The organism is uncultured Aquimonas sp. (assembly GCF_937888285.1).
Lineage (GTDB): Bacteria > Pseudomonadota > Gammaproteobacteria > Xanthomonadales > Xanthomonadaceae > Aquimonas.
The window spans coordinates 1-53,169 of record NZ_CALART010000058.1 but is presented as its reverse complement, the minus strand read 5'-3'; the positions used below and the strand labels follow the sequence as shown (position 1 = coordinate 53,169).

The 53,169-nt window shown below is 67.9% G+C and carries 41 protein-coding genes, 1 tRNA gene and 1 riboswitch; of the genes, 26 read left to right on the top strand and 16 right to left on the bottom strand.

Annotated elements, in window-relative coordinates:
* Positions 1 to 550 precede the first annotated feature (550 nt).
* The gene (gene acnB / locus Q0654_RS12400) at positions 551 to 3,142 is read left to right on the top strand and encodes a bifunctional aconitate hydratase 2/2-methylisocitrate dehydratase (RefSeq protein WP_298854215.1); all 2,592 of its coding nucleotides are present in this window, start codon (positions 551 to 553) and stop codon (positions 3,140 to 3,142) included.
* A 497-nt stretch (positions 3,143 to 3,639) separates the two neighbouring features.
* On the opposite strand, the gene Q0654_RS12395 is transcribed toward acnB, so the two are convergent.
* The gene (locus tag Q0654_RS12395) at positions 3,640 to 4,632 is read right to left on the bottom strand and encodes an META domain-containing protein (RefSeq protein ID WP_298854213.1); all 993 of its coding nucleotides are present in this window, start codon (positions 4,630 to 4,632) and stop codon (positions 3,640 to 3,642) included.
* Positions 4,633 to 4,801: 169 nt separating this feature from the next.
* A complete protein-coding gene (locus Q0654_RS12390; protein WP_298854211.1) occupies positions 4,802 to 6,166 on the bottom strand; it encodes an HDOD domain-containing protein in 1,365 nt (454 codons plus the stop codon).
* Positions 6,167 to 6,358: 192 nt separating this feature from the next.
* Here Q0654_RS12390 and Q0654_RS12385 point away from each other — a divergent pair, with 192 nt between their 5' ends.
* Both Q0654_RS12385 and Q0654_RS12380 read left to right on the top strand, forming a co-directional pair.
* Positions 6,359 to 6,856: a GNAT family N-acetyltransferase gene (locus Q0654_RS12385; protein ID WP_298854209.1), complete on the top strand. Its 498-nt coding sequence runs from the start codon at positions 6,359 to 6,361 to the stop codon at positions 6,854 to 6,856.
* A 68-nt stretch (positions 6,857 to 6,924) separates the two neighbouring features.
* Positions 6,925 to 7,194 (top strand): hypothetical protein, encoded by a 270-nt coding sequence (locus Q0654_RS12380; protein ID WP_298854206.1) that lies wholly within the window; start codon positions 6,925 to 6,927, stop codon positions 7,192 to 7,194.
* Between the two features lie 79 nt (positions 7,195 to 7,273).
* Here Q0654_RS12380 and Q0654_RS12375 read toward each other — a convergent pair.
* Both Q0654_RS12375 and Q0654_RS12370 read right to left on the bottom strand, forming a co-directional pair.
* A tRNA-Val gene (locus Q0654_RS12375) sits at positions 7,274 to 7,348 on the bottom strand.
* A gap of 35 nt (positions 7,349 to 7,383) precedes the next feature.
* Positions 7,384 to 8,547, bottom strand: coding sequence for an MFS transporter (locus Q0654_RS12370; protein WP_298854204.1), 1,164 nt, complete (start codon positions 8,545 to 8,547; stop codon positions 7,384 to 7,386).
* A gap of 329 nt (positions 8,548 to 8,876) precedes the next feature.
* Between Q0654_RS12370 and Q0654_RS12365 the strand changes: the two genes are divergently transcribed.
* The 8 genes from Q0654_RS12365 to Q0654_RS12330 all read left to right on the top strand — a co-directional run bounded on the left by Q0654_RS12365 (position 8,877) and on the right by Q0654_RS12330 (position 18,039).
* Entirely contained in the window at positions 8,877 to 10,505 is a 1,629-nt protein-coding gene (locus Q0654_RS12365) for a hypothetical protein (RefSeq protein ID WP_298854202.1), read from the top strand.
* Positions 10,506 to 10,945: 440 nt separating this feature from the next.
* Positions 10,946 to 11,215, top strand: a riboswitch (cobalamin riboswitch).
* A gap of 132 nt (positions 11,216 to 11,347) precedes the next feature.
* Complete coding sequence (gene btuB / locus Q0654_RS12360) at positions 11,348 to 13,186, top strand: TonB-dependent vitamin B12 receptor (RefSeq protein WP_298854197.1); 1,839 nt, start codon at positions 11,348 to 11,350, stop codon at positions 13,184 to 13,186.
* A gap of 77 nt (positions 13,187 to 13,263) precedes the next feature.
* A complete protein-coding gene (locus Q0654_RS12355; protein WP_298854195.1) occupies positions 13,264 to 13,842 on the top strand; it encodes a hypothetical protein in 579 nt (192 codons plus the stop codon).
* On the top strand, positions 13,839 to 15,131 hold the full coding sequence (locus Q0654_RS12350) for a cobyrinate a,c-diamide synthase (RefSeq protein ID WP_298854193.1): 1,293 nt from the start codon (positions 13,839 to 13,841) through the stop codon (positions 15,129 to 15,131). Before Q0654_RS12355 ends, Q0654_RS12350 begins: the two co-directional genes overlap by 4 nt.
* Before the next feature lie 2 nt (positions 15,132 to 15,133).
* Positions 15,134 to 15,682 carry a bifunctional adenosylcobinamide kinase/adenosylcobinamide-phosphate guanylyltransferase gene (gene cobU / locus Q0654_RS12345; RefSeq protein WP_298854191.1) on the top strand — a complete coding sequence of 183 codons (549 nt, stop codon included), beginning with the start codon at positions 15,134 to 15,136 and terminating at the stop codon, positions 15,680 to 15,682.
* On the top strand, positions 15,679 to 16,728 hold the full coding sequence (cobT, locus tag Q0654_RS12340) for a nicotinate-nucleotide--dimethylbenzimidazole phosphoribosyltransferase (protein ID WP_298854189.1): 1,050 nt from the start codon (positions 15,679 to 15,681) through the stop codon (positions 16,726 to 16,728). Before cobU ends, cobT begins: the two co-directional genes overlap by 4 nt.
* Entirely contained in the window at positions 16,721 to 17,299 is a 579-nt protein-coding gene (locus tag Q0654_RS12335) for a histidine phosphatase family protein (RefSeq protein ID WP_298854187.1), read from the top strand. Before cobT ends, Q0654_RS12335 begins: the two co-directional genes overlap by 8 nt.
* Positions 17,296 to 18,039 carry an adenosylcobinamide-GDP ribazoletransferase gene (locus Q0654_RS12330; RefSeq protein WP_298854185.1) on the top strand — a complete coding sequence of 248 codons (744 nt, stop codon included), beginning with the start codon at positions 17,296 to 17,298 and terminating at the stop codon, positions 18,037 to 18,039. The genes Q0654_RS12335 and Q0654_RS12330 overlap by 4 nt, the downstream gene beginning before the upstream one ends.
* A 337-nt stretch (positions 18,040 to 18,376) precedes the next feature.
* Here the strand turns inward: Q0654_RS12330 and Q0654_RS12325 are convergent, their stop codons facing one another.
* Positions 18,377 to 20,308 (bottom strand): TonB-dependent receptor, encoded by a 1,932-nt coding sequence (locus Q0654_RS12325; protein WP_298854182.1) that lies wholly within the window; start codon positions 20,306 to 20,308, stop codon positions 18,377 to 18,379.
* Positions 20,309 to 20,574: 266 nt separating this feature from the next.
* On the opposite strand from Q0654_RS12325, the gene Q0654_RS12320 reads away from it, so the two are divergent.
* The 4 genes from Q0654_RS12320 to Q0654_RS12305 all read left to right on the top strand — a co-directional run bounded on the left by Q0654_RS12320 (position 20,575) and on the right by Q0654_RS12305 (position 26,087).
* The gene (locus Q0654_RS12320; protein ID WP_298854180.1) at positions 20,575 to 21,984 is read left to right on the top strand and encodes a histidine kinase; all 1,410 of its coding nucleotides are present in this window, start codon (positions 20,575 to 20,577) and stop codon (positions 21,982 to 21,984) included.
* The gene (locus Q0654_RS12315) at positions 21,981 to 22,679 is read left to right on the top strand and encodes a response regulator transcription factor (RefSeq protein WP_298854178.1); all 699 of its coding nucleotides are present in this window, start codon (positions 21,981 to 21,983) and stop codon (positions 22,677 to 22,679) included. Before Q0654_RS12320 ends, Q0654_RS12315 begins: the two co-directional genes overlap by 4 nt.
* A 227-nt stretch (positions 22,680 to 22,906) precedes the next feature.
* A complete protein-coding gene (locus Q0654_RS12310; RefSeq protein WP_298854177.1) occupies positions 22,907 to 24,031 on the top strand; it encodes an alpha/beta fold hydrolase in 1,125 nt (374 codons plus the stop codon).
* Positions 24,032 to 24,056: 25 nt separating this feature from the next.
* Complete coding sequence (locus Q0654_RS12305; protein WP_298854175.1) at positions 24,057 to 26,087, top strand: response regulator; 2,031 nt, start codon at positions 24,057 to 24,059, stop codon at positions 26,085 to 26,087.
* Positions 26,088 to 26,505: 418 nt separating this feature from the next.
* On the opposite strand, the gene acnA is transcribed toward Q0654_RS12305, so the two are convergent.
* Together acnA and Q0654_RS12295 are read right to left on the bottom strand one after the other, a co-directional pair.
* Positions 26,506 to 29,247: an aconitate hydratase AcnA gene (acnA, locus tag Q0654_RS12300; protein ID WP_298854173.1), complete on the bottom strand. Its 2,742-nt coding sequence runs from the start codon at positions 29,245 to 29,247 to the stop codon at positions 26,506 to 26,508.
* Positions 29,248 to 30,183: 936 nt separating this feature from the next.
* On the bottom strand, positions 30,184 to 30,747 hold the full coding sequence (locus tag Q0654_RS12295; protein ID WP_298854171.1) for a Smr/MutS family protein: 564 nt from the start codon (positions 30,745 to 30,747) through the stop codon (positions 30,184 to 30,186).
* 85 nt (positions 30,748 to 30,832) lie between these two features.
* Between Q0654_RS12295 and surE the strand changes: the two genes are divergently transcribed.
* From surE to Q0654_RS12280, 3 genes are read left to right on the top strand one after another with little or no spacing between them, the layout of a single operon-like run.
* Positions 30,833 to 31,609, top strand: a complete 777-nt coding sequence (surE, locus tag Q0654_RS12290) for a 5'/3'-nucleotidase SurE (RefSeq protein WP_298854169.1) — start codon at positions 30,833 to 30,835, stop codon at positions 31,607 to 31,609.
* A gap of 28 nt (positions 31,610 to 31,637) precedes the next feature.
* Positions 31,638 to 32,315, top strand: coding sequence for a protein-L-isoaspartate(D-aspartate) O-methyltransferase (locus tag Q0654_RS12285; protein ID WP_298854167.1), 678 nt, complete (start codon positions 31,638 to 31,640; stop codon positions 32,313 to 32,315).
* The gene (locus Q0654_RS12280) at positions 32,315 to 33,226 is read left to right on the top strand and encodes a peptidoglycan DD-metalloendopeptidase family protein (RefSeq protein WP_298854165.1); all 912 of its coding nucleotides are present in this window, start codon (positions 32,315 to 32,317) and stop codon (positions 33,224 to 33,226) included. The genes Q0654_RS12285 and Q0654_RS12280 overlap by 1 nt, the downstream gene beginning before the upstream one ends.
* A 624-nt stretch (positions 33,227 to 33,850) precedes the next feature.
* Here the strand turns inward: Q0654_RS12280 and Q0654_RS12275 are convergent.
* Both Q0654_RS12275 and Q0654_RS12270 read right to left on the bottom strand, forming a co-directional pair.
* A complete protein-coding gene (locus Q0654_RS12275) occupies positions 33,851 to 34,234 on the bottom strand; it encodes a response regulator (RefSeq protein WP_298854163.1) in 384 nt (127 codons plus the stop codon).
* A 98-nt stretch (positions 34,235 to 34,332) separates the two neighbouring features.
* Positions 34,333 to 35,334, bottom strand: coding sequence for an oxidoreductase (locus Q0654_RS12270; protein WP_298854161.1), 1,002 nt, complete (start codon positions 35,332 to 35,334; stop codon positions 34,333 to 34,335).
* 369 nt (positions 35,335 to 35,703) lie between these two features.
* Here Q0654_RS12270 and Q0654_RS12265 point away from each other — a divergent pair, with 369 nt between their 5' ends.
* The 8 genes from Q0654_RS12265 to Q0654_RS12230 all read left to right on the top strand — a co-directional run bounded on the left by Q0654_RS12265 (position 35,704) and on the right by Q0654_RS12230 (position 41,189).
* Positions 35,704 to 36,645: a hypothetical protein gene (locus Q0654_RS12265; protein WP_298854159.1), complete on the top strand. Its 942-nt coding sequence runs from the start codon at positions 35,704 to 35,706 to the stop codon at positions 36,643 to 36,645.
* Positions 36,646 to 36,776: 131 nt separating this feature from the next.
* Complete coding sequence (locus Q0654_RS12260) at positions 36,777 to 37,139, top strand: hypothetical protein (RefSeq protein WP_298854157.1); 363 nt, start codon at positions 36,777 to 36,779, stop codon at positions 37,137 to 37,139.
* Between the two features lie 99 nt (positions 37,140 to 37,238).
* On the top strand, positions 37,239 to 37,475 hold the full coding sequence (locus Q0654_RS12255) for a hypothetical protein (RefSeq protein WP_298854155.1): 237 nt from the start codon (positions 37,239 to 37,241) through the stop codon (positions 37,473 to 37,475).
* A 92-nt stretch (positions 37,476 to 37,567) separates the two neighbouring features.
* Positions 37,568 to 38,398 carry a phospholipase D-like domain-containing protein gene (locus tag Q0654_RS12250; protein WP_298854153.1) on the top strand — a complete coding sequence of 277 codons (831 nt, stop codon included), beginning with the start codon at positions 37,568 to 37,570 and terminating at the stop codon, positions 38,396 to 38,398.
* A gap of 144 nt (positions 38,399 to 38,542) precedes the next feature.
* Positions 38,543 to 38,968, top strand: coding sequence for a hypothetical protein (locus tag Q0654_RS12245; RefSeq protein WP_298854151.1), 426 nt, complete (start codon positions 38,543 to 38,545; stop codon positions 38,966 to 38,968).
* Positions 38,969 to 39,106: 138 nt separating this feature from the next.
* Positions 39,107 to 39,862, top strand: coding sequence for a hypothetical protein (locus Q0654_RS12240; RefSeq protein WP_298854149.1), 756 nt, complete (start codon positions 39,107 to 39,109; stop codon positions 39,860 to 39,862).
* 462 nt (positions 39,863 to 40,324) lie between these two features.
* Positions 40,325 to 40,909, top strand: a complete 585-nt coding sequence (locus tag Q0654_RS12235; RefSeq protein WP_298854147.1) for an HNH endonuclease — start codon at positions 40,325 to 40,327, stop codon at positions 40,907 to 40,909.
* Positions 40,910 to 40,982: 73 nt separating this feature from the next.
* Complete coding sequence (locus Q0654_RS12230; RefSeq protein WP_298854145.1) at positions 40,983 to 41,189, top strand: hypothetical protein; 207 nt, start codon at positions 40,983 to 40,985, stop codon at positions 41,187 to 41,189.
* A gap of 602 nt (positions 41,190 to 41,791) precedes the next feature.
* Here the strand turns inward: Q0654_RS12230 and Q0654_RS12225 are convergent.
* From Q0654_RS12225 to Q0654_RS12195, 7 genes are all read right to left on the bottom strand, one after another.
* Positions 41,792 to 42,385, bottom strand: coding sequence for a TIGR00730 family Rossman fold protein (locus Q0654_RS12225; protein WP_298854143.1), 594 nt, complete (start codon positions 42,383 to 42,385; stop codon positions 41,792 to 41,794).
* 544 nt (positions 42,386 to 42,929) lie between these two features.
* Positions 42,930 to 44,363: a dihydrolipoyl dehydrogenase gene (gene lpdA / locus Q0654_RS12220; RefSeq protein ID WP_298854141.1), complete on the bottom strand. Its 1,434-nt coding sequence runs from the start codon at positions 44,361 to 44,363 to the stop codon at positions 42,930 to 42,932.
* A gap of 405 nt (positions 44,364 to 44,768) precedes the next feature.
* Entirely contained in the window at positions 44,769 to 45,971 is a 1,203-nt protein-coding gene (sucB, locus tag Q0654_RS12215; protein ID WP_298854139.1) for a dihydrolipoyllysine-residue succinyltransferase, read from the bottom strand.
* A gap of 66 nt (positions 45,972 to 46,037) precedes the next feature.
* Positions 46,038 to 48,869, bottom strand: coding sequence for a 2-oxoglutarate dehydrogenase E1 component (locus Q0654_RS12210; protein ID WP_298854137.1), 2,832 nt, complete (start codon positions 48,867 to 48,869; stop codon positions 46,038 to 46,040).
* 200 nt (positions 48,870 to 49,069) lie between these two features.
* Positions 49,070 to 49,867 carry an enoyl-CoA hydratase-related protein gene (locus Q0654_RS12205; RefSeq protein ID WP_298854135.1) on the bottom strand — a complete coding sequence of 266 codons (798 nt, stop codon included), beginning with the start codon at positions 49,865 to 49,867 and terminating at the stop codon, positions 49,070 to 49,072.
* 46 nt (positions 49,868 to 49,913) lie between these two features.
* Positions 49,914 to 51,521 (bottom strand): carboxyl transferase domain-containing protein, encoded by a 1,608-nt coding sequence (locus Q0654_RS12200; RefSeq protein ID WP_298854133.1) that lies wholly within the window; start codon positions 51,519 to 51,521, stop codon positions 49,914 to 49,916.
* Between the two features lie 114 nt (positions 51,522 to 51,635).
* Entirely contained in the window at positions 51,636 to 52,814 is a 1,179-nt protein-coding gene (locus Q0654_RS12195) for an acetyl-CoA C-acyltransferase (protein WP_298854131.1), read from the bottom strand.
* Positions 52,815 to 53,169 lie beyond the last annotated feature (355 nt).

Below are 53,169 nucleotides of genomic sequence, written 5' to 3'. Positions count from 1 at the left end.
GGCGTCTCGTTTGCGCGGCACTGCCGCGCGAGACGCCGAACGCCCGAGCGCAGTGTGCGAGGGCCGGGTAGGGATTCGGGATCTGCAGAACCGGCCTCGGGCGATGCCCCCATGAAGCGCACGTTGTCTGCGGCCTGCCTGCAGCCCTTCGCTGCGTTCCCAAGCGATCGAGTGCAGGGATCGCGACCAGGCTCGGGCCAGCGATGCGCCGGGATCCGTGATTGCCGTCCGGCACTGGGGATGAAGAAAGGCCGGGCTGCACCGCTCTCGGCGACGGCACTCCGCCTCTGGTCCTCGGGCGGCGGCGCTGGCCTAGACCCGTGTTACGAATCCCGAATCCCGAATCTCCGATCCCGAGCCAGCCCAAGGCCGAAAGTTGTATTGCCCCCATCGTCGCGGCGGGCGAAAATCGGCGGCCGTGAAGGCCGGCTTGCTCCGCCGTGCGCGGATCCCCATCTTGGCCTTCGCTTTCTACCGTGCGCTGCCTCCGGCCGATCCCCGGTCGTGGCTGCGATGCGCGCGGCGTCCCACGCCTGAAGGACCTTCCCCCATGCTCCAAGCCTATCGCCAACATGTTGCCGAGCGCGCCGCGCTGGGCATTCCGCCGCTACCGCTGTCCGCCCAGCAGACCGCCGAGGTCATCGAGCTGCTGAAGGCGCCGCCGGCGGGCGAGGAGGGCTTCCTTCTGGATCTGCTCACCCACCGCGTGCCGGCCGGCGTCGATGACGCCGCCAAGGTCAAGGCCAGCTACCTCGCGGCCATCGCCCACGGCACCGAGAGCACGCCCCTCATCAGCCGCGCCCGCGCCACCGAGCTGCTGGGCACCATGCTGGGCGGCTACAACGTGCATCCGCTGATCGAGCTTCTGGACGACGCCGAAGTCGGCGCCGTCGCCGCCACTGCACTGAAGAACACCCTGCTGATCTTCGATGCCTTCCACGACATCGAGGAGAAGGCCAAGGCTGGCAACGCCAACGCCCAGGCCGTACTGAAGAGCTGGGCCGAGGCCGAGTGGTTCACCTCGCGTCCGGAAGTGCCGCAGAGCATGACCCTGACCGTGTTCAAGGTGCCGGGCGAGACCAACACCGACGACCTGTCGCCGGCGCCCGACGCCACCACGCGTCCCGACATCCCGCTGCATGCCCTGGCCATGCTGAAGAACAAGCGCGAGGGCGCGCCCTTCGTGCCGGAAGAGGACGGCAAGCGCGGTCCGGTCCAGGCCATCCTCGATCTGAAGGCCAAGGGCCATCTGGTCGCCTACGTCGGCGACGTGGTCGGCACGGGTTCCTCGCGCAAGTCCGCCACCAACTCGGTGCTGTGGTTCACCGGCGAGGACATCCCCTACATCCCGAACAAGCGCTTCGGCGGCGTGTGTCTGGGCAGCAAGATCGCGCCGATCTTCTACAACACCATGGAAGACGCCGGCGCGCTGCCGATCGAGCTCGACGTCTCGAAGATGGAGCACGGCGACGTCATCGAGCTGCAGCCTTACGCAGGCAAGGCGCTCAAGAACGGCGAAGTGATCGCCGAGTTCGAAGTGAAGTCGGAGGTGCTGTTCGACGAGGTGCGCGCCGGTGGCCGCATTCCGCTGATCATCGGTCGCGGCCTCACGGCCAAGGCGCGCGATGCGCTGGGCCTGCCTGCGACGGATCTGTTCCGCCTGCCGCAGGCGCCGGTCGACACCGGCAAGGGGTTCACCCTGGCGCAGAAGATGGTCGGTCGCGCCTGCGGACTGCCGGAAGGCAAGGGCATCCGTCCGGGCACCTACTGCGAGCCGAAGATGACCACGGTGGGTTCGCAGGACACCACCGGGCCGATGACCCGCGACGAACTGAAGGACCTGGCCTGCCTCGGCTTCTCGGCTGACCTGGTGATGCAGAGCTTCTGCCACACCGCGGCCTATCCGAAGCCGGTCGACGTCAAGACCCACCACACCCTGCCCGAGTTCATCTCGACCCGCGGCGGCGTCAGCCTGCGTCCGGGCGACGGCATCATCCACAGCTGGCTGAATCGCATGCTGCTGCCCGACACCGTCGGCACCGGCGGCGACAGCCACACCCGCTTCCCGATCGGCATCAGCTTCCCGGCGGGTTCGGGCCTGGTCGCCTTCGCCGCTGCCACCGGGGTGATGCCGCTGGACATGCCGGAATCGGTGCTGGTGCGCTTCAAGGGCCACATGCAGCCGGGCGTCACCCTGCGTGATCTGGTGCACGCGATTCCGCTGTATGCCATCAAGCAGGGCCTGCTCACCGTCGAGAAGAAGGGCAAGAAGAACATCTTCTCCGGCCGCATTCTCGAGATTGAAGGTCTGCCGGACCTCAAGATCGAGCAGGCCTTCGAGCTGGCCGACGCCTCGGCCGAGCGCTCTGCCGCCGGCTGCACGGTGCGCCTCGACAAGGCGCCGATCATCGAGTACCTGAACTCCAACATCACCCTGCTGAAGTGGATGATCGCGGAGGGCTATGCGGATGCGCGCTCGCTGGCCCGCCGCATCAAGAAGATGGAGGAGTGGCTGGCCAATCCGCAGCTGCTGGAGCCCGATGCCGACGCCGAGTACGCGGCGGTCATCGAGATCGATCTCGCCGAGATCGTTGAGCCGATCGTCTGCTGCCCGAATGATCCGGACGACGCCAAGACCCTGTCCGATGTGGCCGGCGCGCAGATCGATGAAGTGTTCATCGGCTCGTGCATGACCAACATCGGCCACTTCCGCGCCGCCGCCAAGCTGCTCGAAGGCAAGCGCGACATCCCGACCCGCCTGTGGGTGGCGCCGCCGACCCGCATGGACGCCAGCCAGCTGACCGAGGAGGGCCACTACGGCACCTTCGGCACCGCCGGCGCGCGCATGGAAATGCCGGGCTGCTCGCTGTGCATGGGCAACCAGGCGCAGATCCGCGAGGGCAGCACCGCGATGTCGACCTCGACCCGCAACTTCCCCAACCGCCTCGGCCGCAACACCAATGTGTATCTGGGCTCGGCGGAGCTCGCGGCGATCTGTTCGCGCCTGGGCCGCATCCCGACCCGCGAGGAGTACCTGACCGACATCGGCGTGATCAACGCCAACGGCGACAAGATCTACCGCTACATGAACTTCGACCAGATGCAGGAGTACGCCGACGTCGCCAGGACCGTCAGCGCCTGAGATCCAGCCGGAATGGGATGAGGCGATGGATCGCAAAGCTTTTGGTCCAGCCTTGAAGCAAACGGCCGACGGAGCGATCCGTCGGCCGTTTTCTTTTGTGGGGCGACGGCGACTGGGAGGTGGCTTGGGTAGGCCAATCGCTGCCGAGTTGGGGGCGCTGTCGTGCACTGGTTCGAGCTTTGGTGCGCCGCAGGCGCACCCTACGCGACCGATGCTTCTCGCGTTGATCGGGGCGCGGCGTCGCTCGCGGTTGTAGGCTGCGCGTGTCTCGCACCATGAGGTTTTGGTGCGCCGCAGGCGCACCCTACGCGACCGATGGTTCTCGCGTTGATCGGGGTGCGGCGTCGCTCGCGGTTGTAGGCTGCGCGTGTCGCGCACCATGAGGCCTTGCAGCGCCGCAAGCGCACCCAATGCGAGCATGAGTTATCGCGTTGATGGAGGCGCGGCGTCGCTCGCGGCTGTTGGGCGCGCGTGTCGCGCACCATGCGCCACCCCCGCTACATCAGCGGCGCCGGCTGCGCCTGCACGATCAGCCCGCGCGGGCCAATCAGATTCAGCATGCCCGCATCGTCGACATCGAAGCGCGTGGCTTCCGCGAGCGCTTCGATCAGGCGCCGATCCTCCTGCTCGATCTCGGCAGGGCATCCCTTCTTGCTGCTGGCGCTGAACGTCAGCGTCAGCCCTTCGCCACTCAGCCGGTAGCTGCCGATGTGCTGATTGCAGGGTGCCTGCAGGCTCACGCCATTGGCGTCAAGAAACACCAGGGTGGCCAGCTCGCGACCCGCGACCGGCGTGGGGATCGCCCAGGGCTGGGCGCGCAGCAGCTGGGCGGGGTCGCCGCCGCAGCCGCGCAGCTGGCGGTTGGGCAGGTCGATCGCCACCGACTGTGGATAGGGCATGCCGCTCATCACGTCGCGGCAGATACCGTCGTCGAGGCGGATCTCCACGGCGCCGTCGACGCTGTCCGCGCTGATCAGTGTGGCGCCACCCTCGCTGCGCAGCGAGCGCACCAGCAGGCCCAGCGGCTCACCGAGGCCGGGCCGCTGCAGCGTGCCGCGGTCGCCCTCCATGCCCAGCTTCCAGCTCGGCTCCTGGCCCCAGGCCGAGAACTCGGCCGCTGCGCGGGCGCACTCCACCCAGCTCTGGCCGTCAGCACTGAAGGAAAGCGCATCACCCTTGGACCACAGCCCGACTCCGCCCGCCGCGCGCTGCCCGCGGTAGCGCGCACCGGAGGCGCTGGCCACGGGCGCCAGGGTGGTCAGCGCAGTGGTCTCGCGCAGATAGGCGGCGTCGGCAGCAAAGGCGACCTCCAGCGCTGCGCCGCCGCAGTTCCAGCGCGACCAGGCGAGCTCGGTTGACGCCGCATCGGCGCTGGCGCCCGGCGTGCCCTGGGGCGCACGGACGCTCAGGTTGCAGCCCGCGATCAGGGCCGCTGACGCGAGTGCGAGCAGGCCGAGTCGGGGCGCTGAGGGGCTGTACTTGAATGACATGGCAGTGAACATCCTCGGTCGAAAAGCAGGAGGCGAGGTGGGGTGGCGGGTGGTGTGCAGCCGGCCTGATCCTCGACTCCGAACTAGATCCCCGCATTCGCGGGGATGACGAATTCTATGTCCCTACGGGAGCGCCACCGCCGGCACGCGGTGCCGGGACGCCCTTCAACTAGTGGCGGGTCACTTCCAGCGCCCAGGCCAGGGCCTGCACGTGGGCCTGGTTGGCGTCACTGGCGCTGACGCCGCAGCGCTCAGCCGCGGCGTTGACCGCCTGCGCGTCGCCGCCCTCACAGGCCACGGCCAGTGCCAGCAGCTCGGCCATGTCGCCTTCGCCGCGGGCCACCGCAGCCTCGATCTCGGGCGAGGCCGCCAGCTGGGCCAGCGCCACCGGCATCGGCACCTGCAGCACGGCATCGACCAGCGACAGCAGGCCGACCAGGAACAGCGCGTCGCGCGTCGCTGCCGGCTGCTCCTCGCCCAGCAGCTCCAGCATGCGCGCGCGCACCAGGGCGGACTCCAGCAGTGCCGACGAGGCCGGGTTGCGGTTGTCGGCGCCGTACAGCAGCAGGCTCAGCCAGCGATAGAGCTTCTCGCGGCCCAGCTGCAGCAGCGCGCGCTCGATGCTGGTGATCTCTTCGCGCAGGCCGATCGAGGCCGAGTTGATGTAGCGGATCAGGCGCAGCGACAGGGCCGGGTCCTGCTTCAGCACCTCGGCGATCTCGCGCGTGTCCACATCGCGGCGCAGGCGCGACAGCAGATCGGCGATGCGCGCCGAGTTCGGGCCCAGCGAGTTGCCGCTCCAGTCCTCGCGGCGGGTGATGAAGGGCCCCTGGAAGTAGCTGGCGCCGAGGTTGAAGCAGAGACGGAACTCGTCGTGGCTGGGCAGCTCGCGGGCCAGCCACTGGCGTCGACTGTCGGCGCGCGCCAGCGCTTCGGTGAAGTCGCGCAGGCGCTTCGGGTCGGCCTGGTCGGCGCGCACGATGACGAAGTCGGCTTCGGCCAGCAGGTAGGCACCTGGCGCCTCCGGCGCCATTGCATTGACCGCGAAGCGGTAGCCGCGCGTGCGCAGCGCGCGCACCTGCTCGATGACCTGGGCCGGCGTCGGGCCGCCCGGATCGGGCAGGGCGACCAGGGTCAGCACCGCGTTTTCCGGCGGCAGCTCGGTGAGCGCCTCATGCTCCAGGAAGGAGTCCGGCACTTCGAAGAAGGCGAGGCGATGGCCCAGCAGGCGGCCGACGTCGATCTTGATCAGGTTGCGCACCAGCACTTCGGCATAGACGTGGTGGATGCGGCGGCTGCGGCTGGCAAGCCGTGCGCGCGTGGCCTGATGCAGCAGGAAGTGGTAGCCGGCGACGCGCTGGTCGCGCCCGAGCACGGTCTCGCGGCAGACGAAACCTTCAGGGTGGGCGCCGTCCGCTGCTGTCTGGCCTTCGCTCGGCTTGATCGGTGCCTGGCGGTTGAGGGCGGCGAACTCCTTGTCGCCGGAGGCCGGCGTCGCGGCACCGCCAAACAGACGCTTGATCAGCTTGAACATGCGGTGCAGGTACCCGGTGCAGTGAGGGGCGCGGCCCGTGCGGGACGCGTGGGCAGCGATTGGAGGCCGCGGCAGGATAGCCCAGCGGATGCGCAGGCGGTGCGGAGTGCCACCGCCGCGCCCGGCGTTTCGGTCAGGCGTCGACCCGGCGCCTGCTTGCCTCGGTGCGAGCGGCAGCCGCATGATGCGGCGATGCAGATCCGCCACAGCGAAGCCCGCGACATCGAAGCCATCCGCGCGATCTACGCGCAGCCTTCGGTCTACGCCAACACCCTGCAGCTGCCCTTTCCCAGTGCCGAGCTCTGGCAGCAGCGACTTGGCCGCCTGCACAGCCATTTCCACAGCCTGGTCGCCGACGTCGATGGCCGCGTGCTCGGCCAGATCGGCATCGAGCGCTTCGAGAATCCGCGGCGCAGCCATGTCGCCAACATCGGGCTGGCGGTGGATGAAGGCGCGCGCGGACGTGGCGTCGGCAGCGCCTTGATGGCTGGCGCCATCGAGCTCTGCTTCGGCTGGCTCGGCGTGCGCCGGATCGAACTCGAGGTCTACACCGACAACACGGCCGCACAGACCCTGTTCGCCCGCCATGGCTTCCAGCGCGAGGGCACCAGCCTGGGCTACGCCCTGCGCGGCGGACGCTACGCGGACGTGCACCTGATGGCGCTGCGCTACGGCGGCCTTGCGCCGTGATCCGCGGGCGGTCGCGTGCCGTCGAGTTGGCGATGACCTTCAGCAAGCCATCCACGAGGGAGAGCAACATGCGCGCATGGATTCTGTCGGGCCTGCTGCTGAGCTTGAGCCTGCCGGCCGCGGCCAGCCCCTCGCGTTCCGAGCGCTGCGGCTATGCGGTCATCACTGTCGGCGCCCCGATCACCAAGCTGCGCGAATGCGGCGAGCCGTTCCGCATCGTCACCCTGGTCAATGCCCAGGGCGCGGCCATCGGCGAGCGCTGGGAGTACGAGCGCCAGACCGGACTGGTGATGTTCACCGTGCAGGGTGGGCGGGTGGTGCGGATCGAGCGGACCTGAGCCGGCAGGAGGCGCCGGGCGCTCGAAGCCACCGATCAGCCAACAAAAAAGCCACTCGCGAGAGTGGCTTTCCTGAATCTGGTGGGCGGTGCAGGGATCGAACCTGCGACCCTTGCCGTGTGAAGGCAATGCTCTACCGCTGAGCTAACCGCCCGGAGCCGCGCATTGTGCACATCCGCCCGGGTCAGATCAAGCGTCGGCGTGTGAGATGCGTCCGCCGAAGCGCTTCATGGCCGGCAGCAGGGCCAGCGCTGCCACCGATGAAGCCACGGCGAAAGCCAGCACGCCGTCGCCGGCCTTCCACAGCGCGCCGGCGAGCAGGGCGCCCAGGACGCCGCCCAGGCCGGAGCCCAGGCTGTACATCAGGCTCTGCGCCCCCAGCCGATCCGATTCGGGGAACAGCTCGACCACCCGCTGCATGCAGGCCACATGGAAGGCGCCGAAGCCGATCGCGTGCGCGATCTGCACGACCACCATCACCGTCAGCGACTGCGGCAGCAGTGCGATGCTGAGCCAGCGCAGGGCGGTCACCCCCAGCGCGATCTGCAGGGTGCGCTGGGCGCTGACCCGGCGCAGCAGGCTGCCGGCGTACATGAACAGCACGATCTCGGCGACCACGCCCAGGCCCCAGAGCTGGCCGACCACATCGGTGCTGTGGCCGTGCCGCTCCAGCTGCAGGGTGAAGAACAGGTAGTAGGTGCCGAAGCTGATCTGGGTCAGCATCACGATCGTGATGAAGGCTGGCACGCCGGGCCGGCGCAGCAGTTCCCACAGGCTGGCCTTGCCGGGCGGCGGATCGGTGTCGAGGCGCTTCTGAGCCGGCAGGGCGTGGGTGATCAGGGCGGTGGCGAGGATGCCCGCACCCATCATCCAGGGCAGGTCGGGGGCGTCGCCATGTTGCAGCAGCCAGCCGTAGCCCACCGCCAGCAGGATGAAGCCCAGCGAGCCCCACAGGCGCACGCGACCGTAGTCGTGCTTGCGCGGGCCCAGGCCCGCCAGGGTGAAGGCTTCGAGCTGCGGCAGGATGGCGTTGTAGCAGAGGCTGAATGCGGCCATCGACAGCGCCAGCAGCCACAGGTGTTCGGCGCCGAAGAAGCCGAGGAAGAACACCGCCGAGGCCCACAGCCCGCCCAGCAGCCAGGCCTTGGGTCGGGTCGAGCCGCGGGCGTAGTGCGCGAACAGCGGCGGGCCGAAGATGCGGGTGCCGTACCAGAGCGCGAACAGGCTGCTGATCGCCAGCGCGCCATGCCCCAGCCCTTCCATCCAGCGCGCGAAATAGGGGGTGAAGACGCCGATTGCGGCGTGGTAGGCGAAGTAGACGGCAGACAGCCGCCAGTAGGGCAGGGTGGGCATGGCGCATTATCCGCGCGGCCGGGCTGCGCCGCGATGCGCTGAAGGTCGGGGGCGTGGCCCAGCCCGTTCGTGTTCCCCTGCTGTTCCCGCGCTTCTGCGCGGATCCGCTGTGCGCGCCATCACGCTGTGCCGGGACAAAGGGGCAGGCCCGGGAAGCACGCGGCCGTCTGCCGGCGCGTCGTTGCCGCCTTCCCGTCGCCTTCCCGGCTTGTTCCTTTGCCGATCGATCGGGCGCTCCTAGCGTCGTCGGTGCTGCGGTCCCGCAGCGCTGGCCCTCGCCCGCGACAGCCGTACGGCGGCTGCGCGGCGATCACACAGGAGACTCCGACATGACTGCTTCGCGCTCCCAAAGACACACCCCCGTGCGGCTGTTGCTTGGCCTGAGCCTTGGTGCCCTGCTCGGCATTACGCCCGTCCTCGCCCAGGACACCGGCGAGGAGGGCGACAGCGGCGAGCGCATTGTCTCGGCCGCCCTGATGGACGCCATCGAGAGCTGGTCGGACCCGCTGGACAGCCTGGAAGCCGCGGCGCTCGAACGGCACCCCGAGGTCATCGAGCGCTATGCCGCCCTGCTGGCGCGGCACTACCGCAACGGCCTGATGGCGCACCTCGCCATTCGCTACCCCGGCGCGCACGAAGAGATCAGCCGCGAACTGCCGGCGGACCGCCTCAACGACGCCGAAGTCGTCGCCTGGCTGATGTCGGCGCGCGACTCCGACTGGCAGGCCCTGCAGGCCGAACCCGGCCTTGCGGCTGGCGGGCTGGGCTTCGCCGAGGTGGTGGCGCGCGAGTTCCCGCGCCTCGTCGACGAGATCGAGACCGGCGCCACCAGCCCGGCGCAGCGCGGCGTCAGCCTGCTGGATCACGTGGTCGAGCTGCGCGACCCCGAACTCGATCTGGAGGCGCGCCGGCTGATCGGCACCATCAAGCCCTGGCCGTGGAAGAACTGCATCTGCACCACCGTGCTGACCTTCCCGCACCAGCCCTCGCCCTGGCAGGGCGAGATCAACGAGAACCACAGCAGCTCCTGGGGCAAGCTGCCCAAGAAAGAAAGGCAGCTGAACTACTCGGTCGGCGCGCGCGGTGCGGCCAAGGACATCAACTTCTACCGCCGCAGCCGCCACAACGTGTGGGAGGTCGATCGCATCAAGGGCAGCAACTACAGCCATATGCGCGTGCGCATGCTGTGCACCCGCAACGGTGAGCCCGGCGGCGTCGAGTGCGGCAACGGCACTTGCCGCGGTGATCTGGCCGTGCGTATCGCCTACGGCAGCCGCGTCGGCCAGCAGGTCGACTACGGTGGTCCCTGGTCGAAGGAAGCGCGCGCACTGGCTTCGGACTGGGCACAGCTGAAGTACGACCCGCCGGGCGCGCCGCCGATGACCACGCTGTTCTCGAAGGGTGTGGCGGTGTCGGGCTTCACCGCCAGCAACTGGAACTCGCAGGCGATCATCCAGGTGCTGACCACGGCGGCCCAGGTCGGGCTGGTCGTCGCCACTGACGGTTCCGCGGCCGGTGCGCTGCTGGAGGGCAATCTGGTCAACGACACCATCACCGCGCTGTTTGGCCTGGTCAAGCGCGAGGGCAGCCCCAGCAGCCATCACCAGGACATGTTCGTGGCCTGGGATACGGCCAACACCGCGCCGATCACCCTGCTGCCGAACCAGACCCATCTGTTCGAGCTCGACACGCTGGCCAAGGTCTATGGTCGCGGCTACGGCGGCGACAGCAAGAGCTGGGCGAATGTCGACAGCTCGGCCTATCTGGCTGCGGTGACGCGCAACTACCAGTGCGGCTTCGGCACCCAGGCGCCGAGCCCGCGCGCCCACTGGTTCTGGGCCACGGCCGGCGCACCGCACAGCAGCACGACCCTGCAGAACCTGGTCGGCAGCTACGTGCAGACCGAGCTGGGCGTGTGGCCCGGCAATGTCTCGCAGCAGGTGGGGCAGTTCCCCTGAGGGATCGTGGAGGCTTGGCACCGCGATGGCGACGCTCCGCAAGTGCCCCTCATCGTCGTCCCCGCGCAGGCGGGGACCCAAGGGGGCTTGCGATTCCGACGGGCAACTCCGGCCGGCCGCGCCCCGGTGCAGCCGGCCGGAGCGTTGAAGGCGATGGCCTGTCACGGGCGGAATCGGGAGCGTTTCCATGCTTCGGACACCGAGGTGCGGGTGAAGGCCGCGGTGGGCCAGGGCCCACCCTATGGGGTCCTTGGAGATGGGCCTCCGTGGCGAGCGCGGAGGCCATAGTGGGCCAATGCCCACCCTATGCGTATTCAGGGCATCGGGGTCTTGGACCCGACGCAGCGGCAGCCGCAGGGCTGCCGCTGCGTCGCCATTTCTGGTGCGGCTCGCTTGAGCCCGAGTGACGAGCGGATGGCCCCGCCGTGAAGCTTCTGTTAGCATCCGCGCCGCCTCACGGTGACCGCGCAGCGCTGTTCTCAGCGTCCGCGGTTTAAACGGGAAGCCAGTGCGCGGCGACATCGCCGCAAGTCTGGAGCTGCCCCCGCAACGGTAGGCGAGCCGGTGTGCGCATCACGCGCCCACCCGGTCCGGGCGAACACCACTGTGCTTCGCGCATGGGAAGGTGCCCGGGTCGAAGGCGCAACCGGAACTCCGGTTGCCGTCATGGTTCGCGAGCCCGGAGACCGGCCATGGGGATCATTCCCGGCGCGCGGAGGGCGCAGCCTTGGGGTGCGCGCCCGCGCTCACGCCGTGCGCCTGCCTGCAGGTCTCCTCTCTTTCCCGCGCCGGGTGCCCAAGCACCCATCGTCCGCGCGGGTCGGCGCGGACAGGAGACATCGATGCACGCCTTGCCCCTGCGTCCCGCCCTGCTGGCGGCCGCACTCGTTTCTGCGTTCCCCGCGTTCGTCCAGGCCCAGCCCGTCGCCAAGGCGCTGGACCGCATCGTCGTGACCGGCAGCCGCACGCCGCAAACCCAGGACGCCACGCTCGCCTCCATCACCGTATTCGACCGCGCCGACATCGAGCGCCTGCAGGCGCCGAGCCTGCTGGATCTTCTGCGCGGCGTGCCCGGCCTTGCGATCAGCAACAGCGGCGGCGCCGGCAAGGTCAGCGGCGTGTTCCTGCGCGGCACCGAGGCCCGCCACGTGCTGCTGCTGATCGACGGTGTCCGTGTCGGCTCGGCCACCAGCGGTACGCCTGCTTTCCAGGATCTGCCGCTGGAGCAGATCGAGCGCATCGAAATCGTGCGCGGGCCGTTCTCCAGCCTCTACGGTTCGGACGCGCTGGGCGGCGTCGTCCAGATCTTCACCCGCGAAGCCCGAGGTGAGCCGCGCGCCAGCGGCTATGTTGGCGTTGGCTCGTACAGCACGGCGCGCGGCAGCGCTGGCCTGGATGCCCGCGGCGATCGCGGCTGGTATCGCGTCAATGCGGCGATCGACGAAACCGATGGTTTCAACGCCTGCCGCGGCTCGAACAGCGGCGGCTGCTTCACCAACGAGCCCGATGCCGATGGCTACACCAACCGCAGCCTGCAGCTCGCCGGCGGCTGGCGATTCTCGCCGGCGGCGGCGCTGGAACTGCGCGGACTTCGCGCGGACTTCGAGACCGAGTTCGACGGCAGCTTCAGCAACGAAATGGAGGGCAGCCAGCAGGTCTATGGCGCCAAGCTCGAACTGAAGCCCAGCGATCGCATCGCCCTGGCCTTCCGGCTCGGACGGCATGCCGATCTGGCCGACAACTTCCTCGAAGGCCGCTATCGCAGCAGCTTCGACACCGAGCGCGACAGCGGTGGCGCGCAGGCGGACATCAGCCTCGGCAGCGGCCTGCTCAGCACCGGCCTCGACTGGCATCGCGACGAAGTCACCAGCAGCACGGACTATGTCGTCACGGCGCGTACCCAGAAGGCCCTGTTCGCGCAGTGGCAACAGGCGCTCGGCGATGCCTCGCTGCAGATCGCCGGCCGCCATGACGACGACAGCCAGTTCGGCAACGAAACGACCGGCAGCCTGCTCTGGGGCTGGAGCTTCCGCGAAGGCCTGCGCCTCACCGCCAGCGCCGGCACCGCCTTCCGCGCGCCGAGCTTCAACGACCTCTACTTCCCCGGTTTCGGCAATCCGAACCTCAAGCCCGAGACCTCCGAGAGCCTCGAAGTCGGCCTGCGCGGCAGCCCGGCCTGGGGCGGCTGGGCGGTGTCGTTGTTCCGCACCGATGTCGAGCAGCTGATCGCGTTTGATCCGGTCGAGTTCATTCCGGTCAACATCAATCGTGCCCGCATCGACGGCCTGGAGCTGAGCGCCGAAGGCGCGATTGCCGGCACCCAGCTTCGCGCCAGCGCGACCGTGCTGGATGCGCGCAACACCAGCGCGGGATCGGCCCAGGACAAGGAGCTGCCGCGTCGCCCGCCGCGCTCGGTGCAGATCGATGCCGACCGCAGCTACGGCCGCTTCAGCCTCGGCGCCAGCGTGTTCGCCGCCAGTGCGCGCTATGACGACCTCGGTAACTTCACCCGTCTGCCCGGCTACGCCACCGTCGACCTGCGCGTCGGTTGGTCGCTGAATGCGGACTGGAGCCTGCAGCTCGCGGGCAGCAACCTGCTCGATCGCGAGTACGAGACCGCAGCCTTCTACAACCAGCCCGGCCGCACCTGGATGCTCGGCCTGCGCTACAGCCCGCGTTGAGTCACGCCACACGCAGCGGCGGCGTTCGATGAGCGCCGCCGCTGCGCATCGATTTCCCCTTGCCCTGGGAGCACACCATGCACTCGACCCTGTCCGAACGGCCCCTGCCGCTGCTGCCCACCCTGGCCGCGCTGGCCCTGTGGATGCTGCTGACCCGCCTGCCCGATGCCAGCCAGTGGCTGCACCTGCGGGATGCCTCGATGGCGGTGTTCTTTCTCGGCGGCCTGCTGCTGCGCAGCTCGCTCGCCTTCGCCGGCTTCATCGCGCTGGCCTTCGGCATCGATGCCGTGGTGTTCGCGCGCACCGACATGCTGCACGTCTGTCTGAGCCCGGCCTATGGCTTCCTGATTCCGGCCTATGGCGCGCTCTGGTTCGCCGGGCGCTGGCTGGCGCCGCGCACGCGTGTCGATGCGCGCGGACTGGTCATCGCAGGCGCGGTGGGCGGCGTCGCCGCGCTGCTCTCGTTCGCGATCTCGAACGGCTCGTTCTACGTGCTGAGCGGACTGTTCGGTGCGCTCAGCGTCGCCGGGTTCGCCGAGCAGTTCGCCCGCTATGCGCCGGGTTTCGTGCTGACCGGCAGCGCCTGGATCGTGCTTGGCCTCGCCGTGGTCTGGTTGCTGCAGCGTGAGGCGCGGGGCGTGGCGGCGCGGGCGTGAGTGTTCGCCATTGCCCGGCGCTGCTGATCGCAGCGCCGGCGTCAGGACAAGGCAAGACCAGCTTCACCGCGGCGCTGGCGCGCGCGCATCGCAGGGCCGGTCGACGCGTGCGCGTGTTCAAGACCGGGCCGGACTTTCTCGATCCCCTGGTGCTGGAGCGAGCCTGCGGCGCGCCGGTCGGCAACCTGGACCTGTGGATGGGCGGCGAGCGCGAGGTGCGCGGGCAGCTGTATGCCGCGGCCGGCGAGGCCGACCTCATCCTGGTCGAAGGCATGATGGGCCTGTTCGACGGCGCGCCCTCGGCGGCTGATCTCGCGCAGACCCTCGGCCTGCCGGTGCTTGCCGTGATCGACGCCAACGCGCTGGCCCAGACCTTCGGCGCGCTGGCCCTGGGGCTGGCGCGCTACCGGCCGGACCTCACCTTTGCCGGCGTGGCGGCGACGCGCGTGGCCAGCGACTGGCATGTGCGTCTGCTGCGCGAGAGCCTGCCTGCGGAGCTCGCGCTGTGCGGCGTGCTGCCCGAGTGTGCGGCGGGGCGGCTGCCGGAACGCCACCTGGGTCTGCTGCCAGCCGCCGAGATCGCCGATCTCGATGCGTGCATCGATGCGCTTGCCGATGCGCTGTGCGCGCAGGGCCTGCCTGCGCTGCCGGCGCCGGTGGGCTTCGAGCCCGCTGCAGTGGAGCCCCCGTCGCCCCTGCTGCGCGGCCGGCGCATCGCGATCGCGGCCGATGCAGCTTTCTGCTTCGTCTATGCCGCCAATCGCGAGCTGCTGCGCGCAGCCGGCGCCGAGCTGATCGAGTTCTCGCCGTTGGCCGGCGAGTCCCTGCCTGACTGCGACGCGGTCTGGCTGCCCGGCGGCTATCCGGAGCTGCATCTTGATGCCTTGTCCGCGCGCACGGATCTCTGGGCCGCGCTGCATGCGCACGTCGAGGCCGGTCGGCCGCTGCTGGCCGAGTGTGGCGGCCTGCTCGCCCTGCTGACGCGACTCGAAGACGCGGCGGGGCAGGGCGCGAATCTGGCCGGGCTGATTCCGGGCAGCGCGCGCATCGGTCCGCGTCCGGCCGGGCTGGGCCTGCAGCAGGTCGATCTGCCGGAAGGCCGCCTGCGCGGGCACAGCTTCCACTTCGCCCGCGCCGCGATCGGGCTCACCCCGATCGCCCACGCGCTCGATCCCAACGGGGCGCCGACGGCGGAACCGGTGTACCGGCGACAACGCCTGAGCGCGAGCTTCCTGCACCTGTATTTCCCGTCCAACCCGCGCGCAGCCTGCGCCCTGTTCATGGAGTGAACATGCAAAGCGATTTGACCGAGGCCTCACACTGCACCCTGATCCTGGGCGGCGCGCGCTCGGGCAAGAGCGCCTGCGCCGAGCAGCTGGCGCAGGCCTCCGGGCTGCAGGTCACCTACCTGGCCACCGCGACCGCGGGCGACGGCGAGATGGCCGCGCGCATTGCGCATCACCGCGAGCGGCGACCTTCGCACTGGCGCACGCGCGAGTGTCTGCGCGGGCTGGCGACCGCGCTGCGCGAAGAAGCCGCACCGGACCGCTGCCTGCTGGTCGACTGCCTCACGCTGTGGGTGTCGAATCTGCTGTTCGAAGAGGGTGAATCAGGCTGGCAGCTGGAGCGCGCCGAGCTGCTGCGGGTGCTGCCGGAGCTGCCCGGCGAAGTGCTGCTGGTCAGCAACGAAGTCGGGCTCGGCGTGGTGCCGATGGGCGCGATCAGCCGTCGCTTCGTCGACGAGAGCGGCCGTCTGCATCAGGCCCTGGCCGCGCGGTGCGGGCGCGTGCTGTTCGTGGCGGCCGGGCTTCCGCTCGCTCTGAAGGGCCGCCTGCCATGAGCTGGTGGCACAACCCCTGCGCGCAGCCCGATCGTGCGGCCGCGAACGCGGCACAGGCACGCCAGCGCGAGTTGACCAAACCGGCCGGCTCGCTCGGGCGTCTGGAGTCACTGGCGATCGAGCTCGCCGGCCTGCAGGGTCGCGCGCTGCCGCGCGTCGATCAGGTGTGGATCGCCGTGTTCGCCGGCGACCATGGCATCGCTGCCGAAGGCGTGTCGGCGTTTCCGCAGGCAGTGACCGGCGAGATGCTGCGCAACTTCGCCCGCGGTGGCGCCGCGATCAGCGTGCTGGCGCGGGCGCTGGCTGCCGACCTCGAAGTGATCGATCTTGGTACGGTCAACGACCCCGGCGAGTTGCCGGGCGTGCGCCGAGCGCGGATCGCGCCGAGCACGGCGAATTTCCTGCTCGCGCCGGCGCTGGGTGAGGCCCAGCTGCTGCGTGCCCTGGCCGAAGGTGCCGCCAGCGTGGCGCGGGCGCGGGCGGCTGGCGCCGAGCTCTACATCGGCGGCGAGATGGGCATCGGCAACACCACCTCGGCCGCTGCGCTCGCCTGCGCCGTGCTGCGTGAATCGCCGGAGCGCATGGCCGGTCGCGGCACGGGCCTCGATATCGCCGGTTTGGAGCGCAAGCGCGCCCTGCTGCGGCTCGGCCTGTTGCGACATGAGAGCGCGCGCACGCCGGTCGAGATCCTGCGGGCCTTCGCAGGCTTCGAGGTGGCGGCTCTGTGCGGCGCCTTCGTGGCCGCGGCCCAGGCCGGGCTGCCGGTGCTGGTCGACGGTTTCATCGCCAGCGCCGCCGCGCTGTGCGCCGTGCATCTGAATGCCGAGGTGCGGCCCTGGCTGCTGTTTGCCCATCGCTCCGAGGAGCAGGGTCACGCACGCCTGCTGCAGGCCCTGCAGGCGAGTCCGCTGCTCGATCTCGGTCTGCGCCTGGGAGAGGCCAGCGGCGCTGCGGCAGCGGTGCCGCTGCTGCGGCTTGCCTGTGCCCTGCATGCCGGCATGGCGACCTTTGCCGAGGCGGGCGTCAGCGGGGCGGCCGATGCTTGAGCTGCTGCGCCATGGCGATACTGGACAGATCGGCTTTCGCGGTCAGCTGGACGATCCGCTGAGCGCGGTCGGCTGGGCGCAGATGGAGGCGGCAGTCGCCGGCCGCTACTGGCAGCGCATCGCCAGTTCGCCGTTGCAGCGCTGCCATGGCTTTGCGCAGACCCTGTCGATGCGGCTGGGAGTACCGCTGCAGGTGGAGCCCGCTCTCGCCGAGTACGACTTCGGCGAGTGGACCGGGCGCACGCCAGCCGAGCTGCACGCCGAACAGCCCGACGCGCTCGGCCAGTTCTGGGCGGATCCCGCAGCGCATCCGCCTCCGGGTGCCGAGCCGCTGCTCGCGTTCGCACAGCGGGTGAACGATGCCCTGCTTCGGCTCCGCACGCTTGCGAAGGGGCAGCGCGTGCTGGCGGTGACGCATGGCGGGGTGATGCGTCTGCTGCTCTGCCAGCAGCGCGGCTGGCCGCTGTCGCGGATGTCCGCGATTGATGTGCCGCATGCCTGCCTGGTTCGCTTGCGCCCCGCGGCTGCCCCTGCGGGTGGCATGGAGCGTGATCCGGGTTTGCCCGCATGAGCGCGTTCTGGTTCGCCCTGGGATTCCTGACCCGGGTGCCGACGCCGGCGCTGGACTTCTCGAACCGCGAGGCGCAGGCGCGCGCACTGGCCTGGTATCCGCTGGTCGGCGCAATGATCGGCGGCCTGCTGTCGCTGCTGGCCTGGGTCGCCACCTCGCTGGGCGTGGCCCCGCTGCTGAGCGCGGCCCTGCTGCTGTCGGTCTGGGTGTGGATCAGCGGGGGCCTGCATCTGGACGGTCTCGCCGACTGTGCGGATGCCTGGGCCGGCGGCCATGGCGACCGCGAGCGCACCCTGCGCATTCTCAAGGATCCTGCCGCCGGACCGATGGGCGTGATCGCGCTGGTGCTGGTCCTGCTGCTCAAGTTCGCCGCCCTGGCTTCGCTGCCGCCGGACGCCTGGCGGTGGCTGTGGCTGGTGCCCGCGCTGGGGCGTGCGGCGGCGGTGGGTCTGTTCCTCACGCTGCCCTATGTGCGCGCCGGGGGACTCGGCATCGACCTCGCACGGGCGCCGCGGCGTCCCGCCTCGTTCGCCGTCGCGCTCGGCGCGGTGTTCGCCCTGCTGTTCGGGCTGCCCGGCCTGGGCTTGCTGGCGGCGAGCCTTGCGGTGTTCCTGCTGTGGCGCGCCGATTGCCAGCGGCGACTGCAGGGCTTCACGGGCGACGCCGCGGGCGCGGTGATCGAGCGCGTCGAGACCGCAGCGCTGGTGGCGGCCTGTGTCGTGGGTGCGTGGGTGGCGTGAGGCTGGGCCGGTGCATCGCGCCTGCTGGAGCGCGCATCGCGGAGCGTAGGTCTGGCTTCGCAGTCGGTGCTTCGCCCCGGCGGATGCGCTGCGCTTATCCGCCCTACGACACTGTCGCCCGCTGCTCCGCGGCGCACTGCAAATTCCGCTTCGTTGAAGGCAATGCGTCGTTCGCGGTTGTAGGGCGGATAAGCGCAGCGCATCCGCCAGAACTTCCCGTTGACGCCGGGCGCCCATCGAAGTGAGCGCGCTTCGCACGCATCTCGCTCCTGCACTCTTCAGCAGGGTGCGCCGCACCCGGCGTTGGCTCATCCCTTGCGCACCAGAACGCGCTGCCTCAATAGCTCGACCAGCGCAGGCTGAACCCGATGCTGCGCTCCGGCGCCCGCGCCGACAGCTCGTCGGCGGTGGCGAAATAGTTCGCGTCCAGCGCATTGCGGGCGTACAGCTGCAGGCTCCAGCGCTCGCCCAGCGGCAGGCTGTAGTCGAGGTCCAGCAGATCCACCGCGGGCCGCTCGACTTCCTCGAAGCCCGGCCGTCGCATCGAGGCGCGGTGCTGGTAGAGCAGGCCCAGGCTGCCGGGCCCCACCGCATAGCGGGCATCCAGCGTGTAGGTCAGCGGCGCTGCGCCATACAGCGGCTCGCCGGTGAGGCGGTTCTTGCTGCGCGCCACGGCACTGCTGGCGTTGAGCTGCAGCGCTTCGCTGGCCTGCCAGCCCAGGCTGAGCTCGAAGCCGTGCAGGCGGGCCTCGCCGATGTTGGTGTAGCCGTTGACCTCGGGCGCGAACTCGAACAGCTGGATCAGATCGTCAACGTCGGTGCGCCACAGATTGGCCTGCAGCTGCCACGCCCCGCGCTTCAGGCCGTAGCCCAGATCGAGGCCCAGCGAATGCTCGGCACCGAGGTCAGGGTTGCCGAGGATCTCGCCCTGTGCCGTGACGCCGCTGAAGTAGCGCTCCTCCAGCGTCGGAAAGCGGTAGCCGGAGGCCAGATTGGCGCTCAGCTGCTGCTGCCCATCGAGGCGCCACACCGCGCCGAAATTGAAGGCTTCGTCGCGGCTGCTGGAGCGCGCGCCGGCCTGATGCTGCCCCACGCGACTGGCGCGCAGGCCGGCCTCCAACTTGAGCGCGTCGTGCATGTCCCAGTCGGCAATGCCGAACACCGACCAGGTGTCCTCGCGTGCGTCGCGCAGGCTGAAGGTCCGGTTCGACAAGGTGCCGCGTGCGTCGAAGCCGGTCACGCCGCGGCGCCCCAGGTATTCGACGCCGGCGTTCAGGGCCAGCGCCTCGGCCTGCCAGCTGTGCTGCGCGGTCAGGCCGTAGTCCGTGCTTTCGATATAGGCCCAGGTGTCCGGCGTGCCCGGGCGCTGGTTGTAGGTCAGCAGCGACTGGTCGTGCCCGCCCAGGCGCAGGTCGAAGCCGCCTACGTGCCGCAGGTGCAGGCCGGCAACCGTGTGGCGATCCTCGGGATAGGTCGAGTCACGCTGCGGAAAGCGGCTGTTCGACTTGCCGATGTCGGTCGTGCGTGAGGGCAGCAGCGAGGCGTCGAGCTGGAAGTCGCCGAAGGCGCGCTGCCAGAGCAGGCTGGCGCTGTCGCGGCGGTAGCTGGTGTTGAGCGGCGTGCCGTCGGCGGCCTGGCTGTCCTCGGCGCGGCGCTGGGCGACGCCGATCGAGAACGCCTCGCCGCCGTGCCCGGCCACCAGCATGCGCTCATCGCCGGCACTGGCGTAGCTGCCCAGCAGCTCGCTGCCGTCGAACCAGTGCGGCTCGATCGAGATCGCGCCGCCGAGCGCACCGGGGCCGAAGTGCACGGTCGATGGACCGCGGGTCACGCTGAGCGCGCCCAGCAGGGCTGGCTCGATGAACGAGATCGGCACGCCGGCACGGCGCTGCGCGGTGATCGGCATGCCGCCAAGCAATACGAGAATGCCGTTGCCGCCGCTGCCGCGGATAGAGAAGGTCTCGAAGGCGCCGTTCTGGCCGGTGGCGCCGACGCCGGGAATGCGCACCAGCAGGTCCTGCACGTCGACCGGCGCACCGGGCGTATCGCGCCAGCTGACCAGGTCGGTGCTGAGAGTGTCCGGCAGGTCCGAGGCCGTGCCCTTGGCCACCACCTCGATGCCATCCAACCGCTGGCTCTCGCTGCGTGCCGACATGTCGGCATCAAGCCCGGCGTCCAGGCCGCCGGTGGTTTCGGCGCTGGCGTTGAGGTGCAGGGCGAGTAGGGCGAGCGCGCCGAGCAGGGCGCGGGGCAGGGGTTTCAGGCGCATGGACAGTGAGGACTCCAGAATCAGCCCGGCAGTCTAGAAGTGCGCATGCGCGCTGACATCCACCGCAAGGTGGAGTCTTCGAGGTCTTTGCGGGGGCGACGAACATAGGGGGCGCACGTGTTCTGTTTCTTGCTGGGGCGGACGCCCGGGCTATGCTGCGCAGCCCCGCCACGCATGGCGAAGAACCCGGCGCGGAGTCCGCGCCAGCGCCGATGTCTGCAGCGTGCAGCCGGCGTGAGCGGTGAACTACCCAGTCAGGAGTCCATGTGAAAGGTCTGCGCCTGCAGTTGGCGGTGTTCTACGTACTGCTGTCGCTTCCGGCCCTGCTGCTGATCGAGCGCGCCGTGTTCGGCTGGAAGTTCGAGAACCTACTGGTCCAGCTGGATGACGGGCGCGTCGAGCAACTGCTTCAGCGCGAGGCGCAGGCCTTCGACGCCGCACTCGTCGCCGGCGCCCGCAGCGAGGAGCAGCGCCTGCGCCTGCAGCATCTGGTGCTGCGCCTTGAGCGCCCACGCGAAAGTCTGGGCACCTCGGCGGCCTTCGTGCTGCTCGAACTCACGCCGCATCCTTTCGAGGCGCGCCTGCTGCAAGTCGGGGCTGAGCAGCTGTCGGCCGGAACGCCGCGGCGCCCCGAAGCCGACTGGCTGCGCCGCACCTGGTCCGCGCCCCTGCCCGAGCGCGAGGGTCGCGAAGCGATGCGGCTGGAGCTCGATCTCGCCGTGCCGACCCCGTGGAAGCTGTCGCTGGAGGCGGTGAGCTTCGAGTGGCGTCTGGCGGTCGCCTATCTGCTGATCTTCCTGCTCGGCTCGGCCTGGTTCCTGCGCTGGCGCGTGCTCGGCCGCGTCTCGCGCATGGCAGCAGCGGCCGGTGCCTGGGCGCAGGGGGACTTCAGCGTGGCCCTGGCGGATCGCAGCGGGGATGAGCTGGGGCGTCTGGCCCAGGCGCTGGACCGCATGGCGCTCGACGTGCAGGCGCTGGTCGACACGCAGGCGCGGCTGGCCACTCTGGAAGAGCGCCAGCGCCTGGCGCGCGACCTGCACGACACCGTCAAGCAGAAGGCCTTCGCGCTCTCGCTGCAGCTGTCGGCCGCGCGCGACAGCGCGACCGAGACGGCGCGCGCGCAGCGCCTGGCCGAGGCCCAGGCGCTGATGGGCGAGATCCAGCACGAGCTGGCCGAACTGCTGCAGGACATGCGCAGCGCGCCGCCGGCGGCATCGGGCGCAGCGGAAGGCGTCGATCTGGTGCCGGCGATGCGCCGGCGCGTCGACGATTTCCACCGCCGCAGCGGGCTCGCCTGTAGGCTGGAGCTTCCAACCGCGGCGCCGGTGGCAGCGGATGTCGCCGACGTCGCCCTGCGCGTGCTCGACGAAGCCCTGACCAATGTCTGGCGACACGCTGCGGCGCAGACGGTAAGAATCCGCCTTGAAGCGGACTTGCCGACAGCGCTGCTCGAGAGTGCGGGCCAGAGGTCAGCAGGGGCCGTGACGCAGGCGACATGGCGACTGGAGATCGAGGACGATGGACGCGGATTCGGGGACACACAGGCGACCGGCATGGGCATGAACAACATGCGCGAGCGCGCGGATTCGGTCGCAGCGCGCTTCACCCTGCACAGCACGAAGGGTGGAGGAACCCGTGTCGCGCTGACATTCGCGGGCGTGGAGTCGCCGCGATGAGCGTGTCGGCGCTGAAGGTGCTGCTGGTCGACGACCACGCCGTGGTGCGCCAGGGCCTGCGTGCCTACCTTGAACTGCAGGCCGGCATCGAAGTCTGCGCCGAAGCCGCAGGCGCCCGCGAAGCCGGCGAAGAGGCCGGACGCACCCGGCCGGACGTCGCCATCGTCGACCTGGTGATGCCCGACGAAGACGGCATCCAGGCCACCCGCCGCATCCGCCGCGCCAGCCCGCACACGCGCGTGCTGCTGCTCACCTCCCGCCTCGGCAGCGCCGACGTGCAGCCGGCCTTCGAGGCCGGCGCCGCCGGCTACCAGCTCAAGGAAATCGGCGGCAGCGAACTGCTGGACAGCCTGCAGCGCGTGGCCCGCGGTGAACGCGTGCTGCATCCGCGCCTGCAGGGCGCCGGGCAGGCGGGGTCGGCCGATGGCGGGGCAGGGCGTGCCGGCGCGCCGCAGCCCAGCGCAGCGCCGACCACGCGCACCGCAGCCGCGGTCGCCGACGCCGCCCTGAGCGCCCGCGAGCGCGAAGTGCTGCTGCTCCTCGCCGAGGGCCTGTCCAACACCGACATCGCCGAACGCCTGCAGATCGGCGACGCCACGGTGAAGACGCATGTCGGCAACGTGTTGGGCAAGCTCGGCCTGTCCGATCGCACGCAGGCGGCGGTGTGGGCGTGGCGGAATGGGGTGGTGAAGTAGGCGTCCGGGCCCGTCGGCTTCCAATTGCTCAGCCTGAGGGTTAGGGAGGGTCGATCCCCAGCCTTTCGCCGAGCCGATCTGCTGCCGGAGTGGTCGAGCGTGTGGGCAAATCGATACCTGAGCTGTCCGCCTCCATCGCGTCCCGCGACAGGTGTCAATGCTGGCGAATCGCCCAGGTTTGTCAGACGATGCGAGGCGCTATACCCCATCCAGTCTTCGGAGCCCCAATGCGCCTGTCCCTGCTTCGCTTGCTGCCCGTTCTGTTCCTGCTCTCGGCCTGTGCTTCGGGCCCGTCCAGGGTCTCGGCGCCCGAGCCGGCGGCCCTGCCGGCCGGCAATATCGCGATTCCCGGTGAGGCCACCGGCACGCTCGGGGGCGCGGCCTTCCGCTTCGAGGTGCCGGCCGACTGGAACGGCGAGCTGGTGATGTATCTGCACGGTTACGAGGCGCGCGGCATGCCGCGTGAGGTGCCGCTGCTGCAGGACGACTTCGATCGCGCGATGCTGGCGCAGGGCTTCGCAGTGGCGCGCAGCGCCTATCGCACGCAGGGCTGGGCGGTGGCGGAAGCGCTTGAGGACAACGAGCGCCTGCGACAGCACATGCTGCGCCAGCTGCCGGACGTGAAGCGCACCTGGCTGGTCGGGCATTCGATGGGCGGCCATCTGGTGCTGGCGACGCTGGAGCGACACGGCGAGGCCTATGCCGGTGGCTTGTCCCTGTGCGGCGCCAATGCGCCGGCGATGGAGCTGATGCGCGACGGCATGCTGGGGCCGCTGGTGGTGGCGGAAGCGCTGCTGCCCGGGCTGTTCGGCGAGTTCGCGGGTGGCCTGGCCGATCCCGAAGCGCCCCCGGGCGTGGACGGTGCCGCCATCGAGACCCTGATGCTGCGCAAGCCCGACGTCGCGGAGCAGCTGTCCAAGGCGTTCGACATCCGCAAGGACGACCTCGGCTTCGCGCTGTTCTTCCGCTACCTGATCCTGCGCGAGCTGATCGACCGCGCCGGCGGTTTCCCGCTCGACAACCGCGAGGTGCGCTACGGCGAGTTCGTCGATGTGCCCGACATCGATGCGCGCGTGCGCCGCTACAGTGCTGACCCGGTGGCGGCGTCGTATGTGCAGCAACACTTCGACCTGCGCGGGCGTCCGGATGCGCCGGTGGTGATCCTGTCGAACGAGTACGACCCGACCGTGCCGGCACAGTTCTCCGGTCGCTACGCCGAGCTGGCGAAGGATGCCGGCGGCGGTCGCCGCGTGCGCACGCTGCCGCCGCAGGGCGAAGGCCATTGCGCGTTCGATTCCGCAGCCGTCGACACGGCGCTGGCGGCGCTGCGCGAGTGGGTGGGTGGGCGATGAGCGACTGCGCCGAGGAAAGCTCCACATGACTACGCACGCCGCAACAGCTTCGGTGCGAGTGCATTCCCTGAACCTGCCGGCACCCGCCGCGGCGGCGCTGGGCTCGGCGATGGGCGCCCTCGGCTGGCGGATGCAGGCCTTCGAGCAGGTCGACGACTGGCTGGCCAGCCTCAAGGATGACGTGCCCGATCTGCTGCTGACGCGCGCGGCGGCGGTTCCCGCCGTGGCGCAGGCGCTGGACAGCCTGAGCCTGCAGGACCCGCGCATGGCCTCGGTGCAGCTGGTGGCTTTCGCCAGCCGCGACCAGCGCCTGCCGGCCGAGCTGGCGGGAGCCGATCTGGTGATCGAGGACACCCGCATCGATGCGGTGCTGGCGCGCCTGCGCGAGTGGGTGGCCGGGCTCGATCGCTCGCCCTTCCGGGTGCTGCTGATCGATGACGACGCCGAAGCGCGGCTCTACGCGAGCACGGTGCTGGGCCGCGTCGGCATGCAGGTTGAAGCCTTCGATGAGGCCGACGCCGCGCTGGCGCGGGCGCGCGACTGGCGGCCCGACCTGGTGCTGCTGGATCTGTACATGCCGGGCCTGGACGGTCTCGCTGTCACCCGCCGCCTGCGCGCCGAACTGCAGCCGCAGCCGCAGGTGGTGGTGCTGTCCGGCGAGGAGCGCCAGCAGGCACGCTTCAACGCCCTGCGCGTCGGCGTCGACGACTTCCTGACCAAGCCGATCCGGCCGCGCGTGCTGATCGCGGCGGTGCGCAGCCGCATCAAGCGTGCCCGCATGTTCCAGGGGCACGCGCCGAACGAGCCCGTGGTCAGCGGTACGCGCCTGCGTCGCGGTGATTTCCTGCAGCGGCTGCGGCAGCGACAGTCCGCTGCCGGCGGCGAGTGGCGGGTGCTGGCGGCGCTGCGCGTCGATGGCGCTGCCGCGCTGCGCGAGAAGCTGGGTCTCGGCGGCACCGATGCGCTGGAGCGGGCGCTGGCCGAGCGCATCGAGGCGGTGCTCGGCAGCGGCGACTGCTATGCCCTGTGGGAAGAGCTGGGCTTTGGCGTGCTGATCGAGCGCGCCGAGGTGGAGGCGGTGCGTTCAGCCTTAAGCGATCTGCTGGAGGGCGTGCGCAGCCAGGCCTTCGATGTGGGCGCGCAGCCGCTGCAGCTGGGGCTGTCGATCGGCTACGCGCTGCCGCCGCGCACCCAGGCTGACCCCGAGGGCGAACGCTGGATCACCAGCGCTTTTGCCGCGGTCAGCGTGGCCGCGCAGCTCGGCGGCAACCGTGCCGAGGGCGTGCTCTCGCGTGACCCCGACGCGCTGCCGCCCGAACGCGTGCTGGTGATCCGGCACGCGCTGGCGGAGCTGGCGCGCGGCGGCAGCCTGCGCCTGGAATTCCAGCCCTTGCTGCGCCTGCGCGGCGAGCGCAGCGCCTATGCCCTGATCACCAAGCTGCGCGATCTGCGCGCGCCGCTGCAGGGTTATACGCGTGCCGAGTTCCTCGGGCTGGCGCGCGAGCAGGGGCAGCTGTCGACGATCGACCGCATGGCCCTGTTCAACGCCTTCGAGGCGGTCACCGAGCAGCGCCAGCGCGGCCGTCGCAGCAGCCTGATGGTGCCACTGGATCTGGCCTCGGTGGATGCCCGCCAGATCGCCTGGATCGAAGCCGAGCTGAAGCGACGCCCGGCGCTGCTGGAAGACCTGTGGCTGGAACTCGATGCCGATGCCCTGCAGGACCCGGCGCATGCCGAGCTGGTGGCGCGCTTGGTCGCTACCGGGTTGGCGCTGGCGGCGTCCAGCCGCAGCCCGAGTCTGGATCTGCTGGAGCAGCTGAGTGCTGCGCCGGTGCAGCTGCTGCGGCTGCCGCAGTCGACGCTGCAAGGCCCGGAGCCCGCGGCGCGCATCGCCGCCTGGCATGCGCTGGGGCGCGAGCTGCTGATCGACCGCGTCGAGTCGATGGCGGCGGTCAGCGGGCTGTGGAACCTCGGCGTCGATTACCTGCAGGGCGATGCGCTGGCGGCGGCGTCGCCGCGGCTCGATTTCGAGGGCGAGGCGCCCGAGGCGGGGTGAGGGATCCAGGCGCGGTGCTCGGCGTATCGTCGTGCGCCAGCCGCGATCCAGCGTGGGGACCCCGCCGATGGGCGATGGGCGTGGGGCCAGGGCGCGATGAGCGAGGCGAGGGCGGAACCTCGCGTGCTTGCCAAGGCAGCGCTTCGGCATGGCGCAGGTGTGAGACGACCGGGGCGAGGGTCGAGCTCCTGGTGGGCCAGGGCCCACCCTATTCCGGCTCCGGCTCCGGCTCCGGCGTCCGCTTCAGGTTTAGGTTTGGGCTTGAGTTTGGCTTTGGGCAGGTGGGTGCCGAGCGCAGCGCGGCCCAACGTCGCCGCGGCCGCTCAACACGTCATCCGCCCCGCCTGATTGCGAAGAAATGCCTCGCCAAGCCACGGCCCACCCCGATGCCGGCGTGGGCCGTGGCCGTACGATTGGCTCAGGCCGCGCGGGCGAGCTGGCGCAGCACGTAGTGCAGCAGGCCGCCATGGCGGTAGTACTCGACTTCCTTCGGCGTCAGCAGCAGCACCTGCACCTTGAAGGCGATGCGCGTGCCGTCGGCGCGGGTGGCGGTGACCTCGGCGACGCGGGCGCGGCCGTCGTCCAGGCCCTGCACGTCGAACACCTCATCGCCACGCAGCCCAAGGCTGGCGGCGTTCTCGCCGGGCAGGAACTGCAGCGGCAGCACGCCCATGCCGACGAGGTTGCTGCGGTGGATCCGCTCGAAGCTCTCGGCGATCACCGCACGCACGCCCAGCAGATACGTGCCCTTGGCCGCCCAGTCGCGCGAAGAGCCGGTGCCGTACTCCTTGCCGGCGATCACCATCAGCGGCACGCCCTCGGCCTTGTACTTCACCGCTGCATCGAAGATCGACAGCTTCTCGCCAGAAGGCTGATGCAGGGTGTTGCCGCCTTCCTCGCCGCCCAGCATCAGGTTGCGGATGCGGATGTTGGCGAAGGTGCCGCGCAGCATCACCTCGTCGTTGCCGCGGCGGCTGCCGTAGCTGTTGAAGTCGGCCGGCTGCACGCCGCGCGCCTGCAGGTAGCGGCCCGCCGGGGAGCTGGCCTTGATGTTGCCGGCCGGGCTGATGTGGTCGGTGGTGATGCTGTCGCCGAACAGTCCGAGCACGCGTGCGCCCTGCAGGTCTTCGATGCGGCCGACGTCCATGGTCATGCCCTCGAAATAGGGCGGATTCTTGATGTAGGTGCTGGCGGCATCCCAGGCGTAGATCTGCCCGGTCGGCGCATCGATCCGATTCCAGCGGCTGTCGCCGCGGAAGACGTCCGCGTAGTTGTGGCGGAACATCTCGGGCCCGACCGTGGCCGCGATCAGATCGCCGATCTCCTTGTTGCTGGGCCAGATGTCGCGCAGATAGACCGGCTGGCCGTCGCTGCCGCTGCCCAGCGGCTCGCGGCTGAGATCGATGTCGGCCGTGCCGGCCAGGGCATAGGCCACCACCAGCGGTGGCGAGGCGAGGTAGTTCATGCGCACTTCGGCATGCACGCGGCCCTCGAAGTTGCGGTTGCCCGACAGCACCGAGACCACGTTCAAGTCGCCCTTGGCGATGCCCGCGCTCACCTCCTGCGGCAGCGGGCCGGAGTTGCCGATGCAGGTGGTGCAGCCGTAGCCGACCACGTGGAAGCCGAGCGCTTCGAGGTCGTCCATCAGACCGGCTTTCTTCAGGTAGTCGGTGACCACCAGCGAGCCCGGGCCCAGCGAGGTCTTGACCCAGGGCTGCACCTTCAGGCCGCGCTTGACCGCGTTGCGTGCCAAGAGGCCCGCGCCGAGCATCACCGCCGGGTTGCTGGTGTTGGTGCAGGAGGTGATCGCCGCGATCACCACCGCGCCGTCCTTCAGTTGGACCTTTTGCCCGTCGAGCTCGATCTCGACGCAGCCGGTCTGCAGCACTTCCTGGTTACCGACCGCGGCACCGCCGCCCTCGGCGATCATCGCGCTGGCCCCGGCCGAGCGCTTGCTGCGGGCATCGGCGAAAGCGGCGACGTTGTCGCGGTAGTTCTGTTTCATGTCGACCAGCAGCACGCGGTCCTGCGGGCGCTTGGGTCCGGCCAGTGAGGGTTTGACCTCGCCGAGGTCCAGGCTCAGCACGCTGCTGTATTCGGCTTCAATGGCTGGCTCGCGCCACAGACCCTGGTGCCGTGCATAGGCCTCGACGAGGGCGATCTGCGCTTCGCTGCGGCCGGACAGACGCAGGTAGCTCAGGGATTCCGCGTCGATCGGAAAGATGCCGCACGTGGCGCCGTACTCGGGCGCCATGTTGGCGATGGTCGCGCGGTCGGCCAGCGGCAGCTGGTCCAGGCCCGGGCCGAAGAACTCCACGAACTTGCCGACCACGCCGTGCTTGCGCAGCATCTGGGTGACGGTCAGCACCAGGTCGGTCGCGGTGGCGCCCTCGGGCAGCTTGCCGCTCAAGCGGAAGCCGACCACCTGCGGGATCAGCATCGAGCTCGGCTGGCCGAGCATCGCGGCCTCGGCTTCGATGCCGCCCACGCCCCAGCCCAGCACGCCGATGCCGTTGATCATCGTGGTGTGGCTGTCGGTGCCGAACACGGTGTCGGGATAGGCCTCGGTGATGCCATCGACCTCGCGGGTCATCACCACCCGTGCCAGGTACTCCAGGTTCACCTGGTGGACGATGCCGGTGTTGGGCGGCACCACCTTGAAGTTGTCGAAAGCGCTCTGTCCCCAGCGCAGGAAGGCGTAGCGCTCGCGGTTGCGCTCGAACTCGATCTTGCCGTTCAGATCCAGCGCTTCGGGCGTGCCGAACACGTCGACCTGCACGCTGTGGTCGATCACGAGTTCGGAAGGGATCAGCGGATTGATCTGCTCCGGCCGCCCGCCGAGCTTGACCACGGCGTCGCGCATCGCGGCCAGATCGACCACGCAGGGCACGCCGGTGAAATCCTGCAGCACCACACGCGCCGGCATGAAGGCGATTTCAGTGTCGGGCTCGGCTTTCGGGTGCCAGGCCAGCAGCGCCTCGATGTGCGCCGGCGTCACGCTGACCCCGTCCTCGCAGCGCAGCAGGTTCTCCAGCAGGATCTTCAGCGAGAAGGGCAGGCGCTTCAGGTCATGCTTTGCACCGAGGCGGGCGAGGCTGTGGATGCGGTAGTCGCGTCCGTCGAGGGCGAGCGTGTCGAGGGTGTCGAAGCTGTTGCTCATCGCAGACTCCTTGCGTGGGTCAAGCCCTACACCTTAGCGAAGATGACATTCACACGAGGTGTTCACGTGGCTTCCGACTCGCGCTGGCGTTCTCCCCTCTCCCCTCGTGGGAGAGGGGCAGGGGAGAGGGGGCAAGGCTCGCGAAGGGCTTGGTCTGCTTCCCAAACCCTGCTTCCGCGGCTCGCGGCGCATTCCACGCGTCAGTGTGCCCTGAAGATGCCAGCGCTTCGAGCCAAGCCTCGGGAGGCTCCGAGGGCAAGGCGAGCACCGGTGGTAGATGCGCTGCGCTTGTCTACCCTACGCGCGCTGCAGCCTGCCGCTTCGATGAGGGCAAGGCGTCAATCGCCGTTGTAGGCGCCGCGTCGCCCGCATTCGTAGGGCGGATAAGCGCAGCGCATCCGCCAGCGGGTCCAGGAGAAGCCGGCGCATCGAGCGAAGCCTCAGGAGGCTCCGAGGGCAAGGCGAGCATCGGTGGTAGATGCGCTGCGCTTATCTACCCTACGCGCACTGCAGCCTGCCGCTCCGATGAGGGCAAGGCGTCACTCGCTGTTGTAGGCTCCGCGTCGCCCGCATTCGTAGGGCGGATAAGCGCAGCGCATCCGCCAGCGGGTCGAGGGGAAGCCGGTGCATCGAGCGAAGCCTCGGGAGGCTCCGAGGGCAAGGCGAGCATCGGTGGTAGATGCGCTGCGCTTATCTACCCTACGCGCGCTGCAGCCTGCCGCTTCGATGAGGGCAAGGCGTCAATCGCCGTTGTAGGCGCCGCGTCGCCCGCATTCGTAGGGCGGATAAGCGCAGCGCATCCGCCAGCGGGTCCAGGAGAAGCCGGCGCATCGAGCGAAGCCTCAGGATCCAGGGGAAGGTGATGCATCGAGCGCAGCCTCAGGAATGCTGGCGCCAAAGGGCAGCGCGGCATCGATCGATTGTCGACGCCACGCCCTAGCGTTTGAGCAATACCACCACCGCACCCGTCCCGCCCTCGGCCGGCTTGGCGGAGGCATAGGCCAGCACGTCGCTGCGGAAGCGCAGCACCTTGTCGGTGAGCAGCTTCAACACCGGTGTGGCGTCCTTCGAGCGCAGGCCCTTGCCGTGGATGATGCGCACGCAGCGGAAGCCGTGCTCGCGCGCTTCGGCGAGAAAGATGCGGATGGCCTCATCCGCGAGCCCCGCGTGCATCCGGTGCAGGTCAAGCTCGTCCTGCACGGCGTAGCGGCCGCGCTTCAGGTCGCGCATCAACTTCGGCGAGTGGCCGTCGGCCAGGTACTCCAGGGTGTCGCCCAGGGTGTCGGCGGCAAACTCGAAGGGCCGCAGCTGGAAGTCCTGCTTCGCCTGCAGCTCATCGGCCTCGCGCGAGCGCGGCCGCGGCGCAGGCTTCGCGGGCTCGATGGCTGAGGGCTCGACCTCGATGCGCCGCACCGGCCCGATGGCCTCCTGGAACAGCGCGAGGTCGTCCTCACTGGCGCGTGCAGGCGGAGCGGCGGGCTTGGCGGGGCGGCGCGACATGATTCGCAACATAGCGGCCGGCGCGTGAAGGGGGAAGCCGGGCACCTCGGCCTGTATGATTGCGGGCTTTGCAGCGAGGCCCCTCATGCGCTTTCTGGTCAGCAACGACGACGGTGTGGACGCTCCCGGCATCAAGGTGCTTGCGGAGGGCCTGCGCGCCCTCGGCCCGGTCACCGTGGTGGCGCCCGACCGCGATCGCAGCGGCGCCTCGAACTCGCTGACCCTGGACCAGCCGATCCGCGTCTCCAAGGTCGACGAGCACACCTACCGGTGCGCCGGCACGCCCACCGACTGCGTGCATCTGGCACTGTGCGGCATGCTCGACTTCGACCCCGACATCGTCGTCTCCGGCATCAACAATGCCGCCAACCTCGGCGACGACGTCATCTATTCGGGCACCGTCGCCGCAGCCATGGAAGGCCGCTTTCTCGGCCATCCGGCGGTGGCGATGTCGCTGGTGACCCGTGAGGGCAGTGGTCGCCACTTCGAGTCGGCGGCGCGCGCCGCACAGCTGATCGTGCAGCGCCTGCAGACCGATCCGCTGCCGGCCGACACCATCCTCAACGTCAACGTGCCCGACCTGCCCTGGGACGAGATCCGCGGCTTCGAGGTCACCCGCCTCGGCCATCGCCACCGCGCCGAGGCCTGCATCCCGCAGCAGGACCCGCGCGGTCGCCCGATCTGGTGGATCGGCCCGGCCGGCCCCGAGCAGGACGCCGGCCCCGGCACCGATTTCCACGCCGTGCGCACGGGCTTCATCTCGATCACGCCGATCCACGTTGACCTGACCCGCTACCAGGCGCTGGAGAAGGTCTCCGGCTGGGTGAGCGCGCTCAGCGACGGCCTGCCGGGCCGCGCATGAGGGCAGGGGCATGCATGGAGCCGCAGCGATGAGCCCAGGGCTGCGCCTTCCGCGCGAAGCGCTCGGGCTGGGCATGACCTCGCAGCGCGCGCGCGACCGCATGGTCGAGCGCCTGCGCGAGCAGGGCATCCGCGACCCGCGGGTGCTGGAGGTCATGCGCACCCTGCCGCGTCATCTGTTCTGCGAGGAAGCCCTGGCCACGCGCGCCTACGACGACACCGCGCTGCCGATCGGCCGCGGCCAGACCCTGTCGCAGCCCTATGTGGTGGCGCGCATGACCGAGGCCCTGATCGAGTTCGGCCTGCCGAAGTCGGTGCTGGAACTCGGCACCGGTTCGGGCTACCAGGCCGCCGTGCTGGCCATGCTGGTGGACCAGGTCAGCAGCGTCGAGCGCATCGAGGAGCTCTCGCGCAGCGCCCGCAAGCGCCTGCGCAAGCTCGGTTTCAGCAATGTCCGCGCGCGCTTCGAGGACGGCCGCCTCGGCTGGCCGGAGCACGCGCCCTTCGACGCCATCATCGTCACCGCGGCGGCCGACTCGGTCGACCCCAAGCTGATCGCCCAGCTCAAGCCGGGCGGCGTGTTCGTCGCCCCGGTTGGCGCCCCCGATGGCCAGCGCCTGATCCGCCTGCGCTGGGTCGAGGACCGCTGGCAGCAGGACGACCTTGGCCCGGTGATGTTCGTGCCGCTGCTCGGGGGCATGGCCTGATGCGCGCACTTCCGAGCTTCGCGCTGCGCGCGGTCGCCTGCCTTGTGCTGGCCACGCTTGCCGCCTGCGGTGTCGCGCCGCGCGCGGTGGTGATCGATCGCGCCCCGCCCGGTCGCGAAACGCCGCGGCCTGCGCCCGCGGGCGACAGCAGCCGCGTGCACGTGGTGCAGCGTGGCGACACGCTCTACAGCATCGCTTTCCGGCACGGCCTGGAGTATCGGCAGATCGCCGCCTGGAACGGCATCGCCGCGCCGTTCACCATCTATCCCGGCCAGCGTCTGCGGCTGGGGCCGCCGGGTGGCGCGACGCCACCGCAGCGGCCGACCCAAACCGCCGGCACCGCGCCGGGCAGCGGCACAGCCACCCGACCCGCGACCGGCACGACGGCGCCTGGCGTGCCTGCGCAGGGCAGTACGCCAGCACCGACGCCTTCGACGCCCGGCGCGCCTGCCGGCAATACCACGGCGCCCGTTGTCAGCACGCCGCCGCCCCCGGTCGCGCAGCCGCCTGCGCCCACGCCCGCCCCGACGCCCACCGGTGCGCCGCGCTGGCAGTGGCCTACGGCAGGGCAGGTGGTCGGGCGCTTCGTCGCCGGTGACCCGACCCGGCAGGGCTTGAGCATCGCCGGCAGCGCGGGCCAGCCGGTGCTGGCGGCCGCCGACGGTGTGATCGTGTATTCGGGCTCGGGCCTGATCGGCTACGGCGAGCTGATCATCGTCAAGCACAACGACGAGTTCCTCTCGGCCTATGGCCACAACCGCAAGCGTCTGGTGGCCGAGGGCGAGCAGGTGCGCGGCGGCCAGCAGATCGCCGAGATGGGCCGCTCGGGTGCGGCTCGCGACATGCTGCACTTCGAGATCCGCCGCAACGGCCGCCCGGTGGACCCGTCGGGCTTTCTGCCGGCGCGATAACGAAATCGAGCCGTCTCGCAGCGTGGCGTCCGTGGCCGAGGGCTCACCCGCAGCGGCGCATGCCCTGCGGGCGCCATCCTTGAGAAGCCAGAGTGCTCGCCGCTGCCGCTTCTGTGCCAATCCTGAGGTCGCCCCTGGGGTGCCTAGGGACTGCCAACTCCTGCCTCTGTGCCGATCCCGAGGGCGCGCCGCGGCAGAGGCGCTGCGCTCATCTGCCCTACGCGCACCGCAGCCTGCCGCTTCGATGAGGGCAAGGCGTCACCCGCCGTTGTAGGGCGGATAAGCGCAGCGCATCCGCCATCGAGTCCCGGAGACGCGGGCGCGTCAAGCGAAGCGAAGGTCAGAGCACGCACGTCAGCCTCTGCTCCGACCAATGCGCCGCGTCACCTGCCCTTGTAGGGCGGATAAGCGCAGCGCATCCGCCATCGGGTCCGGGAGAAGCCAAGCATTGAGCGAAGCCAGCCCCAGGGCATGAACACCACGCTCCGTGCCACGCGATGCCAGCTCCGAGCCAATCGCCCCCTCCGGCGCGCCAAGCCGCTCTCCCCGACCCGCGTCCGCTGCGCCCCACAACGCAGAAGGCCCGCTCGCGCGGGCCTTCATGCATTCCTCGCTGACTCGCGCTCAGCCCTGATCGGGCGTCACCCCAGCCAGCAGATCGCGCACCAGGCTGGTCAGCGCCGCCTCGTTGACCGGCTTGGTCAGGTAGGCCTTGGCGCCCTGGCGCAGGCCCCAGACCTTGTCGGTCACCTGGTCCTTGGTGGTGACCAGCACGATCGGGATATGGGCGGTCGCGGGCTCCTTCGAGATCGAGCGCGTCGCCTGGAAGCCGTTCAAGTTCGGCATCACCACGTCCATCAGGATCAGGTCCGGCAGCTCGCGTTTGGCGACCTCGACGCCCTGCGCGCCGTCTTCCGCGCTGATCACCTCATGGCCGAGCTTCTCCATGATCTTCTTCATGCCCATCAGCTGGGAGGGGGAGTCATCGACGATGAGCACGCGTGCCATGGAGGGCCTCTTTCGGGTGTGGGGCCGGGGGATGTGAATGCCCGGTGGACTGGCCGATTCTAGCCGCTTCGGCGCGGCGCACAAACCACGGCCTTGGTTCAATCCGTGACGCAGACCAGGGTGCGGCCGAAGGAACCGCCCCCGAGCATGGTGTCGAACACCGGGGCCAGCTCGTCAAGCCCCACCGCCCGCGTGCAGATGCGGTCCAGGTGCGCCGGCTTCCAGTCGCCCGATAGACGCTCCCAGATCGCGTCGCGGATCGGCCGCGCCGTGCCGGCCGAGGCGATGCCCAGCAGCGACACGCCGCGGATGATGAAGGGCATCACCGTGGTCGCCAGCGCATGGCCACCGGCCAGGCCGCAGCTGGCGATGTTGCCGTAGGGCTGGATGACCCGCGTCAGCCCGGCCAGCATCTCGTCGCCGACGTTGTCGATGGCGCCGGCCCAGATCGCGTTCTCCAGCGGCTTCTGGCCCCAGTGCAGGTTCTCGCGCGACACCACCTGGCGCGCGCCCAGCTGGCTCAGGAAATCCAGGTGCTGCAGCTTGCCGGTGATCGCGTGCGCCTCGTAGCCGGCGCGGGTGAGGATGTCGATGGCCAGCATGCCTACGCCGCCGGTGGCGCCGGTAACCACGATCGGCCCCATGGCGGGCGTCTGCCCGTTCTGCTCCATCCGGTACAGCGACAGCGCTGCAGTGAAGCCGGCGGTGCCGAGAATCATCGCCTCGCGCAGGTCGAGCCCGGCCGGCAGCGGAATCGCCCACTGCGACTCGAGCCGCAGGTACTCGGTATAGCCTCCGTCGCGCGACTCCGACAGGCCGCTGCCCGTACACAGAACGGCATCGCCTTCCTTGAAGCGCGGATCGGTCGAGGCCACCACATGCCCCGACGCATCGATGCCGCCTACCAGCGGAAACCGCCGCAGGATGCGCCCCTTGCCGGTGCCGGCCAGCGCGTCCTTGTAGTTGATGGAGGAGAACGCGACCTTGACCACCACCTCGCCGGGGCTCAGATCCTCCAGCCCGATCGACTCGATACCGGCACGATGCCTGCCGCTGTCGGCGTGGATGCGGAAGGCGCGGAACTGGGCGGGAACGCTCATGGCGATGTCCTGTGCAGTCGGATGGCCGGGGAGGATAGCAGGGGTGACCGGTGGGGCAGGGCGGCCGTCGGCATGCTCCCGCCCTCGCGTCCGGACGCAGAATCCGTGACCCGAAGCTGGAGGCGGTCAGCCTGGGCACTGTTAGGGCGGATTCGGCGGACTTGCGGCCCTGTCTGCGCGATGCGACGATCCGATGGCGCCACGGCAAGGCCGGCAAAGGTCGCCAGGTTAGGCGGACGTGATAGGCGGAAGTGTCGGCGTAGAGGGTTGATTTAAAAGGTATTTTTTCGAGGCCCGCCCGCGCAGCTCCAGATTATGCGGCGGTGTTATCACGACGGTTTCCGTCTAATAGTAGTTAGGAGGATCTTCATGCGATTCAACAAGGTCTGGGTCTTGAGGCTCGCTCTCTTTGCATCTGTCGTGGTCGCTGTTGGCTGTGACTCGACCAGCCCGCAACCCAAAGTAGAGGGTGCGGTAGTAGATTCCACAGTACAGAAGAGTGATGAGCTTTCCATTGAGGAGCGCAATCGTCTAGAAGACGAGGCTAGTTCGCAGGTGGATCCACTAACTGAGTCGCTTGATACGGACACCTCGAGAGAAACACAGTTTGGAACCATCGAGGTGGCAGTGAACGATGGCGATGTTCAGCAGCTTTTGTTCGAGGGCTCGCTTCTGACGATTGACGGCATAGAGGGGCATTCGCTTCGTCTCGGCCCTGTATGGAGGTACGGCGACGCTGACCTGCTACTGGTCGAGCTTGGCTCGGGTGGCACCGCTTGCCCCAGCAGTTTCGTATTGCTGATCGCAAAAGCGGAGGGCATTTTTCATTCAAAGCCCTTCGGGAGTTGCTCGGATCTTGTGCGCCCAACTCCGCGGGACGGCGGGGTAGTGCTTCGGATTGGATTTGAAGCCTACTTTGCAAGCGCAGATGGGGTTCGCCAGATCCGAGTTGCGGATGCCCTCAAACAGGAACAAGCTTTTGAAATAGACAATCCAAGTGAGAATCTCAATAGCGTGCTTCGACCTCTCGTTGAGGCAGATATGAAGGTCTACCGATGGTGTGGCCTTCTTGAGCAAGCCAATCTTGATGATCCGAAGAACGCGGTTTTTGTGGTCGCGCTCGGGAATCCGCAATTCAAGTTCTATGCGGTTTCATTTAAGGAAGAGAACTGGAGAGGTCAGCCAATTCGTATCGGAGGGCATATTTGCGTCACAGGGCGCTACTTCACCAACATCGAGGCTGAAACCGTCCTCGGAGTGCGAAAAACGTTACCTGCCCTGACGGTGTTCAGAATCTCTGGAGTCCGGTAGCGCGTGTAGTGAATCAGCAAACCCTCGCGTGATCCTCCTAACTATGTGTTCAACCGGACCTGCGGGGAGGTAGTTCGAATGAACCGATCGCTTTCGGCCGCAGGCCGGTTAACACGGCGTTAGAGTGCACTATGAGCGCCTCGGTCGTTTTGAACCTGCCGGACTTTGACACAGGTCAGTACGAGGGCTGTGAGTTCGTAATGCGCGGTGCGAATGCAACTCTTACCCTACACATTGCAGAGTTGCCAGACGTTTCAATCCGTTTTGAAGGGGTGCGCTGGCATCAGTTCACCTCGCTGTACAACTGCTCGCCTGACATGGTTCGCGACGCGTATTTCAAGCTGGTCGAGTACCCGAGCTCCCAAGCCCTCAGTCGCTTCATCAGCGAGGATCTAGCAGCTTCCAAGGCCTACTCCCGCCTCAGTCACTATCGAATCTTCCTCGATGAGACCGGCTGTCACGATGTATTCGCGCAATCGGCGGGTGCAATCTAACTATGCGTTCAAGCGGACCGCGGGGAGAGGTTTCGATGTTTCCTGATATGTCGTCGGCCCGCGGCCGCTTAACGCGGCGTTAGCGCGCAGGAGACGCATATGGCAACCGTAAAGCAAGAAGCCGTCAAGGCCGCCGGCGCCGCCGGAGTCGGCGCTGTCACAGGCGCTGGTGTTTACACCGTGATCGGAGGAGTTGGCATTGCAACTGGTGGCACAGCAATTGGAATTACCGCTGGTCCGTTCATAGCAATCGGCGCCGGGATAGCGCTTGCGGGCTATGGAATGTATTGGCTCGGCACTCAGGTAGGCAGCAAGTCAAGGGACAAAAAGCAGTGATGCTTGCCTTGGCAATCCAAGACTGCGGGGGTCCTTCATTTTCCCCCTCACTCAGTCCCGCCATCTTGCACTGCGTGAAGCATTAGCTTGCCATGGAAGTTGTCTACTGGCAGTTATTTGTAGTCGCAAGTGTCGCGTTTGCCTTCATCATTTATGGCCGCCGCGCAGCTTTTTGGGTGTGCGTAGCGTGGACTGCATGGACGCTATTTGCCCTGTTTTACTTGCCATTGGTCATGATTCAGCTCGCTTCTTGCTGGATCACATACCTGGTTCTCCGATCCATCGCCAACCTTTTTGCTTCGCTTCGTGAAGAGCGAGCCATTCGGCGGGAGCGAGACCAGGCTATCAAGGAACTCAAAAAGCAAATTGATGACTTTGTTCGATCTTCCGAAGCAACGACTAGCCAACGCAAGGCGATCAAATCGATAGCCAAGGCTGCCCCGGAGAATATTTCATTTGTCAGTGGCGCAGATCACTACGAGCTTCTCAAAGCTTCGTTTGCATCGGCGAGGGAATCGATTTCGATTCTTTCCGGATGGATTGGGAGTCCAGTTATGGACCCCGATGTTCAGGTCGTCATTCCGAGAGCAATTGAGCGAGGGGTCACGGTTCACATCGGGTTTGGTTGGGAATCAAGCGGTGGACACGAACTCAGCTCCGTCGCACAACAGGCGTACGCATTTCTTCACTCATTGTCAACCAAGATAGGAGACGAAGGGCTGATTTTGGCAAAATTCCCAAATCACGAGAAAATCTTGGTTTGTGATCGCTCGTTTGTTGTCATAGGCAGCAACAATTGGCTGTCCAATCGAGCTTTCAAGAACAGCGAACGTAGTCTTCGGGTAGATTCCCAACACTATGCCGCAATTGAGAGTGAGCGCGTTGAAAAGTTGGTAAAAAAACACAGAGTGCGGGGGGCGTAATCAGATGCGCTCTAACTATGTGCTCAACCGGACCGTCGGGGACATGTTACGTTCAAACCAAACCATCTCGGCCCTCGGCCGGTTAGCACGGCGTTAGGTTGCACGTGAAGTCCTTTGCAACACGAATATACACAAGGAGCTCTATTGACTATTGTCATTCCTCGGCACACCTCGCCCGACTCCGAGTTCGAGTCGTTATGGCTTGAGTCGCCTAGACGTATTGGGCGCGGCACCGCGCGTGATGTGTACGAAATTTCAGACCATCCAGACAAAGTTCTTAAAGTCTGTAGCGGCCAATCCAACTTTTCTAATTGGATGGAAATACTGGTGTATAGCCAGTTCAAAGAAACCGGCGACTTAGCTGAGCTCTTCTCCTGGAGCTGGTCAGGCAAGTTCTTGGTCATGGAGCGCCTAACGCCACTTGAGTCGGGCGAGCTTAGCTCGCATCGCATTCCTAGGTATCTCACGGATCGCAAGCCCGAGAACTACGGCAAAGACGCTTCAGGAAAAATAAAGGCACTCGACTACGCTGCATTGGCTATCGACAATTCGATCAGCGATTTCATGTAGGTTGCGTGTGGTGCAACCTAACAATTCGTTCAAGCCGACCCCGTGTCGTGGCGTCGGCCACGTGCTTACGCTACGCTAGCACGCGTCCGCCGCCCCGCCACGGGGCGGCTCAACTCAGGCGTTGGGGCGCTATCAAACATGCTCGCAACTGCCATCGCACACTTTAATGCTGACATTGATCGCGCCAAGTCTCTTCGGTTGCATGCAATCACGCTTCCAGCCGGAGTCTTGCAATCCGACATACTTAGAGCAGCTTGGATGATGGCTGTAGGTGCATGCGATGCCTACTTCTCCGATGCATATGCAGATTTTGTTTCACGAGCAATCCGCGCAAAAGAGCTGCAGCCTGCCGTGTCCATTCCTGACAGACTCAACAATTTGAAGTTGCCCGTCACCGCTCTTCTGAGGCCAGCCAATGGCGGATGGAGGTGGAGAATGGCCGCACGCGAACTTATCGAGTCAGAGAATGTTCTTTCTCTAGAGAAAATACGCAGTCTGTTCAACCACTTTTGCCGCCCCACTCACAAGCTGATTAATAAGTCGACGCTCGGCCACTGGATCACTCATCCAACAGCCAAGAAGCGCATGTTTGGCGTTTCATCGGCTGAGTACTCTGCCGCGACATCGAGCCAACAGAACAAGCTCCGCGAAGATGCTATGGAGCACTTTGAGGGACATTATGGCGAGATATTTCAGAGACGCCATGACTGCATTCATAACTGCGACAGGCCAAAGCAGGCGCTCCAGCCTATCGGAGGATCGGAGGTGCTCAAGCGAATAGAAGACGTGGAGTATCTTGTCCGCTTATGCCACTCAGAGCTCCTCGTCGAGTTCCCCGAGTACCTGAAGGGACTAGGTTTCAGTGGGGCGATACGAGCACAGGTGTGCCAGTAGCGCCTAACAATTCATGTATGGACTCCCCCGTCAACCACTGACAGGTCGGCTGTTCCTTGTTTCCTGCTGACCCGCTCTTCCCGCGCCTGAGCAAGCGGCTGCATTCGTGTATTCGGCTTCGTTGGACGGTTTTCATCCGAGCCATGATGGATTCCGCGAAGCAGTGCCATTCGTTCAAGCCGCATTCGCTGTGCCAGCACTATGGGCGTATCTGCTTCGGGGACCGTCGCACAGGCATCAGTTTCAAGCGGCCCACCGCCTCAAGCGTCCATGCGTTTGGCCACGGGCTGCGAACAGTCCTGTTGGCGTGCTTCACCGGGGCCTTGTTGTCTCGTCGTCTGACAGTCTGCGCCCCGAGCCGGAGGTCAGTCATTCATTTCTCCAACCTGAGGCCGTGTAGTGCTTCGACGGAGTTTTCTACCACCCATTCCGGAGTTCGAAGTCGCGGCGGATCTGCTCTCGTTGGCCGCCGATGCTCTTCTCGGGGGAGACTTCATCGCCTGTGCGCGCTTTCTGCGTATGGCAGATATCACGGCGCTGCGTGAGTTCTCATACCTGATTTGTGGCCCAATCAAGCCCGCTATCCACCGTCAGCGCGGGAACCCAGTTTACAATCGGTCCGCGTCGCCGCCCGGGCCGAGGATGCCCAACAAGGTGGTTCAGCTAGAGGTCTTCGCTCGCGATGGCTGGCGCTGCCGGTATTGCTCTTCCAGGGTCATTCTCAAGGATGCTCGCGATCGCTTCATTCATGCGCACCCTTCTGCTGCGCGATGGGGTAGAACCAATGATGAGAAGCACTTCGGTCTCTCCACGCTATCCGCGTCGATCGATCACGTTTTGCCTTTCAAGCGCGGCGGAAGCAACGAACCTGCGAACCTCGTGACAGCGTGCTGGCCATGCCAGTTCGGGCGGAATCAATGGCTGCTTGCCGAGGTGGAGATTGCGGATCCGCGCGACTATCCACCCCTTACCGGTGAGTGGGATGGTCTGTCCCGCCTCGTCACCAAGATTGCCGGCGCGGCGAGCAAGCGTTGCGATGCTCGATAGCTAGTCACCACGCTGCGGTCACGCCCTCACGGTCCGTGCGTCCTCTGCGCGGGCTGGGCACGAGGAAAACCTCATGAAGTGGTTGTTCGCGATTGCGGTGGTTGCGGCGGTGGTGTTGCTGGTGCGCAGGGCGCGCCGGCAGGGCAAGGCTGGCGGTGAGCCCGCGCATGGGGGCTACATCGCCAGCGAAAGCGGTAGCGTGCGCAGCAAGGAGACCTGCAGTAGCGAGGGTGCGGGATCGGACTGCGGGGGCGGCGATGGAGGTGGTGGAGGCGACTGATCTTGCCGTCGCTTGCCGCCGGTGTGGCGGTGTGTGCGCTGGGCTTGCAGCGGCGCGCTTGCGCGCAGTGAAGCGAACGTGGGAGCAGGGATGGGTGGGCGCTGGCCGTAGCGTTCTCAGCGGTGCTGCCGCGATCGCCGAGTTTGCGCGGGCGGGTGCGGTTTGAAAGGGCGGTGCGAGAGCGGTGGCGTGGATGGCCGGCAGTCCGCAGCGGTCGCCGTCAGCCGCTCCGTTTGGGGAGCAGGAGCAGGAAGAATCTCGACAGTCCCTATGCCCTTGCGCTTGCCGCGTGCGTCGGGCTCGCGGCGTTTGTCTGGCAGAGCTGCATCCAGAGGTGCAGGCGCTGCGGGGGCAGGCTGCGCTTGGACGAGATCCGCGATCCGTGGAGTGTGAACCTGTCGGAGAAGGTGACGATCTCGATCTTCAAGTCGCCGCGGCGCTGCACGCAGATGTGAAAGTGCAGGGCGTGCGGTCAGATCGAGGTGCGCGAGGTGTCGGGCTGAGTGCCGGATCAGGGCCGGCTTGGTGTTGGCTCTCGATTCCCCGTTGGCGGTGTGTGCCGAGCTGCTTCTGCTGGTTGTACTGCTCGCAGCGTTCCGCTCTCAGCGCAGGTCGCCTCGGCGCTTCTCGTCCATCCACTTGTCGGCCTTGGCTGGCGTGTAGGCGCGCATCCAGGCGAACAGGGCGTCGATGTCCTCGCCGTGCCAGAGGTCGCGGCGCTGGTCGGGGTGCAGGAAGCGGGTTTCGACCAGGCGGTCGATCATCTGCATCAGCGGGCTGTAGAAGCCGGCGACGTCGAGGAAGGCGCAGGGGCGGTCGCCCAGGCCGAGCTGGCGCCAGGTGAGCATCTCGAACATTTCGTCGAGGGTGCCGAAGCCGCCGGGCAGGGCGATGAAGCCATCCGAGAGGTCGAACATGCGCGCCTTGCGCTCGTGCATCGAGCCGACCACTTCGAGGCGGGTGAGGCCCTTGTGGGCGACTTCGTAGCGCACAAGGTGCTCGGGGATGACGCCGATGACTTCGCCGCCGGCTTCGAGCACGGCGTCGGCGACAATGCCCATCAGGCCGACATTGCCGCCGCCATAGACGAGACCCATGCCTTCAGCGGCGATGCGCTTGCCGAGGCTGACGGCGGCGGCCGCATAGCGGGGATCGTTGCCGGCATTGGAGCCGCAGTAGACGCAGAGGGTTTTCATTGGGAGCGGGGATTCGGGATTGGGGATTCGCGGCAGGCCTGGGGGCAGGGCTGGTTTTTGCTTGGGCGGCTATGGCGGTGGGGCAGCAGCGACGACGCTCGATGCCTTCCCTCTCCCCTTTGAGGGAAGCGAAGGCAAGTTCGAGCACAGGGGTGGAGTGCTTGCCGCGAGATTTCTCCCCCTCTCCCCAACCCCTCTCCCTCCAGGGGAGAGGGGCTCGGAGCGGGAGTGCTGTGCGCTTGATTCGCTTCGCTTCGAGCTGCTCCTCACCCCAACCCCATCTTCGCTTTGCTCGGGCTTCCTTCAAGGTCGGCTGCCGGAAGCGGTGCTGAGCCGCTCCAAGGGGAGGTGAGCTTGGAGCGGGTGAGGTGAGTGTTGTGGACAGCGGTTCGAACTGCTCCTCACCCCAACCCCAGCTTCGCTTGGCTCGGTCTCCCAGCACCGTTGGTAGAGGGGCTCAGTGCGGGAGCGTGGGGTGAGATTCGGTGCTTGCGCGCCCTGAACAACGAATCCCGAATCCCGAATCCCCATTCCCGGGCGAACTTCAGTTCGCCTTGTGAATCGCCCGCTTGTCCACCGCCAGCGCGGCTTCGTGCACGGCTTCGGACAGGGTGGGGTGGGCGTGGCAGATGCGGGCGAGGTCTTCGGCGCTGCCCTTGAACTCCATGGCGACAACGCCTTCGTGCACCAGCTCGCTGACGTTGGCGCCGCAGAGGTGCATGCCGAGGATGCGGTCGGTTTCGGCGTGGGCGATGACCTTGACCATGCCGGCGGTCTCGTTCATCGCCACGGCGCGGCCGATGGCGGCGAAGGGGAAGGTGCCGACCTTGTAGGGCACGCCGGCGTCCTTCAGTTCCTTCTCGGTCTTGCCGACCCAGGCGATTTCCGGCTCGGTGTAGATCACCCAGGGCACGGTGTTGAAGTCCACGTGACCGGGCAGGCCGGCGATCATCTCGGCCACGGCGATGCCTTCCTCGCTGGCCTTGTGGGCGAGCATGGGGCCGCGCACGCAGTCGCCGATGGCCCAGACGCCGTCGACGCCGGTGTGGCAGTGGTCGTCGACCTGCACCATGCCGCGCTCGGTCAGCTTGACGCCGCAGTCGTCCGACAGCAGGCCGGCGGTGGCGGCGCGGCGGCCGACCGCGACCAGCAGCTTGTCGACGACCAGCTCGTGGTCCGCCTTGCCGTCGTTGTATGTGAGGTGGACCTCGCCCTTCTTGATCTCGGCCTTCGAGACCTTGCAGCCGAGCTTGATGTCGAGGCCCTGCTTCTTGAACTCGCGCTGCGCGGCCTTGGCGATGTCGGCATCGGCAGCGGCCAGGAAGTCGGGCAGGGCTTCGAGGATGGTGACCTCGGCGCCGAGGCGCTTCCACACGCTGCCCATTTCGAGACCGATCACGCCGGCGCCGATGACGCCCAGGCGCTTCGGGGTGTCCTCGAAATCGAGCACGCCGACGTTGTCGACGATGTGCTTGCCGTCGAACTTGGCGAAGGGCAGTTCGATCGAGGTCGAGCCCGCCGCCAGGATGACGTTGGTGGCCTTGAGTTCGACATCGTTGCCGTCGTGCGCCTTGACCTTGACCACGTTGCCGGCGTGCAGGGTGCCGAAGCCGTGGAAGGCGGTGACCTTGTTGGCCTTGAACAGGCTGGCGACGCCGCCGTTGAACTGTTTGACGATCTTGTCCTTGCGGCCAACCATCGTCTTGACGTCGATCTTCGCGTTGTCGGCGCTGATGCCGTGGTCCGCGAACATGTGGGTCAGGTTGTGGAACTGGCGCGAGGAATCCAGCATCGCCTTCGACGGGATGCAGCCCACGTTCAAGCAGGTGCCGCCGAGCGCGAGCTTGCCGTCGGCCTTGCCCTTGGTGGCATCGACGCAGGCGACCTTCATGCCCAGCTGCGCGGCGCGGATCGCGGCCACATAGCCGCCGGGGCCACCGCCGATGACGACGACATCGAATTGCTGCTGCTCGCTCATTTCATGTGCTCCCTGCGGGAATCGGGATAGGGGAATCGGGGTGTCGTCTGCGCAGATGCTGGCAGCGCCGACGAGTCTGCCGAATCAAGCCCCTCTCCCCTGGAGGGAGAGGGGTTGGGGAGAGGGGGATAGGGCTTGCGGCGACGTGCCCCCTCTCCCCCGTCCCCTCTCCCACGAGGGGAGAGGGGAGAACAGCGTCGTGCCGACGCCTGCTACGAAGTGGATCCGGAACTGTTTCTACGGGGGCGCGGAACTGCGGGAGCCCACCTCAGGGTTAGTGGGCCAAGTCCCACCCTACGGCCCGTAAGCCAAGTCGGTTGGACTATAACCACCCCACGAATCTGGGGACTCGGTGGGAATCGCGCGCTCTTGCGATTCCCCATTCCCGATTCCCCATTCCCGGCCTCACAGCCCCAGCAACATCCGATGCGGATTCTCCAGCTGGTTCTTGATGTCGACCAGGAACAGCACGGCGTCCTTGCCGTCGATGATGCGGTGGTCGTAGCTGAGCGCGATGTACATCATCGGCGCGATCACGACCTGGCCGTTCTCGGCGATCGGGCGCTCCTTGATGGCGTGCATGCCCAGGATGGCCGACTGCGGCGGGTTCACGATGGGCGTGGACATCAGCGAGCCGAAGGTGCCGCCGTTGGTGATGGTGAAGGTGCCGCCCTGCAGGTCTTCCAGGCCGAGCTTGCCGTCGCGCGCCTTCTTGGCGTAGCCGGCGATGGCGGCCTCGACGTCACCAAAGCCCATCGACTCGACATTGCGCAGCACCGGGGTGACCAGGCCTTTGTCGGTGGACACGGCGACCGAAATGTCGGCGTAGCCGTGGTAGATGATGTCGCTGCCGTCGACCGAGGCATTGATGATCGGGTGGCGCTGCAGCGCATTCGCCGCTGCCTTGGCGAAGAAGCTCATGAAGCCGAGCTTGATGCCGTGGGTCTTCTCGAAGCTCTCGCCCATGGCCTTGCGCATCTTCATGACCTCGCCGAGGTTGACCTCGTTGAACGAGGTCAGCATCGCGATCGAGTTCTTCGACTGCATCAGGCGCTCGGCGATGCGGGTGCGGATGCGGGTCATCGGCACGCGCTGCTCGGGGCGGGCGCCGCCGGCCGCGGTGACGCCGGCCTTGTTCAGATGGTTGACCAGGTCTTCCTTCGTCACGCGGCCGCCGCGGCCGGTGGCTTCGACCTCCTTCGGGTCGATGCCTTCCTGCGTGGCCACGCGGCGGCCGGCGGGCGAGAGATCGCTGACGTCGGCGCTCTTGGCGGCCGGCTTGGCTTCGGCCTTCTCGGCCTTGTCAGCCTTCGGCGCTTCCGCCTTGGCCTCGGTCTTCTTCTCTTCGGCCTTGGCCGGAGCCGCGGCTGCGCCAGCTTCGATGATCGCGATCACCTGCTGGCTGGTGACGGTGTCGCCGGCCTGGAACTTGATTTCCTTGAGCACGCCGTCGGCGGTGGCCGGCACTTCCAGCACGACCTTGTCGGTTTCCAGATCCACCAGGTTCTCGTCGCGCTTGACCGCGTCACCGGCCTTCTTGTGCCAGGTGGCGATGACGGCGTCGCTGACCGATTCGGGCAGCACAGGAACTTTGACTTCGATGCTCATGGCGGATCCTTGAGGCGAATGCGTTGGATGTGGCGTATCGGATGACGCGAAGAAGGCTGCTGCAGCTTACTCGGGCAGGTGCTCGTCGCCCTGCTTGCCGACGAGCGCGTCCTCGACCAGCTTCGCCTGCTCCTTGGCGTGGGTGGCGTAGTGGCCGCAGGCCGGTGCCGCCGAGCGCGCGCGGCCGGCGTAGCTGAGGTGCTGGCCGGACTGCAGGCAGAAGCGGAGGTGGTGCTGGATCTGGTACCACGCGCCCTGGTTCTGCGGCTCTTCCTGGCACCAGACCACTTCCTTGGCCTTGGCGAAGCGCTTCAGCTCGTTGGTCAGCAGTTCGCGCGGGAAGGGATAGAGCTGCTCGACGCGGACGATGGCGACGTCGGTGAGACCGCGCTTTTCGTGCTCTTCCAGCAGGTCGTAGTAGACCTTGCCGGAGCAGACCACCACGCGCGAGGCCTTCTTGGCGTCCTTGACGAGGCCGTCGGGGATCAGGTTCTGGAAGCCGCCCGAGGCCAGGTCTTCCAGGGTCGATACCGACAGCTTGTGGCGCAGCATCGACTTCGGCGTCATCACCACCAGCGGCTTGCGCGCGCGGCGCTTCATCTGCCGGCGGATCATGTGGAACATCTGCGCCGGGGTGGTCGGTGCGCAGACCTGGATGTTGTTCAGCGCGCACAGCTGCAGGAAGCGCTCAAGCCGCGCCGAGCTGTGCTCGGGGCCCTGGCCTTCGTAGCCATGCGGCAGGAACAGGGCCAGACCGCAGAGTCGGCCCCACTTGGCCTCGCCCGAGCTGATGAACTGGTCGATGACGACCTGGGCGCCATTGGCGAAGTCGCCGAACTGGCCTTCCCAGATGGTCAGCGTGGTCGGGTCGGCGGTGGCGAAGCCGTACTCGAAGGCCATCACCGCCTCCTCGCTGAGCAGCGAGTCGATGATCGTGACGTGGTGCGGGTTCTTGACCAGCTCGCGCAGCGGCAGGTGGGTCTCGCCGGTGTTCTGGTCGTGCAGGGCGGCGTGGCGGTGGAAGAAGGTGCCGCGGTTGGCGTCCTGGCCGACCAGACGCAGCTTGTAGCCTTCTTCCAGCAGGGTCGCATAGGCGAGGTTCTCGGCGAAGCCCCAGTCCATGGCCAGCTCGCCGGCCGCCATCTTCAGGCGGTCTTCGTAGATCTTGGCGACGCGCGGATGCAGCTTGAGGCCGTCCGGCAGGGTGTTGATCTTCTTCGCGAGCTTGTCGAGGTTCTTGCGCAGCACGCCGGTCTCGGCCGGGTCCGACAGCTCGCCGTTGATGTAGGGCGTCCAGTCGGTGGCGAACTTGTCGACCACGCCTGCGGCGAGCTCGACGGCATTGCCGTTCTTGTCGAGCAGGTCACGGTAGTTGTCGACCAGCCCCTTGGCCTCATCGGCGCTGATCACGCCATCCGAGATCAGGGCATCGGCATACAGCTCGCGGGTCGACTTGCGGCTGCGGATGTTCTGGTACATCAGCGGCTGCGTTGCCGCCGGCTCGTCGGCTTCGTTGTGGCCGTGGCGGCGGTAGCAGATCAGGTCGATCACCACGTCCTTGTTGAAGCGCTGGCGGAAGTCGAAGGCCAGCTGGGCGCAGAACACCACGGCTTCCGGGTCGTCGCCGTTCACGTGCAGGATCGGCGCGCCGACCATCTTGGCGACGTCGGTGCAGTACAGGGTCGAACGCGCGTCATCGACGCGGTGGGTGGTGAAGCCCACCTGGTTGTTGATGACCACGTGCACGGTGCCGCCGACCGCGAAGCCGCGGGCCTGCGACATCTGCAGCAGCTCCATCACCACGCCCTGGCCGGCAAACGCGGCGTCGCCGTGGATCAGCACAGGCACTACCTGCTTGCGCTCGGCGTCTTCGCGGCGGGTCTGGCGGGCGCGCACGCTGCCGGCGATCACCGGGTCGATGATCTCCAGATGCGAGGGGTTGAAGCCCAGGGTCAGGTGGATCGAGCCGGTGCTGGTGCGCACGTCGGACGAGAAGCCCATGTGGTACTTCACGTCGCCCGAGCGGGTGGCGTCGACCGGGCCTTCGTGCTTGCCCTCGAACTCGGCGAACAGCTGGTGCGGCGGCTTGCCCAGGGTGTTGATCAGCACGTTGAGGCGGCCGCGGTGGGCCATGCCGATCACCATCTCCTTGACGCCACCGTCGCCGCCGCGGTGGACCAGGTCGTCCATCAGCGGGATCAGGCTCTCGCCGCCTTCCAGCGAGAAGCGCTTCTGGCCGACGTACTTGGTGTGCAGGTAGCGCTCCAGGCCTTCGGCCTGGGTCAGCTTGGCCAGCACGCGCTTGCGGCGCTCGGGCGCGAACTGGAAGTTGTCGCCCACGGCCTCAAGGCGCTCGTACATCCAGCGGCGCTGTTCGGCCTCGGCGATGTGCATGAACTCGGCACCGATCGAGCCGGAGTAGGTGGCCTTGAGATGCGCCAGCAGGTCGGCCAGCTTCATCCGCGCCGGGCCGGACGGCATGCCCGTGTTGAACTCGGTGTTGAGGTCGTCCTTGGACAGACCGTGGAAGGCGAGGTCGAGATCCGGCGCGTTCTGCTTGGCCGCCATGCCCAGCGGGTCGAGATTGGCGCCGAGGTGCCCGCGCGAGCGGTAGGCCGTGACCAGCTTCAGCACCGCGCCCTGCTTCTGCGAGTCGGTGTCGGCGGCGACGATCACGCCGCGGCCGGCTTCGCGGGCGGCGCGCATGATGTCGGCCATCACCAGCGAATGCGGCACGTCGCCGGCCTCGCGGCCCTTCAGCTCATCGAAGTATTTGCGCCATTCGGTTGAGACCGCAGCGGGATCCGCCAGCCAGGTCTCGTAGAGGTCTTCGACGAAGGCGGCGTTGCCGCCGGCGATATGGGAGGACTGGCTGAACTGCTTGATCAGACTGCTCACGATGACCTTGCCGGTGTGCGCGATGGGGAGAGGTGATGCGGTCGTCGAGCGCGTCGGTCGGTGTCCGCTGCCGGGCGCCTTCAGGGGGGCAAAAGTATAAACCGGGTTAAACAGCGCTTAGACGGATACCTTCGTCGGAGTGCGGCCCGTGGCATGCGGGGTTCAGCTTTGCAGGAGACATGCCGCGAGCCTCACTGCTCTTATTGCGCCAGCCAGGCGGCCGGACGCTTCTCGAAGAACGCCTTCAGGCCTTCCTGGCCCTCCTTGGACACCCGCAGGGCGGCGATCAGATCGGCATTGGCTTCGTCGAGCGCACGACGCTGCTTGCTGTCCGGGTGCTGGATGCGCTGCACCAGGCGCTTGGCCTCGAGCACCGCGATCGGGCCGGCGGCTTTCAGGCGCTCGACCTCGGCATCCACCGCGGCATCGAGCTCAACCGCCGGCACCGCGGCGTGCACCAGGCCGATGCGCGCGGCCTCTGCAGCATCGAAGACCTGGGCGGTGAGGAACAGGCGTCGCGCCTGGCGTGCGCCGATGGCGTCGATCACGTAGGGCGAGATCACTGCCGGCACCAGGCCGAGACGGGTTTCGGTCAGCCCGAAGCGGGCTTCGTTCGCGGCGATCGCGATGTCGCAGCAGGCGACCAGCCCCACGCCGCCGCCGAGTGCCGAGCCGTTGACGCGGGCGATGGTCGGCTTGTCCAGATGGTTCAGCACGCGCATCAGCTTGGCCAGCTGGCGTGCGTCCTTGCGGTTCTCCTTCTCGGAGGCCTGCGCCATCCGCTTCATCCAGTTGAGATCGGCGCCGGCCGAGAACGAAGCGCCAGCGCCGGTCAACACGACCACGCGAACGGCGTCGTCCTCTTCGACCGCGCGCAGGGCGTCGATCAGTGCGTCGATCAGCAGGTCGTCGAAGGCGTTGTGGATCTTCGGGCGGTCGAGCGTGAGGGTGGCGACACCGGCGACGGTGCGTACGTTGAGAGGAGATTCGCTGACCATTTCGGTTCCTTGGAGCGGACAGGGCAGTGACCCTGCCCGCTGCCGGTTACATGCGGAAGACGCCGTAGCGCGGCGGCTCGATCGGGGCGTTCAGGCTGGCGGCAAGGCCCAGGCCCAATACGCGGCGGGTGTCGGCAGGATCGATCACGCCGTCGTCCCACAGGCGAGCGGTGGCGTAGTAGGGATGGCCCTGGCGTTCGTACTGGTCTCGGATCGGTGCCTTGAAGGCTTCTTCGTCTTCGACGCTCCACTGCTTGCCGGCGGCCTCGATGCCGTCGCGGCGCACGGTCGCCAGCACGCTGGCCGCCTGCTCGCCGCCCATCACCGAGATGCGCGCATTCGGCCAGGTCCAGAGGAAGCGCGCGCCATAGGCGCGACCACACATGGCGTAGTTGCCGGCGCCGAAGCTGCCGCCGATGACGATGGTGAACTTGGGCACCGACGAGCAGGCCACGGCGGTGACCATCTTGGCGCCGTCTTTCGCGATGCCGGCGTTCTCGTACTTCTTGCCGACCATGAAGCCGGTGATGTTCTGCAGGAACACCAGCGGGATGCCGCGCTGGTTGCACAGCTCGATGAAGTGCGCGCCCTTGAGCGCGCTCTCGGCGAACAGGATGCCGTTGTTGGCGACGATGCCCACCGGATAGCCGTGGATGTGCGCGAAGCCGCAGACCAGGGTCTTGCCGTAGCGTGCCTTGAATTCCTGGAACTCGCTGCCGTCCACCACGCGGGCGATGACCTCGCGGATGTCGAAGGGCCGGCGCGTGTCGCGCGGCACGATGCCGTAGAGCTCCTCGGCGGGATACTGCGGCTCGCGCGGCGGCTGCACGGCCACCGGCAGCTGTTTGCGGCGGTTGAGGTGTTTGACGATGTCGCGGGCGATCTGCAGCGCGTGGCGGTCGTTTTCGGCGTAGTGGTCGGCCACGCCGCTCACGGACGTGTGAACGTCGGCGCCGCCCAGCGATTCGGCGTCCACCACTTCGCCGGTGGCGGCCTTCACCAGCGGCGGGCCGCCCAGGAAGATGGTGCCTTGCTCGCGCACGATGATCGATTCGTCGCACATCGCCGGCACGTAGGCGCCGCCGGCGGTGCAGCTGCCCATCACCACGGCGATCTGCGGGATGTTGCGCGCGCTCAGCCGGGCCTGGTTGTAGAAGATGCGGCCGAAGTGCTCCTTGTCCGGGAACACCTCGTCCTGCAGCGGCAGGAAGGCGCCGCCGGAATCGACCAGGTAGACGCAGGGCAGGCGGTTCTCGCGCGCCATCTCCTGCGCGCGCAGGTGCTTCTTCACCGTCATCGGGAAGTAGGTGCCGCCCTTCACCGTGGCGTCGTTGGCCAGCACCATGACTTCACCGCCGTGCACTCGACCAATGCCTGCGACGAGACCGGCGCCGGGCGCCTGGTCCTCGTACATGCCGTGCGCGGCCTGCGGGGCGATTTCGAGGAAGGGCGAGCCCGGGTCGAGCAAGGCGTCGACCCGCTCGCGCGGCAGCAGCTTGCCGCGGGCGACGTGCTTCTCGCGGGCCTTGTCGCCGCCGCCAAGCGCGACGCGATCCAGCTGGGCGCGCAGGTCGGCGACCAGGGCCTTCAGGTGGGCGGCATTGTCCGCGAACTCGGGCGAGCGCGGATCGATCTGGGAGTGCAGAACAGGCATCGGGGGCGAAGGTCCTGGGCGTTCCGCTGAGAGTTGCGGACGCGTGGCGGGTGCGGCGGCGCAGGCCGCCGTGAGAGCAGGACGCCCGGCATCGAGCCGGGCATCCGCTCAGCTTCAGACCAGTTCGACAGCCAGCGCGGTGGCCTCGCCGCCGCCGATGCACAGGCTGGCGATGCCGCGCTTCTTGCCGCGCGCCTGCAGCGCATGGATCAGGGTCACCACCACGCGCGCGCCGGAGGCGCCGATCGGATGGCCCAGCGCGCAGGCGCCGCCGTTGACGTTGACCTTCTCGTGCGGGATCGACAGGTCGGCCATGGCCGCCATGGTGACAACGGCGAAGGCCTCGTTGATCTCGAACAGGTCGACGTCGGCGACGGTCCAGCCGAGCTGCTTCAGCAGCTTGTCCATCGCACCGACCGGGGCAGTGGTGAACCACTCCGGGGCCTGCGAATGGGTGGCGTGCCCGACAATGCGCGCGATCGGCGCAGCACCGGCGGCCTTGGCGGCGTCCTCGCCCATCAGCACCAGCGCGGCCGCGCCGTCACTGATCTTCGACGCGCTGGCGGCCGTGATCGTGCCGTTCTCCTTGCGGAAGGCCGCGCGCAGGCCGGGGATCTTGGACACGTCGCAGCGCGCGGGCTCTTCATCGCTGTCGATCTGCACGTCACCCTTGCGGCCGGCGACGGTGACCGCCGCGATCTCGGCCTTGAAGGCACCGCTGCCCTGCGCTGCCATCGCGCGGTTCACCGACTCGATGGCGAAGGCATCCTGGGCTTCGCGGGTGAACGTGTACTTGTCGGCGCAGGCCTCGCCGAACACGCCCATGGCCTGACCTTTGTAGGGGTCGGTCAAACCGTCCCAGGCCATGTGGTCGACCAGCTTGCCGTCGCCGTAGCGGATGCCGGCGCGGGCCGCGACCATGTGCGGGGCATTGGTCATCGACTCCATGCCGCCCGAAACCACGACGGAGGCCGAGCCGGCCTTGATCAGATCATGGCCCAGCATGATCGCCTTCATGCCCGAGCCGCAGACCTTGTTGATGGTGGTGGCGCCGGCCGACAGCGGCAGGCCGGCAGCGATCGACGCCTGGCGGGCGGGGGCCTGGCCGAGGTTGGCCGGCAGCACGCAGCCCATGATCACTTCGGAGACGGCGTCGCCGGCGACACCGGCCTGGGCCAGCGCGGCGGAGATCGCGGCGGCACCCAGCGTCGGCGTGGGCACGCCGGTGAACTGGCCCTGGAACGAACCGATGGCCGTGCGCTTGGCGCCGACGATCACGACGGAATTCGACATGGGGATCTCCTGGGGAGGGGCGCCGCAGCGGGCTGCCGCGGCAAAGCCCGTCGATTATCAACTGCGCGCAGGCGCAGGCCAACCGGGACTTTCGATACGGCGGCGCAGGGAGTGCCTGGCGTGGCACGCTGAAGAAACAGAACGCTCGTCACGACCCATCTTCGTCGTCGCCCCCGCGGAGGCGGGGGCCCAGAAACACAGGCGGCAGCCGCAAGAACCCTGGATCCCCGCCTCCGCGGGGATGACGAACCACGGTTTATTCAAGAGCACCCGACGCGCGGAGGGGGCTGAAAGGCTTTCAAGAAACAGAACGCTCGTCACGACCCATCTTCGTCGTCGCCCCCGCGGAGGCGGG

Excerpts from the sequence above, each read along its gene's own strand:
- acnB (WP_298854215.1), top strand. The coding sequence starts at position 551 with ATGCTCCAAGCCTATCGCCAACATGTTGCCGAGCGCGCCGCGCTGGGC.
- Q0654_RS12395 (WP_298854213.1), bottom strand. The coding sequence starts at position 4,632 with ATGTCATTCAAGTACAGCCCCTCAGCGCCCCGACTCGGCCTGCTCGCA.
- Q0654_RS12390 (WP_298854211.1), bottom strand. The coding sequence starts at position 6,166 with ATGTTCAAGCTGATCAAGCGTCTGTTTGGCGGTGCCGCGACGCCGGCC.
- Q0654_RS12385 (WP_298854209.1), top strand. The coding sequence starts at position 6,359 with ATGCAGATCCGCCACAGCGAAGCCCGCGACATCGAAGCCATCCGCGCG.
- Q0654_RS12380 (WP_298854206.1), top strand. The coding sequence starts at position 6,925 with ATGCGCGCATGGATTCTGTCGGGCCTGCTGCTGAGCTTGAGCCTGCCG.
- Q0654_RS12370 (WP_298854204.1), bottom strand. The coding sequence starts at position 8,547 with ATGCCCACCCTGCCCTACTGGCGGCTGTCTGCCGTCTACTTCGCCTAC.
- Q0654_RS12365 (WP_298854202.1), top strand. The coding sequence starts at position 8,877 with ATGACTGCTTCGCGCTCCCAAAGACACACCCCCGTGCGGCTGTTGCTT.
- btuB (WP_298854197.1), top strand. The coding sequence starts at position 11,348 with ATGCACGCCTTGCCCCTGCGTCCCGCCCTGCTGGCGGCCGCACTCGTT.
- Q0654_RS12355 (WP_298854195.1), top strand. The coding sequence starts at position 13,264 with ATGCACTCGACCCTGTCCGAACGGCCCCTGCCGCTGCTGCCCACCCTG.
- cobU (WP_298854191.1), top strand. The coding sequence starts at position 15,134 with ATGCAAAGCGATTTGACCGAGGCCTCACACTGCACCCTGATCCTGGGC.
- cobT (WP_298854189.1), top strand. The coding sequence starts at position 15,679 with ATGAGCTGGTGGCACAACCCCTGCGCGCAGCCCGATCGTGCGGCCGCG.
- Q0654_RS12335 (WP_298854187.1), top strand. The coding sequence starts at position 16,721 with ATGCTTGAGCTGCTGCGCCATGGCGATACTGGACAGATCGGCTTTCGC.
- Q0654_RS12330 (WP_298854185.1), top strand. The coding sequence starts at position 17,296 with ATGAGCGCGTTCTGGTTCGCCCTGGGATTCCTGACCCGGGTGCCGACG.
- Q0654_RS12325 (WP_298854182.1), bottom strand. The coding sequence starts at position 20,308 with ATGCGCCTGAAACCCCTGCCCCGCGCCCTGCTCGGCGCGCTCGCCCTA.
- Q0654_RS12315 (WP_298854178.1), top strand. The coding sequence starts at position 21,981 with ATGAGCGTGTCGGCGCTGAAGGTGCTGCTGGTCGACGACCACGCCGTG.
- Q0654_RS12310 (WP_298854177.1), top strand. The coding sequence starts at position 22,907 with ATGCGCCTGTCCCTGCTTCGCTTGCTGCCCGTTCTGTTCCTGCTCTCG.
- Q0654_RS12305 (WP_298854175.1), top strand. The coding sequence starts at position 24,057 with ATGACTACGCACGCCGCAACAGCTTCGGTGCGAGTGCATTCCCTGAAC.
- acnA (WP_298854173.1), bottom strand. The coding sequence starts at position 29,247 with ATGAGCAACAGCTTCGACACCCTCGACACGCTCGCCCTCGACGGACGC.
- Q0654_RS12295 (WP_298854171.1), bottom strand. The coding sequence starts at position 30,747 with ATGTCGCGCCGCCCCGCCAAGCCCGCCGCTCCGCCTGCACGCGCCAGT.
- surE (WP_298854169.1), top strand. The coding sequence starts at position 30,833 with ATGCGCTTTCTGGTCAGCAACGACGACGGTGTGGACGCTCCCGGCATC.
- Q0654_RS12285 (WP_298854167.1), top strand. The coding sequence starts at position 31,638 with ATGAGCCCAGGGCTGCGCCTTCCGCGCGAAGCGCTCGGGCTGGGCATG.
- Q0654_RS12280 (WP_298854165.1), top strand. The coding sequence starts at position 32,315 with ATGCGCGCACTTCCGAGCTTCGCGCTGCGCGCGGTCGCCTGCCTTGTG.
- Q0654_RS12275 (WP_298854163.1), bottom strand. The coding sequence starts at position 34,234 with ATGGCACGCGTGCTCATCGTCGATGACTCCCCCTCCCAGCTGATGGGC.
- Q0654_RS12270 (WP_298854161.1), bottom strand. The coding sequence starts at position 35,334 with ATGAGCGTTCCCGCCCAGTTCCGCGCCTTCCGCATCCACGCCGACAGC.
- Q0654_RS12265 (WP_298854159.1), top strand. The coding sequence starts at position 35,704 with ATGCGATTCAACAAGGTCTGGGTCTTGAGGCTCGCTCTCTTTGCATCT.
- Q0654_RS12260 (WP_298854157.1), top strand. The coding sequence starts at position 36,777 with ATGAGCGCCTCGGTCGTTTTGAACCTGCCGGACTTTGACACAGGTCAG.
- Q0654_RS12255 (WP_298854155.1), top strand. The coding sequence starts at position 37,239 with ATGGCAACCGTAAAGCAAGAAGCCGTCAAGGCCGCCGGCGCCGCCGGA.
- Q0654_RS12250 (WP_298854153.1), top strand. The coding sequence starts at position 37,568 with ATGGAAGTTGTCTACTGGCAGTTATTTGTAGTCGCAAGTGTCGCGTTT.
- Q0654_RS12240 (WP_298854149.1), top strand. The coding sequence starts at position 39,107 with ATGCTCGCAACTGCCATCGCACACTTTAATGCTGACATTGATCGCGCC.
- Q0654_RS12230 (WP_298854145.1), top strand. The coding sequence starts at position 40,983 with ATGAAGTGGTTGTTCGCGATTGCGGTGGTTGCGGCGGTGGTGTTGCTG.
- Q0654_RS12225 (WP_298854143.1), bottom strand. The coding sequence starts at position 42,385 with ATGAAAACCCTCTGCGTCTACTGCGGCTCCAATGCCGGCAACGATCCC.
- lpdA (WP_298854141.1), bottom strand. The coding sequence starts at position 44,363 with ATGAGCGAGCAGCAGCAATTCGATGTCGTCGTCATCGGCGGTGGCCCC.
- sucB (WP_298854139.1), bottom strand. The coding sequence starts at position 45,971 with ATGAGCATCGAAGTCAAAGTTCCTGTGCTGCCCGAATCGGTCAGCGAC.
- Q0654_RS12205 (WP_298854135.1), bottom strand. The coding sequence starts at position 49,867 with ATGGTCAGCGAATCTCCTCTCAACGTACGCACCGTCGCCGGTGTCGCC.
- Q0654_RS12200 (WP_298854133.1), bottom strand. The coding sequence starts at position 51,521 with ATGCCTGTTCTGCACTCCCAGATCGATCCGCGCTCGCCCGAGTTCGCG.
- Q0654_RS12195 (WP_298854131.1), bottom strand. The coding sequence starts at position 52,814 with ATGTCGAATTCCGTCGTGATCGTCGGCGCCAAGCGCACGGCCATCGGT.